The organism is Cupriavidus sp. 2TAF22, assembly GCF_052115045.1.
In the GTDB taxonomy this organism is placed as follows: domain Bacteria; phylum Pseudomonadota; class Gammaproteobacteria; order Burkholderiales; family Burkholderiaceae; genus Cupriavidus.
On sequence record NZ_JBFRFX010000038.1, the window covers coordinates 1 to 56,888 of the forward strand.

Genomic DNA, 56,888 nt, shown 5'->3' on the forward strand with positions numbered 1-56,888 from the left:
GGACAAGTTTGCGGAGCGCATGCTTGCGTCCACCGGCTTGATCGGCATGATCGGCAAGGCCGAGCGCGGACCGGATGCGATCGGCGCGATCGTGAAAAACGGCTGCGTCTATCTGGCGGCGACCGGAGGCGCCGCCTATCTGATCTCCAAGGCGGTCCGGTCCTCTCGCGTCCTTGCGTTTGGCGATCTCGGCATGGAAGCCATCTACGAGTTCGATGTGGAGAACCTGCCCCTCGTCGTCGCCGTGGATGCCAGCGGCAATAGCGTCCACGAAAGCGGACCGCGGACCTGGCGCATTGCGGCGGCATGATACTGACGCTACCCCGCATGTTTAGCTGCGCTGCGCCCTTCGTGGCAGAGTGCTTTTCAAAGCCTGGTAACGTCCCATGCTGACAACTGTTGTTGTCAGCATGGGGGTTTCAGGCCGCAGAACGGACCGGTTTGAATCTGGGGATCCCGCAGCGCCTTTGGCTCGAAGGCGTTCACGCATCTACGTCGGAGCCGTGCGAACGGCCGTCGAGGGCGGGAGCCGCGGATCAGAATGACAGCGGGCCGGCGGGTGCTCTCGGCGTCACTCATCGAGCAATGTCCCTGCGCAACGAGGCGTGCCACTGTACGTCCGGCTCGGTCTGCAGGTTTCTCGCGATCTCCGTGGCCCCGTTCTACGGTGCCTTGCTTGCGCTCGAATACTTCGGTTCCGCACTTGGCGCGTTCGCCGCCCATGGCTCAAGCCACCTGCACAATGGCGCTTCCCGGCCCAAGAACCGTCATTCACCGCCATGTTCGCCGGCTTTTCAGCCGGAACGCCCGGTGCGCCAGCGCCTGCCTTGCTTTGTGGCCGGTGGGCGCTGCAAGGCGCAAGCGGCTCTTCAGGCGTGCGGCCAGAAAAGAGACGGGCCTGCACGTCCGGTCGGCTATGATGCCGATCTTCTCCGAAGTGGTTCCCTATGATTTCCGTCCGTAATGTCACGCTGCGCCGCGGCGTCAATGTCGTACTCGACAGCGCGTCCGCCACCTTCAACCCCGGCGAAAAGATTGGTCTTGTCGGCCGCAATGGCGCCGGCAAGTCGTCCTTCTTCGGTCTTCTCAACGGCACGCTGCACGAAGACAGCGGCGAGTTCTCGATTCCCGCTGCATGGAAGATGGGGCAGGTCGCACAGGATATGCCGGAGACCGAGCAGAGCGCGACCGACTTCGTGGTCGAGGGTGACACCGTGCTGCTGGCCGCGCAGGCCGAAGTAGCCGCCGCCGAGGCCAGCGACGACGGCATGCTCATGGCGCACGCCTACATGGCCCTGCACGACGCCGGTGCACACGACGCCCCCGCACGTGCCCAAGCGCTGATCCTGGGCCTTGGCTTCAGTGCCGAGCAGCTCAGCCACCCGGTCAACAGTTTCTCCGGCGGCTGGCGCATGCGACTGCAGCTGGCGCGCGCGCTCATGTGCCCGTCCGACCTGCTGCTGCTCGACGAGCCGACCAATCACCTTGACCTCGACGCGCTGGTCTGGCTGGAAGCGTGGCTCAAGCGCTATCAAGGCACCCTGGTAGTGATCAGCCACGACCGCGAATTCCTCGACGCGGTGACGCAGGTGACGGTGCACGTCGACAACGCCAAGCTCGTGCGTTATGGCGGCAACTACAGCAAGTTCGAAGACATGCGCGCCGAGCAGCTCGTGTTGCAGCAGGCCGCGGTGGCCAAGCAGGCGGACAAGATCGCCCACCTGCAGAAATTCATCGACCGTTTCAAGGCCAAGGCCTCGAAGGCGAAGCAGGCGCAGAGCCGGGTCAAGGCGCTCGAACGCATGGAGAAGATCGCACCGGTGCTTGCCGACGCAGAGTTCAACTTCGAGTTCAAGGAACCGCTCAACGTCCCGAACCCGCTGTTGTCGATGCTGGACGCGAGCTTCGGCTACCCGGCGCCGGCCGGCGCACTGCCGGGCACGCCGCCCACGGTCATCGTGCGGGGCATCAACCGTTCCGTGCTGGCCGGGCAGCGCATCGGCATTCTCGGTGCCAACGGCCAAGGCAAGTCCACGCTGGTGAAGACGGTGGCGCACGCGCTGGCGCCGATTGCCGGCGAAATCAGCGAAGGCAAAGGCCTGAACATCGGCTACTTCGCACAGCAGGAACTCGACGTGCTGCGCCCGCTCGACACGCCGATGGAACACATGATCCGCCTTGCCAAGGACACGCCGCCGCACATGCGCGCCCCCGGCCAGAGTGGCACCGAACAATCGCTTCGCACCTTCCTCGGCACCTTCAACTTCAGTGGCGACAGGGTCCATCAGGCGGTTAGCACGATGAGCGGCGGCGAAAAGGCACGGCTCGTGTTGTGCATGATCGTGTGGCAGCGCCCCAACTTGCTGCTGCTCGACGAGCCTACCAACCACCTCGACCTGGCCACGCGCGAAGCGCTAGGCATGGCGCTCAACGAATTCGAAGGCACGGTGATGCTGGTCAGTCACGACCGGGCCCTGCTGCGCGCCGTATGCGACGAGTTCTGGCTGGTCACCAAGGGCGGCGTCGAGCCCTTCGACGGCGATCTGGACGATTACCAGCAGTTCCTGCGTGAGGAAGCCCGTCGCATGCGCGAGCAGCCTGTCGCAGAGTAGAAGGTCATCGCCTGAGATAGCCCCTGGCGGCGACCCGCGCCGATGGGCCGCAGCTTGCCGCGTTGGGCGCGCTCCATGTGGATGTGGCCGCTTAGTGAGTGCCTACGTGCCGAAACGGACCGCCGGCGAGAGCGTGAACGACTCGCGCATGTCGCGCACTTCCTCGACCGGCGTCCGGCCAAACAAGCGCTTGAACTCCCTGCCGAACTGGGACGCGCTTTCGTAGCCGACGCGCCCCGCTGCCGCCGCGGCGGTCACGCCGTCGCGGATCATCATCAATCGCGCCTGATGAAGGCGGGTGGACTTGATGTACTGGATCGGGGATGTCTGCGTCACCGTGCGAAAGTTGGCGTGAAACGCCGGCACGCTCATGCCGGCTTCCTCGGCAAGACGCGCGACGTTGAGCGGCGTCGCGTAATCGGTGTGAATCCGCTTGAGTGCCCGCGCCACGCGTCCGAACCGGCCGTGATGCGCCAGCGCCGCACGCATCGACCCGCCTTGCTCGCCCGTCAGCACGCGATAGCAGATCTCTCGCACGATACCTGGCCCCAGCACCTGTGCATCGAGCGGCACCGTCAATACTTCCAGCAACCGTATCGTGGCGCCGGCAAGGTCGCCCTCCAGCCGCGTGGACACGATGCTTGTCGGCAGCGGCATTCGCGCCACGGTGGTCTATCCCGGTCCGGTCCGCACCGATTTCCTGTCGAGCGGTGCGCTTGCAGTGGCCAAGCGCCAGATCGACGACTACTCGGAGGCCAAGGCTTCGCTCGACTTGCATCTCGGCACGCTGCACGGCCACCAGGCTGGAGATCCTGACCAGCTGGCACGATTGATCATCCAGGCCGCCAGCGTCGAATCGCCGCCGCTGCATCTGTTTGCGGGCAAGATCGCCAACGAACTTGCGGCAGACAAGGCCAGGGCCGTCGCGAAGGACCTCGAAGTGTGGAGGGGTTCCTCCGAGGCCACCGATTTCGCGGATTGATTGAGAGGAATGCGGATGCCCCGGCGGCAACGCCGGGGCATCCGCTTGGAGGCTTCAGAGTGCATCGCGAAATGGCCGAAGCCGTGCTCAGAGCTGACGTCCCAGTCAAGCGCCGAATATGTCGCGCATCCATGAAACCATGTTCTCCGGAAGTCGAACTTCGGGAGGCCACAATGCAAAAACCCCTTCCTGCCTGTCGGCCGAAAGGGGTTTTCACATGATGCGTACTGCTTGCCAGCCTTCTCTGTCGCAAACGAAGAGAGAGCCAGAAATATGGTGGCGAATCAGGGATTCGAACCCCGGACCTGCGGATTATGATTCCGTCGCTCTAACCGACTGAGCTAATTCGCCGTTGAAGACCGAAATTATACCTTGGCTTTCGATCCTGTCAACACCTTCCGCAAAAAAGTTTCGAGGACCTCCGGAAGCCGCCTGCGCCAGCCGGAAAAAAGCCGGCGGACCTTGCGGCCCGCCGGCTGGAGCGACTGATTACCGGATCAGTCCTGTACAACCATCAGTCTCAGTCGTTCGCGTAGATATTCACGTCCTTGGTCTCGCGGACGAAGAGCGAGCCGATGACCAGGGTCACGCCGGCGATGATGATCGGGTACCAGAGGCCGTAGTAGATATTGCCGTTCTGCGCCACCAGGGCAAAGGAGATGGTGGGCAGCAGGCCGCCGAACCAGCCGTTGCCGATGTGATACGGCAGCGACATGGAGGTGTAGCGGATGCGGGTCGGGAACAGTTCGACCAGCATGGCGGCGATCGGGCCGTACACCATGGTCACGTAGATGACCAGGATGACGAGGACCACCAGCACCATGATGGTGTTCATCTGCGCCGGGTCTGCCTTGGTCGGGTAGCCGGCCGAGGCCATCGAGCCGCCCACTTCCTTCTTGAACGCGGCGATCTGTTTCTTGCTGGCGTCGTCGAAGCTGTGGCCAGCGGAATCCAGCGAGGCGTTGAAGGCGTTGATCTGCTTGTCGCCGATCTTCACCGAGGCCACCGTGCCGGCCGGGGCTTCCACCACTTCATAGCTGGCGGAGGCTTGTGCCAGGGTCCGCTTGACGATGTCGCAGGAGCTGCGGAAATCGATCTCGCGGGCGATCGGGCTGCCCTGGAAGGAGCATTGCTTGGGATCGGCGGTGACGACGATCTGGGCGGTCTGCTGAGCGCGTTCCAGTGCCGGGTTGGCGTAGTGGGTGAGGGCCTTGAACAGCGGGAAGTAGGTCAGCATCGCCAGCGCGCAGCCGGCCATGATGATCCACTTGCGGCCGATCTTGTCRGASAGCSAGCCGAASARGATGAAGAACGGCGTGCCGATCACCAGGGCGCCCGCGATCAGCAGGTTGGCGGTGGTGGCGTCGACCTTGAGCACCTGGGTCAGGAAGAACAGCGAGTAGAACTGGCCCGTGTACCAGACCACGGCCTGGCCGGCGGTCAGGCCCACCAGCGCCAGGATCACGATCTTCATGTTGCGCCATTGGCCGAAGGCTTCGGTCAGCGGTGCCTTGGAGGTCTTGCCCTCGGCCTTCATCTTCTGGAAGGCGGGCGATTCGCTCATCGACAGGCGGATATACACCGACACGGCCAGCAGCAGGATCGAGACCAGGAACGGGATGCGCCAGCCCCACACGTCGAAGTTGGCTCCGGTCAGGTTGCGGCACAGCAGGATCACGATCAGCGACAGGAACAGGCCGAGCGTGGCGGTGGTCTGGATCCACGCCGTGTAGGCGCCGCGCTTGCCGTGCGGCGCGTGCTCTGCTACGTAGGTGGCGGCACCGCCGTACTCGCCGCCGAGCGCGAGGCCCTGCAGCATGCGCAGCGCGATCAGGATGATCGGCGCCGCCCAGCCGATGGTGGTGAAGCCCGGCAGCAGGCCCACGATGAAGGTCGACACACCCATGATCAGGATGGTCACCAGGAATGTGTACTTGCGCCCGATCATGTCGCCGAGGCGGCCGAACACCAGTGCGCCGAACGGCCGCACGATGAAGCCGGCGGCGAATGCCAGCAGCGCGAAGATGAAGGCCGCGGTGGGATCGAGCCCGGCGAAGAACTGCTTGGCGATGATGGCCGCCAGCGAACCGTACAGGTAAAAGTCGTACCACTCGAATACCGTGCCGAGCGAGGAGGCGAAAATCACCTTCCTCTCTTCGGCCGTCATCGCCGTGCCCTGGGCGCTGCCGCCAGGCATCGCCACGTTCTGCGCATTAGCCATTTGTCTCCTCCGTTTTGTCATCGGAATCTTTCGGGTGGACAGCCGGAACGCGCTTGCGGACACGGGACAGTCACCGAAGTTCAATGGATTGTGGGAGGCGAAACTTACTGAGTTCTGACAATTTCCGCCGAGTTCGCCACTAAACGCTCGGGGTATACGCTAGCGAAATGCGGGGTGCGGGATTGTTGCGGCGCGACGTCCGGGGTCCGGGTTGGGCGCGGGAGGGTTCATCGCGACGCGGCGCAGGCGCCTTCTTGCTATGCAGCATCCTCCCGCCGCGCGTCCATCCCGGGCCGGGCGGCGGCTTCGTCCTCGCCGGCTTCGTCGTCAGCCAGGTTCATGCGCCAGGCGTAGAGGGCTGCCATCAGTACGTAGATGATCAGCGCACCCTGCGCGCCTACCCAGAACGAGAAGGGCCAGCCGAAGAAGTCGAAACGCAGCTCGCGCGCGAACCAGCTGACCACGAAGGTGACCACGAACCAGATTGCCAGCAGCGCGGCGATCCAGCGCAGGTTGCGGCGCCACGCGTGCCGCGCGGCCGAACCGGGCTGGCCTGCCGCGGCGCGCGGGCCGGGCGGGCGGGCGGCGCCGCTCATGCCGTATCTCCGGCGACGGGCCGGCGCAGCGTGATGCGGAAGCAGGCGCCGGCCAGGCGCGGCTCGGACTGGTAGACGTTGTCGACGATGCTGACATCGCCGCCGTGCTGCTGCACGATCTCGCGCACGATGGCCAGGCCCAGGCCGCTGCCCTGGGTCTGCGTGCCCAGCACGCGGTAGAAGCGCTCCATCACGCGCTCGCGCTCGGCCACCGGGATGCCCGGGCCGGTGTCCTCCACCTCGAGGTAGGCGAACGGTTCGAAGGCGTCCGCCCTTGCGCGCACGGTGGCGTGGCCGCCCGCGGGGGTGTAGCGGATCGCGTTGTCGATCAGGTTGTTCAGCATTTCAGTGAGCATCAGGCGGTTGCCCTGCACCATGACGGGATGATCGTCGGCGTCGACGCCGAGATCGATGCTGCGGGCCCAGGCCTGCGGCAGCCAGTCCTTGACCACCTCGCGCGCCAGCGCGCCCAGGTCCAGCGGCGCCATGCTGCCGGCACCGGCCAGGTTCTCCGTGCGCGCCAGCGACAGCAGCTGCGTCACCAGGTGGGCCGTGCGTTCCGAGCTGCCGGCGATCTGCGCCAGCGACTTGCGCAATTCCTCGGGCGACTGTTCGCGCTGCGCCAGTTCGGCCTGCATGCGCAGCCCGGCCAGCGGGGTCTTCATCTGGTGCGCGGCATCGGCGATAAAGCGCTTCTGTGTCTGCACCGACATGTCCAGGCGCGCCAGCAGGTCGTTGAAGGACGCCACCAGCGGCGTGATCTCCTGCGGCGCGGCGTGCTCGTCGATGGGGCTGGTATCGCCGGGATTGCGCGCGCGGATGCGTTGCTGGATCGCGGTCAGCGGCGCCAGCCCGCGCGTCAGGCCGAACCACACCAGCACCACCGCGAGCGGCAGGATCACGAACTGCGGCAGGATCACGCCCTTGATGATCTCGTTGGCCAGGCGCGCGCGCTTGTCCAGGGTCTCGCCCACCTGCACCAGCACCGGCTGCGTGTCGCCGCCGTGCTTGAGATCGACATAGGTGTAGGCGACGCGCACGTCGTTGCCGGCCACCCGGTCGTCGCGCAGCGACACCAGCCCGGCGTGGCCGCGGTCGTCCTCGCTGGGCAGCGGCAGGTCGTTGTCGCCGGCCACGAACTCGCCGTGCGTGCCGACTACCTGGTAGTAGATGTTGTCGCTCTCGTCGGCACGCAGGATCTCGCGCGCGGACAGCGGCAGCTGCAGCGTGACGCGCCCGTTGACCTCGCGCACCTGCTGCGAGAGCACGATGGCGCTGGCTTCCAGCGAGCGGTCGAACGGGCCGTTGGCGATGGATTTGGCCACCAGGTAGGTCACCGCGATGCTCATCGGCCAGAGCAGCAGCAGCGGGGCCAGCATCCAGTCCAGGATCTCGCCGAACAGCGAGCGCGGGGACGGATGGCCGGCGCTGTCCTCAAGGTGCGGCAGGGCTTCGGCCAGCGCTTCGTCGGCGACGCCGGCATCCGGCGAGGCGGATCCGTCCGGGGACGATGCGGGCGGCGCGGGCCGTGCGGCCCGCGCGCGCCGCCGGGGCAGTCGCAGCAGGCTCATGAGACGGGAGTAGGGTGGTCCGGAGTGGCCGGAGTGGCGTAACCAGGGTAAGCAGGGGAAGGCAAGGCGCGGATGGTGTCTCCTAGCCGTGGACCGCGGCAGCCTGGAATTTCTCCAGGCAATAGCCCAGGCCGCGAACCGTGGCGATGCGGATGCCGCCCACCTCGATCTTCTTGCGCAGCCGGTGCACGTAGACTTCGATGGCGTTGTTGCTGACCTCCTCGCCCCATTCGCACAGGTGGTCCACCAGTTGCTCCTTCGATACCAGCCGCCCGGTGCGGGTCAGCAGGATTTCCAGCAGCCCCACCTCGCGCGCGGAAAGGTCCAGCATCTGTTCGTTCAGGTAGGCGATGCGGCCGACCTGGTCGAAGGCGAGCGGCCCGTGCCGCGTCAGCGTGGCACCGCCGCCGGACCCGCGCCGCACCAGCGCGCGCACGCGTGCCTCCAGCTCGGACAGGGCAAAGGGCTTGGCCATGTAGTCGTCGGCGCCCAGGTCCAGTCCCTTGACGCGCTCGTCCACGCCGTCGGCCGCGGTCAGGATCAGCACCGGCACCATGGCGCCGCGCGCGCGCAGGCGCTTGAGCACTTCCAGGCCGGGCATGCGCGGCAGGCCGAGGTCGAGGATCAGCAGGTCGAAGGTCTGGGTGGACAGCGCCGAATCGGCCTCCACCCCGCTGGCGACATGATCTACGGCATAGCCGGAGTGGCGCAGGGAGCGCGTGAGGCCGTCGGCCAGCACATCGTCATCTTCGGCGATCAGAATACGCATGGTTGTCTCCACCCAGGCTCGGCTTTGGCGCACCTTTTGTGACCCGTCGTTGCCAGGTGACGCGGGTGGGGCTTGCCAAGCATACTGTTTTTTTATACAGTACCCGCTTGTTCCGGTCGCGCTTTGCGCGGGCCGGCATTTACCGGATTACTAGCCGCCTCTTTTACGCGCAAGTCGCGTGGCGAGTTGCGCGGCGCGGGGCGGGCGCAAGCCCGCAAAAGCAGGCAGCGCGCCACATGCGGCCTATTTATACACCATTGATGGAAGGACGACCATGGATGACGGCAAGAAGGCGAGTGCTGGCGTGAACGCCGAAAAGCAGAAGGCGCTGGCGGCCGCGCTGGCCCAGATCGAGAAGCAGTTCGGCAAGGGCTCGATCATGAAACTGGGCGAAGCCGACATCGATCAGGATATCCAGGTCGTGTCCACCGGCTCGCTGGGCCTGGACATCGCGCTGGGCGTCGGCGGCCTGCCGCGCGGCCGCGTGGTGGAAATCTACGGTCCGGAATCCTCGGGCAAGACCACGCTGACGCTGCAGGTGGTGGCCGAGATGCAGAAGCTGGGCGGCACCTGCGCCTTTATCGACGCCGAGCACGCACTCGACGTCAACTATGCCGGCAAGCTGGGCGTGTCCGTGGGTGATCTGCTGATCTCCCAGCCCGACACCGGCGAGCAGGCGCTGGAAATCACCGACGCGCTGGTGCGCTCCGGCTCGGTCGACCTGATCGTCATCGACTCGGTGGCGGCACTGGTGCCCAAGGCCGAAATCGAAGGCGAGATGGGCGATTCGCTGCCCGGCCTGCAGGCCCGCCTGATGAGCCAGGCGCTGCGCAAGCTSACSGSCWCSATCWMGCGCWCSAAYTGCMTGGTGATCTTCATCAACCAGATCCGCATGAAGATCGGYGTGATGTWCGGYTCGCCYGARACCACCACCGGCGGYAACGCGCTSAAGTTCTACGCGTCGGTCCGCCTCGATATCCGCCGCATCGGCTCGATCAAGAAGGGCGACGACGTGATCGGCAACGAAACCAAGGTCAAGGTGGTCAAGAACAAGGTCTCGCCGCCGTTCCGCGAGGCGTTCTTCGACATCCTCTATGGCCAGGGCATCTCGCGCCAGGGCGAAATCATCGATCTCGGCGTGGATGCCAAGGTCGTCGAGAAGTCGGGCGCCTGGTACAGCTACAAGGGCGAGAAGATCGGCCAGGGCAAGGACAATGCGCGCGAATACCTGCGCGAGAATCCCGATATCGCCGACGAGATCGAGAACAAGGTGCGCGAATCGCTGGGCGTGGTGCTGATGAACGGCACGCCTGCCGCCGCGGTCACTGCCGCCGAGGCCTGAGCGCAGCCGGCCGGGGCAATCCCGGCCGCGATCCGAGCCTGACCGGGGCGGCACGTGCGACAGCGCGCGCCGCCCCGGTGTCATTTGGTGTGCATTCGCGACGTCTTTCTTCATGGCCACCCGTCCCCCTCTCTCCCTCAAGGCCCGCGCGGTCGGCTACCTGTCGCGCCGCGAGCACAGCCGCACGGAGCTGGCTCGCAAGCTGGCCCCGCACGCGGAGTCCCCGGAAGCCCTGGAGCAATTGCTGGACGCGCTCGAGCGCGAGAACTGGCTGTCCAATGCGCGCTTCGTCGACAGCCTGGTGCACCGCCGCGCCAGCCGCTACGGTGCCGCCCGCGTCATGCAGGAGGCTCGCACCCACCAGCTCGGCAGCGATCAGCTGGCCGACCTGCAGGAGCGCCTGCGCGATTCCGAGCTGGAGCGGGGCCGCGCGGTCTGGCAGAAGCGCTTCGGCGCCCCGCCGGCCACGCCGGAAGAGCGGGCAAGGCAGATCCGCTTCCTGGTGGCCCGCGGTTTCTCCCGCTCGGTGGTCAGCCGCATCATCAAGGGCGCGGACGAGTGGCTGGACGGCGGCGACTGAGGTGGGCCGCCGCGGGTCGTGGCGTGTCCCTGCGCGACGTGACGCACCCGCAATATCATGCACCGGCACGGGGCGCATACCTGCGTTGCAAGTAGGCGTATTCGCGCCGCGCGCAGCCTGGCCGCGCGGGCCGCATGACCGCCTCGGGGCGCGCTTTCCCGCACCGCAGCAGGCGATCCGCCGCCCGACAATCGCCTCCAACAGCACCGCGTGCAGTTAGTTCCCGGCCAAAGTTGTCCGTCATGTTAAAATCCTGCGGTTTTCCGGCCCAGCCGCCCCCAAAAGCAGTCCTTTGGTCGTTCGTAGCTGTTCATTAGCCGTCCGTTCCCCCCGCTCCAGCCTGCTGTCATGCCGCTTTCCCCGCCCGTCAACCGCTCCCTGCGCCATCGTCGTGCCATCACGGCCGAGGCCTATCTTAGGGACGATGGCCTGTGGGATATCGAAGCGCGCCTGACCGACACCAAGCCGCGTGCGATCCCGCTGGCCGGCGGCGGCGTGCGCCCGGTGGGCGAGCCCCTGCATGACCTGTGGCTGCGCGTCACGATCGACGTGCGCATGAATGTGGTGGACGCCGATGCCTGTTCTGACTGGGTGCCTTACCCCGGGCAGTGCGACACCATCGGCCCGGCCTACCGCAAGCTCATCGGCCTGAACCTGATGAAGGGCTTCCGCAAGGCGGTGCGCGAACGTCTGTCCGGCGTGGCCGGCTGCACCCACCTGACCGAGCTGGCCGGCGTGCTGCCGACCACCGCGATCCAGGCCTTTGCCGGCGACGTCATCAATATTCGCGACGCCGGCGCCGAAGACACCAATCCCGAACCCCCTTACCAGTTGCACGGCTGCCATGCCCTGCATTTCGAAGGTGAGGTGGTGCGCCAGTTTTACCCGCGCTGGTATGGTCACCAGCCGAAGCCGAGGATCAGGACCGAAGGGTCCCCGACCCCGGCGGCGCAGCCAGCGGAGGCGCTCGCCGCCGCCGAAGGCGGCGCCGTATCCCGCAGGCCTACCGGCACGTCCGGCTAAGTCGCACGGCCTGCAAAACGCCGAGATTCCATCTCTACACTTTTACGCCTACCCGAAAGGAAACACGCATGAATATCCATGAGTACCAAGGCAAGGAAATCCTGCGCAAATACAATGTGCCGGTTCCGCGCGGCATCCCCGCGTTCTCGGTCGAAGAGGCCCTGAAGGCTGCTGAGCAACTGGGCGGCCCGGTCTGGGTCGTCAAGGCGCAGATCCACGCGGGCGGCCGCGGCAAGGGTGGCGGCGTGAAGGTGGCCAAGAGCATCGACGATGTGAAGACCTACGCCAGCAACATCCTGGGCATGACCCTGGTCACGCACCAGACCGGCCCGGAAGGCAAGAAGGTCAACCGCCTGCTGGTCGAAGAAGGCGCTGACATCAAGAAGGAACTCTACGTCAGCCTGGTGGTGGACCGCGTTTCGCAGAAGGTGGCCCTGATGGCTTCCAGCGAAGGCGGCATGGACATCGAAGAAGTCGCTGCCCACAGCCCGGAAAAGATCCACACGCTGATCATCGATCCGGCAACCGGCCTGGCCGATGCCGACGCTGACGACATCGCCCGCAAGATCGGCGTGCCCGACGCGAGCGTGGCGCAAGCCCGCCAGGCCCTGCAAGGCCTGTACAAGGCATTCTGGGACACCGATGCTTCGCTGGCCGAAATCAACCCGCTGATCCTGACCGGCGACGGTAAGGTGATCGCGCTCGACGCCAAGTTCAACTTCGACTCCAACGCCCTGTTCCGTCACCCGGAAATCGTCGCCTATCGCGACCTGGACGAAGAAGATCCGGCTGAAATCGAAGCTTCGAAGTTCGACCTGGCCTACATCTCGCTGGACGGCAACATCGGCTGCCTGGTGAACGGCGCCGGCCTGGCCATGGCCACCATGGACACCATCAAGCTGTTCGGCGGCGAGCCGGCCAACTTCCTCGACGTGGGCGGCGGTGCCACCACCGAGAAGGTGACCGAAGCGTTCAAGCTGATGCTGAAGAACCCGAACCTGAAGGCCATCCTGGTCAACATCTTCGGCGGCATCATGCGTTGCGACGTGATTGCCGAAGGCGTGATCGCTGCGTCGAAGGCCGTGTCGCTGTCCGTGCCGCTGGTCGTGCGCATGAAGGGTACCAACGAGGAAATCGGCAAGAAGATGCTGGCCGACTCGGGCCTGCCCATCATTGCTGCCGACACCATGGAAGAAGCCGCCCAGAAGGTGGTGGCTGCGGCCGCGGGCAAGTAAGCCAAGACGCACGAACGCCAACAAAACGCGACGCGAGCAGCGCGCCGGGCCAGGCCCCGCGCTGCTTGGAGCCAAGCAAAGGATTACAGCATGTCGATTCTGATTAACAAAGACACCAAGGTCATCACCCAGGGCATCACCGGCAAGACCGGCCAGTTCCACACCCGTGGCTGCCGCGACTATGCCAACGGCAAGAACTGCTTCGTGGCCGGCGTGAACCCGAAGAAGGCCGGCGAAGACTTCGAAGGCATTCCCATCTACGCCAGCGTGAAGGACGCCAAGGACTCCACCGGCGCCACCGTTTCCGTGATCTACGTGCCGCCCGCAGGCGCCGCCGCCGCGATCTGGGAAGCCGTCGACGCTGACCTGGACCTGGTGGTCTGCATCACCGAAGGCATCCCCGTGCGCGACATGATGGAGCTCAAGGACAAGATGCGTAAGGGCAACAAGAAGACCTTGCTGCTCGGACCGAACTGCCCTGGCCTGATCACGCCGGACGAAATCAAGATCGGCATCATGCCGGGCCATATCCACCGCAAGGGCCGCATCGGCGTGGTGTCGCGCTCGGGCACGCTGACCTATGAAGCCGTGGGCCAGCTGACCGCGCTGGGCCTGGGCCAGTCGTCGGCAGTGGGCATCGGTGGCGACCCCATCAATGGCCTGAAGCACATCGACATCATGAAGATGTTCAACGACGATCCCGAAACGGACGCCGTGGTCATGATCGGCGAAATCGGCGGTCCGGACGAAGCCAACGCCGCCGAGTGGATCAAGGACAACATGAAGAAGCCGGTGGTTGGCTTCATCGCTGGCGTGACCGCGCCTCCGGGCAAGCGCATGGGCCACGCCGGCGCGCTGATCTCGGGCGGTGCCGACACGGCGCAAGCCAAGCTGGAAATCATGGAAGCCTGCGGTATCAAGGTCACCAAGAATCCGTCGGAAATGGGCCGCCTGCTGAAGTCGATCCTGTAATCGCCGCTTTCTGGTGATATCTGGCGGACCCCGCCCGAGGGCGGGAGATTTGCCGGTGCCGGGGTGGCCTGCCTGAACGCAGGTGCGCCGCCGGCCCTCGATGCCCCCGCCTTCGCGCGGGGGCGCGTCATTCTGGGACGCCAGGAACCTAGGGTATCTCCCGAGGCTGGCGAACTGGCGATTGAAACCGAATCGAAAGCTTGATACGGTAAATCTCATGTCTGAAGACTCAGACATCCGAATTCCGTCATCATCGGCTGGACGTCGTCGGTTGGATCGCCCGTCGCCATGCGGCGTTCGAATCATAATTTAAGAAAACTCGAGGAGCTTTACCGTGGAACTGCTGTCCTCCACCGCGTTCTGGATCGCGCTGGGATCCATCATCCTGACCAATATCGTGCTCTCCGGCGACAACGCCGTGGTGATCGCGCTCGCATCCCGCAACCTGCCGCCCGCCCAGCAGAAGAAAGCGATCTTCTGGGGCAGCGCCGCCGCCATCATCATGCGGGTGGTGCTCACGGTTGCCGCGGTCAAGCTGCTCAGCCTGCCTTACCTCAAGATCGTCGGCGCCTTGCTGCTGGTCTATATCGGCGTGCAACTGCTGACCGGCGAAGACGACGAAGACGGCCATTCGGCCAAGGACAATATCTGGGCCGCGATCCGCACCATCCTGATCGCCGACCTGGTGATGTCGCTCGATAACGTGGTGGCCGTGGCCGCCGCGGCGCAGAAGGGACCGGAAGGCAGCCAGCTGATGCTGCTGGTGCTCGGCCTGGGCCTGTCCATCCCCCTGATCGTGTTCGGCAGCACCATCCTGCTCAAGGTCATGGACCGCTTTCCCGTCATCATCGTGCTGGGCGCCGCGCTGCTGGGCTACCTGGCCGGCGAAATGCTGGTGAGCGATCCCGTGGACGCCGCCTGGTTCGAGATGCACGTGCCGCATGCGCACCTTGTGTTCGGCATCATCGGTGCGGCGCTGGTGGTGTTGGTCGGCAAGCTGCTGCAGAAACGCGCGGCGCAGCCAGCCTGACGGCATGACGTATTGAAGCGGAGCCGTCCGGATCGGACGGCTCCGTGAACGGACGGTGCACCTTGCTGCACTACCGGACGGGTGGCCCAGGGGCCACCCGTTTCGTTTTCCGCCGCACCGCCGCGGCCCGGGAATTCAGTGCGGTTTCGCACAGAGTTAAACAGGATTTTGTGTTTACTGACTGTCCGCGTCATCTTAAGTGACAAAATTTGCGCCGTATCAAGGCTCGGAACACTCCGAAGTGGCGAAAATTGTCACTCGCCGACGAAGCCACCGGGGTTTGCGGCGCTGGCACGCTAAGTGCTAAAGGATTTACAGCATCACATGAAACAAAATGTTTCTATCTGTATCCAAAATTCCTTCGAGGGGTCAATCATGCAAAAACGGGTTCAACTGAAGAAACTGGGCCGCCGTGTCCAGAAGGGTTTCACCCTGATCGAACTGATGATCGTTGTGGCGATCATCGGTATCCTGGCTGCGATTGCGATTCCGCAATATCAGCAATACACGCAAAAGGCGAAGTTCTCCGAAGTCATCAATACTGCGGAGTCGTACAAGACCGCTGTGGGTGTCTGCGTCCAGGAAACCAGCAGCGCGACGGGCTGCAGTGCTAACTCCAATGGTATTCCGCAGATTCCGACTACGCTGCCCGGTAACGTTCAGGCATTGACTGTTACAGACGGCGTCGTGACGGCGACTGGCACGGCCGCGGCCGGTGGTTATGTTTTTGCGGTTTCGCCGGTAATTGACAACGGTGTTCTCAAGTGGGCTCATGTCGCCGGTACCGATACCTGCTTCGCCGCGAATTATTGCAAGTAATTGCTGCATCTCCTGCCGCGCCGCGATTACGCAATGCGCGGCAGGTGAAGGAAAGGCGCCTCAGGGCGCCTTTTTTTATGGATCCAGGGAGTGTGCAAACTCTGCGCCTCAGTCTTCTCCGGTGCAGCCTGTGGCGCGCGTGAGAGCTGTTTTCCTGACATCGGAACCAATGCCGTGAAAGCCAGATCTGGGCCGCTGCGCCTCTCGATTACGCTGGTGATGACGTTCGCCCTGTGGACGGTCCCATACCTGATAGCGCCACATCCCCTTCCGATTCCATCCTTCTATGCCGAGTCGCTGGCCATTGCTGCGGCAATGACCATTTGTCTGCTTGCATTCTCTATGGAGGCAGGTCGTGGAGGGGCTTCCAGGGTGGCCGCTGTCGCCGTGGCACCAATTGCCTTTGCCGCCGTGTTGATTGTCCAACTGGCGGCGATTCGGCTCGAGCGGCCCGTGGCCTCTTATCTGGCGATCTTCTTTTGCATCGCTGCCGCACTGACGATCCAGGCCGGATGCTGGCTGTCCCTGGACCGGCGGCGAGCGGAACTGATCCTGCATGTCTGTGCAGTTGGGTGCGTGATTGGTGGCATCATCTCCAGCGGCATGGCTTGGATGCAGGCTTTTGGCCTGGAGCGGTACCTCGCGCCGTGGGTTGTCGCATTGCCCTTTGAAGAGGGGCGCAGGCCTTTCGCCAACCTCCTGCAGGCAAACCATCTTGCCACCCTCGCTGCGCTGGCCGTGGCCAGCGCGCTTTACCTGTGGTGCGGGCGCCTGATCGGCAGGGCCACCTTAGGGGCCTCGCTTGTCGTGCTGAGCATTGGCATCGCGCTGACCGTATCGCGCACCCCGATACTGCAGGCCGTCGTGGTTGGCGCAGGCGCCGCCGCAACGGCGCTTTCGGCCACGAGAGGCAGGCCGGGGAGAGCCGACTGGGTGCGTGCGGCGGTCCTGGGGGCCTTGCCGCTTCTGGTACTGATTGCGGCGATGGCGCTCGTGTCTTTGCTCAATCAATCCCTTGAACTTCATCTGGCCTCGACTACCGAACGCCTGGCGAGAGAGTTGCACGTGTCGCCGCGTCTCGCGCTATGGCGCTATGCGCTGGAAATTGCGCGCGAGCATCCGCTGCTTGGGGTTGGCTGGGGCGAGTATATGCGGGCGCAATATCTCATTGCTGATCGTCTCGGACCTGTCGTCGTTGCCGATAATGCGCACAATATCGTGCTGGATCTGCTTGCCAAGACAGGCATTGCGGGGGCGCTTGCCGTGCTGGTGCCATGCGTCCTGTGGGCCTGGCGTTGCGCGCAAGCCGTGCGCGCAGGCCGCGAGGCTTCGCAACGTATCTATTGCCTCACCATGGTTACGGTGGTCGCGGTGCATGCCATGCTGGAATTCCCGCAAACCTATGCCTTTTTCCTGTTGCCGGTTTGCCTGCTGCTTGGCATGGCGGAAACCTCGGTTTGGCAAAGCGCCTCCGGCAGGCTTCTGTCAGTCCTGAGTCTGTTTTCGCTCGGCGGCGTGCTGTTCGGGCTTGTCGCGGGTGGTTTCGACTATCAGAATGCGAGGGCTGTTTACGAGGGCCAGGCTGCCAGGAACTACACGCTGAATCCGTCACTGATCTTCGGCGACTGGGGACAGCGCGGGCTCGTTGGCGGAATTCCTCTGACCACAGATATGCTCCGGGAAAAGATCGCCCTTCACGAGAGCGCCTTGGACGTGGCTGCTTCACCCAAGTACATCCGCCGCTACACAGTCCTTCTCGCGCTGGACCGTCGGCCGGAGGAGGCGCTTCTACAGGTCAAGCGCCTCAGGAATCTTTCGGGCACGGAATTCGATGCGCACTATGCGTGGCTGATCGCCATGTGCGATAACCAAAAATCCCTGCTGAGTGGATTCAAGTCGCAGTTGCTCAGCCTCTATGGAGAGCCAAAAGTGCATGCCGAGGTGGTGGCCGCGGGCAGTTGAGCAAAACGGATCATTCCCCTGATTTGCATCCCCGCCCTACATCCTCAAGAAAAAGCGCCTCCGGGCGCTTTTTCTTTTCCCGCCCCCCAAGCTATCATCCGCCTTTTGCCAACCGGCATCACAAGGCATCCCGCATGCTGTCCTCCCGGTCAGCCATTCCCCTCAGCTTCCTCGCCGCCACGCTCGTCGTGCCGCTGCTGGTTTCCCGGCATACGCTTCCGCTCGCCACCTTCTACGGCGAATGGACTTCCGCGCTGCTGTTCGCCGTCGCCGTCATCATTCTGGGCGCCGTAACGCCCCGGCAAGCCGCCGGTTACGGCTATGGTTACCAGGCGGGGCCAGCCCAGCTTCCCTGGATCCTCCTCTTCCCCCTCTGGCTGATCGCTACCGGCATCGTGCAGGGGCTCGCCGGCATGGAAGATGTGTCCGGCAGCCGCCTGGTGACGGAACTGGTGCTCGCGCTTGCAGCGGCTGTGATGTGGGCGGCGTGGCGACAGGGGCGGACCGCATCATCGGCCGAGCGGCAGGCAATGGTCGATACGCTGGCCATCGCGTGGCTGGTGGCGGGACTGCTGGGCGCCGTGGCGCAGTGGGTCCAGGTGTTCGGGCTGGAGCCCGACACAGTGGGGCTGGTATCCACCTACTTCTATGACGACAACCGCCGCCTGTGGGGCAATCTGAACCAGCCCAATCACCAGGCCACGGTCGAGGGCCTGGCGCTGGCGGCGGCGGTGTGGCTGGCGGCGCGCGGCCGCTTGCGGGCGCCGGCCTGGCTGGCCGCGGCGGTGCTGCTGGTGAGTGGCATCGTGCTGTCCGGTTCGCGCACCGGGGTGCTGCACGTGGGGCTGGCCGCGGCTTACGCGCTGGTGATGGCGTGGATGGCGCGCGGGCAGGGCGCAGGCGGCGGCATGATGCGGCGTGCGCGTCCGGGCGGCAACAATCCGATGCGCCGTCCCGCGGGACTCGTGTTTGCCGCCGTGGCGATGGTGGTGACGCTGCTGATCCTCCAGCCCGCGATCAAGAGTGCGGGACAGGCAATGGGCTGGCGGCTGTTCGATACGGTGGCGCAACTGCAGGGCGCGGACCAGTTGTCGTGGCGGGGCGCGATGTGGACCCACGCGTGGGCCATGTTCCGCTCGCATCCGTGGCTGGGCGTGAGCTGGGGTGAGTTCGGCTGGGCGCAGTTTGCCCAGATGGAGCAGGTGGGCGTGAAGGTGGAGATGTCCCTCCATGCCCACAACGCCTTGCTGGACCTGCTGGCCAAGACCGGCCTGGTCGGGACGGCCGGCGTGATGTTGTCGCTGCTGGCCTGGCTATGGCGCGTTGCGTACCGTCGCCTTTGGCGCGGCGACGCGAAGGAGCGGGCGCAGACGGTCCTGGTGCTGACCTGGCTGGCGATGCTGTGCGCGCATTCCATGCTGGAGTATCCGCTGCATTACCTGTACTTCCTGCTGCCGTTCTGTTTCATGCTGGCCTGGCTGGAGCCGTCCGGCTTCGGCCGCATGCGTTTGCCGCGCGCGGCCGCCGTGCTGGCCGGGCTCGTGTATGCGGGCGTGGCGGCCGTTGTCCTCACGACCATGTGGCAGGACTTCCGCCGCGCCGAGGCGCGCGAATATGCCCGCGCCGAGCGCCGCGCCGCGCTGCCGATGCCGCAGCGCTGGTTCCGCCAGGCCGCCGCTTCCGACGCCGCCGAGGATGCGGTCATCACGCCGGCGAACGCGGCGCGGCTGCTCGGGCCGCATATCGCCGCCGTACACCTGCTGCCCACGCCGACGATGATCGCGCGCACCGCCTGGCTGCTGGCGCTGACCGGCGATCCCGCGCAGGGCCGCGCCTGGCTGGAGCGCCTGCGTTTCTACTATGCCGGTGACGAAGCGCACCAGTTTGCCGAACTGGCCCACGCCTGTTCCGAGGTGGACGCGGCCGCGCGGCCGCAGGCGTTCTGCGACTGGGTGCAGTCGCGCAGCCAGGCGATGCCCGGGCATGGGCAGGCGCACGATGCCCAGGACGATGCGGAGGACGACCCCGAATAGACACATCCCGCGCCGCGCGGCATCAGGCCTGCGCGGGCACGGGATGCGGGACTGGCTGGCCGGTCGCTACTGCGGAACGTAGCCCGGGGGCGGAGGCGGATAGTAGTAGGTCGGCGCTGCCGGCCGCGGGGCCGACGACACCATCTGGCCATAGACCGGCACGCGGTGGCCGCTGGCGTACATGCATTGCACATAGGCCGCGTCGTACTGGCGCTGGCTGCCATAGCCGGCATATTGCGCGTTGCCCGCACCAACCGCGGCGCCGGTCAGCAGGCCCACGCCCGCACCTACCGCCGCGCCCGCTCCGCCGTTGAAGGCCGCGCCCGCCGCCGCGCCCAGCGCCGTGCCCACCGCGGCGCTGCCGACCGCGCTGGTGGTGGCGGCCTGGTTGGCGGTCACGCCGCCGACCTGCCCGAAGGCGAACTGGCGGCAACCATAGTCGTCGGCGCGGAACTGGTCGAAGTTCTTGCCCGTGCCCGGCAGCACCATCACGCTGGGGCCACTGGGCATCACGGCGCAGCCGGCCAGCACCAGGGCGGCCAAAGGCAGGGCCAGCAAGACGGGGCGTTTGGCCAAAGCTGGACGGATCAACGTTTTCATCTCTGCACCTCGGTACCTCGGTCAGCAAATCGTCAGTCAAGAAAACCGTCGCACGCGGCCGCAAGGCGATGCCGCGAGCGCACGGGTACGCGTTCTCTGCGCGCGCTCAGGCCGGTGGCTGGGCCGGTACCTTCTCCCACCCGCCCGGGCAGGCCTTGATATACGGGTAATAGCCATCCGGCCGGCCGCAGTGATACCAGAACGCCTGCGCGGGAGCGGGCGCCGCGGCTGCCGGGCCGCCCATGTCGACCGGGCCATCCTGGCCCTGCTCGATATATTGCGGCGGCCCCGACGGTGCCGCGACTACGGGCGGATAGTAGTAGCCGGGCGCGTAGTACGGATAGGGGTAGCCCCAGCCATAACCATAGCCATAGCCGAAACCGGGACCGATCACGACGCCCACGCTGCCGTGCCATCCGCCATGCCATCCGCCGCCATGCCATCCACCGCCGCCGTGCCATCCACCGCCGCCGTGCCCGCCGCCGCCATGGCCGCCACCCCCTCCCGCCAGGGCGGTCCCGCTGACCGCCAGCGCTGCCACCACCAGCAGAAGCTGGCCAAACCTACGCCCGTTCATGTTGCTCACCCATGGATGATCGCGGGACGACACCCCGCCGGCGGCGCATTGGCGCCCCCTAAACTGCATTGAATACCAATTTGCCCCAGGCGGCGCGCGCCCCACGGCTGGCGAAATGCCGCGTTACGCTTGTTACAGCGGAATACGCATGGGCGCCAGATCATGTCGGTCGCGACACGAATCGCGGACGCTGGCGAGGGACGGCCTCGATACCCCGGCGGGCGGCGCGCTCCCGTGGCGCCCGCCGGGTGGGCTTGGGTTCCTGCCGCGCCCGGTCCGCCGAGTTGCCACCATGCTGATGGAACTTCACGCATTGCCGCGGGAATGTCCGACAGGCCACGGCGCTGCCGGACGGCACCGCGCAAATGGTTCCGGCCGGCTTCCTGCTACTTCCTCCTATTGCCTCCTATTCGGCGAACAGGTCTGGCCCAAACACTTCGTAGTGAATATGCGGCTCCTGGATTCCCAGCTCTTTCAGCGCGTCATGCTGCATGCGCATAAAGGGGATCGGCCCGCAGATGTAATAGTCGGCATCGGGCAGCAGGATCGCATCCTTGATCGCCTTGACATCGACAAGCCCTGCGTAATCGTAGTCCCGGCCAGCAACATCCTGCGGCAGCGGGTCGTCGTAGAACACGATCACATCGAGATTGGCATACGTCTTGGCGGTTTCACGCAGCCGGTCACGCATGGCGTGTACCCCGCTGTTGCGCGCGCCATGCACGAATACCACTTGCCGCTGCGGGTCTTGTATTGCCCTTTTGAGCATGCTGATCATGGGCGTCAGCCCCACGCCACCGCTGATCAGGACGATCGGGGTCCTGGCATCGACATCGATATGGAAGGTGCCATACGGCGCTGCCAGCTGAACCTCGTCTCCAACCTTGACATGATCATGCAAGAGGCACGACACATGCCCCGGAGGGTTCGTACCGCCGCCTTCACGCTTCACCGAGATTCGATAGCTGCGCCCGTTTGGCATATCCGACAGACTGTACTGGCGAATCTGCCGCACACCGAGCGCAGGCACGTCGACTGCGATGCTGATGTATTGACCGGGTTCGAAGTTCAACACGGGGCCGCCATCCTTGGGCTCGAGGATGAACGACGTGATCACGCTGCTTTCGGGCCGCTTCTCGCGAACGACAAAGGTACGCCCGCCGGTCCAGCCCCCGGGTTCCTCCGCGGACCGCTCGTACAGCTCGCTTTCCATGCCCATCAGCACGTCTGCAAGGTTCCCGTAAGCCTGTGCCCATGCGGAGATAATCTCTTCCGTCGCGGCGCCGCCTAGTACCTCCTTGATGGCCGCCAGCAGATGCTCCCCGACAATCGGATACTGCTCAGGCCTGACGCCCAGGCTCGCATGCTTGTTGGCAATGTTTTTCAGCACTGCCGCCAGGCTGCTCGGATCCTCGATATTCTCGGCATACGCGTAGACCGCGCGCGCGAGTGCTTCCTGCTGCTGCCCCTGCTCCTGATGCGCCATGTTGAACACATTCTTCAGCTCGGGATGCGCGCCGAGCATGCGTTCATAGAAGCGCTTTACGATGGCGGAGCCATGTTCGGCCAGCACCGGCGCAGTTGCCTTCACGATGTCTTTTGTCTTCTGCGTCAACATAGCCGGTCTCCTTTGGGCGCGGTGGTGGACTCGTCAGCTGGATCAAGTCTAGACGGCGGCTTGCCTTGTGACTTCTGCTTTCGCGATTCGACGGTTCGCCTAAGTGAGGAGTCAACGCGAGGAGCCAATGCGGGGAGTCGCCGTTCGATACGCAGGCAGAAACGCAAACACTTCGGATTCCCCCAAGGCCGAAGACCATTTTTAGATCACGGGGTTGCCACCCAGTCCCCCGACTTCCCCCCATGCTTCTCCAGCAACTTCACATCCCCCATCACCATCCCCCGGTCCACTGCCTTGCACATGTCGTAGATGGTCAGCAGCGCGACCTGGACGCCGGTCAGCGCTTCCATTTCCACGCCGGTCTGGCCGTGGGTCTCGGCGCGCACGGTGCAGCGCACGGTGGCGGCGGCCTGGTCCAGCGCAAAGTCCACCGCAACCTTGGTGAGCGCCAGCGGATGGCACAGGGGGATCAGGTCGGAGGTGCGCTTGGTGGCCATGATGGCGGCCACGCGCGCAATGCCCAGCACGTCGCCCTTCTTGGCGGTGCCGTCGCGCACCAACGCGAAGGTTGCCGGCAGCATGGTGATGGCGCCAGTGGCGATGGCCACGCGGTGGCTGTGCGCCTTGGTGCCGACGTCGACCATATGGGCTTGTCCGGCGGAATCGAAATGGGTGAGCTGGCTCATGGCGTGGACGGGAATCGAGGGGAGTTGCGGAAAAAACGGCACGGCACGGATGCTTCGCCGCGCCCGCGGGCTCAACGTCTGGCAGGGCCCGGGCCAAGCCCGGGGATGCCCGATGGGAATGGCTTCCAGAGGCCGCTATCATAGCAAGATGCGCAAGAATTCAACGCTCCGCGGAGCGCTCTCCTCGCCCGCCCGACAGGCAAGCCCGGACTCGCCCGAGGCTCGCATGCGGCATGGCGGACCCGCCGCTTTCCTGGTCCCTCCGATGCTCGTGCGCCGCTCGCTTGCGGCGCTGCTGGCGCTGACCATGGCACTGCCCGCCTGGCCGCAGCAGCGCCAGTTGCTGAACGATCCCGCGCGCACCGCCGCGGATGCCGCGGGCGGCGCAGACGGCAGCGACCAGGTCTACGACAACCTGAACCGCAGCGTGAAGGCGGGCCAGAAATCCGAGTTCGGGTTGCGTACCAATAACACGGTGGTGGAAACCAGTGGCGTGCAGTTGCCGGATCTTGGCGATCCCTCCACCGCCTCGCTCACGCCCGACATGGAACGGCGCCTGGGCGAGCGCATCATGCGCGACATCCGGCGCGATCCGGACTATGTGGTGGACCCGCTGCTGGCCGACTACCTGAACGCGCTCGGCTACCGGCTGGTGCAGGCGGCGCGCCGGCAGAACATCTCGGGCTCGACGGGGTCGGGCACCTTTGCCACCGGCTTCGAGCTGTTCGCGGTGCGTGACCGCAGCATCAACGCCTTCGCGCTGCCGGGCGGGTATATCGGCGTGCATTCCGGCCTGCTGGTGCAGTCGGACACGGAGTCGGAACTGGCCTCGGTGCTCGGCCACGAAATCGGCCACGTGATGCAGCGCCATATCGCGCGCGGCATCACCTCGCAGGACCAGTCGATGTGGATCGCGCTGGCATCGATGGTGCTGGCGGGCCTGGCCGCCACCAAGAGCGGCGACGCGGCGTCGGCGCTGGCAGTGGGCGGGCAGGCCGCGGCGGTGGCCAACCAGCTGTCGTTCTCGCGCGGCGCCGAGCGCGAGGCCGACCGCGTCGGCTTCCAGATCATGACCGCGGCCGGCTTCGATCCGCAGGGCATGCCGGACTTCTTCAAGCGCCTGCAGCGGGTGATGGGCATCTCGGAAAGCTCGGTGCCTGCCTATGTGCGTACCCACCCGCTGACCTCGGAGCGTATCGCCGACATGCAGGACCGCGTCAGCCATGTGGCGGTGCGCCGCGTCGCCAGCACGCCAGAATACGAATTCGCGCGCATGCGCGCCCGCATCATCCAGGAAACCACGCCGAGCGACGTGCAGAACGCCCGCACCGCGCTGCAAGCGCAGCTGGCCGGGGCCTCGCCGGCGCGCACGCCGGCGCTGTACTACGGCATCGCCTTCGCCGAGCAGCGCCTGGGCCGCCTTGCCGCGGCCGAGCAGTCGCTGGCCGAAGCGCGCCGGCTCTACGGCAATATCCCCGGCGCGACCTCGGGCAGCCCCATGCTCGACGTGATGGCGATCGAACTGGCGCGCGGCCAGGGCCGGCCCCAGGAAGCGCTGAACCAGGCGGTGGCGTCGATGAAGGCCTTCCCGCTATCGCACGCGGTGGCGGTGAGCTACGCGGCGACCCTGCTGGGCGCGGGGCGCCTGGACCAGGCGGTGGCCTTCCTGCGCGAACGCACGCGCGAGGATCTCTCGCGCTCGGAATGGTGGGACATGCTGGCGCGGGCCTATGCGGCCCAGGGCCGGCGCGTGCAGCAGCACCAGGCGCTGGCCGAGAAGTACGCGGTCGACGGCGCCTACCAGGCCGCCATCGAACAATTGCAGATCGCGCGCAAGGCCGGCGACGGGGATTTCTACACGCTGTCGGAGGTCGATGCGCGCCTGCACCAGCTCGAACGCCAGTATCGCGAGGAAAAGCAGGACAACAAGGGCATGCCGAACTAGCGGCCCGCGCCCCTGGCTCAGGCTGCGTTTTCGCCTGCGGGCGGCGCGGGCTGCCGCACGAAACCGTAGCGCGACGGCACTTCGTCCTCGATGATCGGCTCGATCGGCACATCGGTGCCGTGGAAATGGGACACGCCGAGATTGCCGCCGCACGCCTCGCCATGCCAGGTGCAGGCGCTGCTAAACGCGTCGAGATCATGGTCGTGCAACAACGCGGCGGTGACGCCGCCACCTGCTTGCCCGTCGATCTCGCCTGCCAGGACCACGTTGCCGTGTTCGTCCGCATGGCAGCCGCGCAGGGTGAAGGCGCGCCCCGTGGTGGTGTGCAGCCGTCCTTCGTGCAGCCGCACGATCCATGGCGCGTAGGCCAGCGCAACGAATACGCGCTGCGGTCCGTTCTGGAAATGCCAGGCGCCGCGCTCGTCGTGCTGGTAGTTGCGCTCGATAAAGGCCACCAGCGCCGGGTGCCGGATCGGGTCGCCCGACAGGCCGTTCTGCTGGGCATACTCATTGCGCATGCGCCATTGCCCGCGCCGGTCCAGCGCCAGCCAGCCGTAGCAGTTAGGTACGTTGGGCCAGCGGGCCATGGCTTGCTTGACTGTCTCGTCCATTGTTGCTGTCTCCTGTGCGGGAAGCCCTGGAGCAGGCCTTCCCGCCGGTGAATCTCGCCGCGCCCGGCGCCGCCGCTAGCGCCGCTAGCGCCGATAGCCTATGCGACCGAGTCGAAATACTGCAGGATGCGCGCCGGCAGCCACTCGATATGGCCGGCATACGGCAGCACGGGCAACGCCCGCAGCAGATCTTCGCGCGGCGTCATGAAACCGACGTGACCGCCGTGTTCCGGCTGCTCCAGCCGGACTTGCGGGCTGACCTGGGCGGGGCCGGGCAGGTGGCGCGCCGGCAGGAAGGGATCGTTGCGCGCATTGAGCACCAGGGTCGGCACGGCGATGGCGCCGAGCACTGGCTTGCTGGAAGCGCGCTTCCAGTAATCGTCGGTATCGCGAAAGCCATGCAGCGGGGCCGTCACGATATTGTCGAAGGCGTACAGGTCGCGGCTGGCAAGCATGGCGGTGCGGTCGAACAGGCCGGGATACTGGCGCAGCTTCTCCTGCGACTTGCGCTTGAGCGTCTGCAGGAACATGCGCGTATAGAGCATGTTGAACCCCTGCGAGAGCGCCGCGCCGCCGCCGGCCAGGTCCAGCGGCGCCGAGACCGATGCCGCCGCGCTGACGAAGCGCGCACCGCCCCCTTCCTCGCCCAGGTAGCGCAGCAGCGCGTTGCCGCCCAGCGAGATGCCCACTACCAGCAGCTTGCGCCCGTGCGCGCAGTACTCCCGGTGCAGCCGCTCCAGGATCCAGCGGATCTCCTGCGCGTCACCGGAGTGGTAGAAGCGCGGCGCCAGGTTCAGCTCGCCAGAGCAGCCGCGGAAATGCGGGACCACGCCCTGCCAGCCGCGCGCGGCCAGCGCATGCATCATGGTCTGCGCGTAGTGGCTCTCCGAGTTGCCTTCCAGGCCGTGGAACATGACCAGCAGCGGCGTATCCGGCGTGACCGCGTGGGTGGTCCAGTCGAGGTCGATGAAGTCGCTGTCGGGCGCCGTCCAGCGTTCGCGCCTGAAGGCCGTGCGCGGGCGCCGGGTAAAGCGCGCGGGGATGATGGTCTGGGTGTGGCCGCCGGACAGCCACCAGGGCATGCGGCGACCGCTGCCGAATGCGGTCATGCTGCGTTGGGTATCTCGTGCGCCAGTCCGGCAATCCACTAATGCAGAGCCTGGCCCGGCGCCGTGCTGACGGCGGCGACCTGGGCGGCGTTGGCCGGGCTGCAGTGGATATGCGCGAGGCGCCAGCCCTCGTGGTTCTGCATCAGCACGTAGGTGGTGTGCACGTAGAGGTCCGCCTCGACGCGGTCGTCGCCGAAGCGCAGCGCCTCGGTCACGTCGAAGATGGCCACGCCGAGCGAGGCATGGCTGCTGGTCTCGATCACGTCGATCAGCACCGGCTGCAGCTCGAGCAGCTGGGCGAAGGCCTGGCGCAACTGCTCGTGGCCGATCAGGCGCTGGCCGTCCGGCATCACGCAGGTGACCGAGTCCTCATCCAGCCACAGGCGCAGCGAGCCATCCGCATCGCGCAGTTTCATGGCTTCGCGAAAGGCTTCGACAATGTCTTCGGCGGAATCGAACAGGCGGGCAAAACGAGGCATGGTGACTGGACTCAGGATTCGTTGGCCGGATTGACACGAACTGCGGGCCGGCGCTTGGTGCGTCAGGCGCGGTGCAGGAGCTTGCGCAGCTCCACGAACACCATTTCGGGTTCGATATCTTTCAGGCAGCGCAGGTGACCCAGGGGGCACTCGCGTTTGAAGCACGGACTGCATTCGAGCTGCAGCCACATGATACTAGCAGCCTGCGACAGCGGGGGGGTATGGCGCGGGTCACTGGAGCCGAACACCGCCACCTGGGGCCGGTTCAGCGCCGCGGTGACGTGCATCAGGCCGGAATCGTTGCACACCGCGCCTTCGGAAAGCGCGAGCAGGTCCACGGCATCGTCCAGCGAGGTCTGGCCGCACAGGTTGCGCACGAAGGGCGCGCCCTTGACGATCTCGGCGGCGATCTCCGCGTCCTTGGGCGAGCCCAGCGTGATCATCTGCGCGTACGGGAACGAGCGCTTGAGCATCTGCGCCAGCTCCGCGAAATGCGCCGCCGGCCAGCGCTTGGCCGGGCCGAACTCCGCGCCCGGGCAGAAGGCGATCAGGCGCGTCTGCGGCGGGATGCCGAAACGCTCGGCGGTCTTGGCCATGCGCGCGGGATCGGTGCGCAGGCGCGGCTCGGGCAGGTGCTCGGGCAGGCGCGCGCCGGGCTTGAGCGCCAGCCGCGCATAGTGCTCGACCATTGGCGGGCGCTGGTCGCGCGGCGGGTTGGCGTGGCGGATATTGAGCATGCCGAAGCGCGCTTCGCCGCGGTAGCCGATGCGCAGCGGGATGCCGGCCAGCCAGGGGATCAATGCCGACTTGAGCGAGTTGGGCAGCACGTAGGCTGCGTCATAGCCTTCGTTCTTGAGCTGCTGCGCGAACATCAGCCGCGCCGACAGCTGCAGCTTGCCGTGCGCCAGTTCGCTGGGGAAAACCTGGTTGATCTCGGGCATGCGCGCCAGCACCGGCGCCACCCACTTGGGGGCGAGGGCGTCGATGAGCAGGCGCGGATGGCGCGCTTTCATGAGCGAGAAGAGCGGCTGCGCCATCAGGGCGTCGCCGATCCAGTTGGGGGCGATGACGAGGGCTTTTTTCATGGATGGAGCGCTGCCGGATAAAGGGGCGTGATACGGGTGGTGCGGACGGTGCGGGCCTTGCGTTCCACGCGCGCCGCGCACGCCGACGCTCCGGCGCGCCTGCTGGCGGGCCGGAGCGTCGAGTCGGCGCGGTCAGGCGTGGCGCGTGTCAGTGGTGACCCTTGATGACGGTGCCTGCCTTGAGCTTGTAGACGGTGCCGCAATACGGGCACTTCACTTCGCCGGTGTCCGTCACGTCGAGGAAGACGCGCGGATGGTAGTTCCACGCGGGCGTGTTGCCGGTGGGGCAGTGCAGCGGAAGGTCTTCTGCGCCGATTTCGATTACGGAGGCGGTTTGCGTCATGGTGTTGCGGGGATGGTTTTGGTCTTGTGTGGAACTGGAATCCGTTTCCCCGTCCGGTCCGTTGCGTGGACCGGACGGGAGCCCGGTGAACAGGTCAGCTTCGGTAATTCGGTGACTGGGTGATTCGACTCAGTGTTGCGCCTCGGCGTGGTCACGTTCAGACCAGCGTCAGCCAGTGCTTGTACTGCTCGCTGGTGCCGCCCACGGCGGCGAAGAACGCGTCCTGCACGCGCTTGGTCACCGGGCCGCGGCGGCCTTCGCCGATGAGGCGGTCGTCCAGCTCGCGGATCGGCGTGACCTCGGCGGCGGTGCCGGTGAAGAACGCTTCGTCGGCGCAGTAGACCTCGTCGCGCGTGATGCGCTTTTCGCGCACCGGGATGCCCAGGTCGCCGGCGATGGTGAGGATGGCGTCGCGCGTGATGCCGTCCAGGCAGGAAGCCAGGTCGGGGGTGTAGATCACGCCGTCGCGCACCACGAACACGTTCTCGCCGGAGCCTTCGCTGACGTAGCCTTCGGTGTCTAGCAGCAGCGCTTCGTCATAGCCGAGGCTGGTGGCTTCCTGGTTGGCCAGGATCGAGTTGATGTAGTAGCCGCTGGCCTTGGCCCTCACCATCGACACATTGACGTGGTGGCGGGTGAACGAAGACGTCTTGACGCGGATGCCGCGCTCCAGGCCTTCTTCGCCCAGGTATGCGCCCCACGGCCACGCGGCGATCGCCACGTGGATGGTGTTGCCCCTGGCCGAGACGCCCAGCTTTTCCGAGCCGATCCACACCAGCGGGCGGATATAGCAGGACTCGAGCTGGTTGGCCTTGACCACTTCGAGCTGCGCCGCTTCCAGCGTGGCCGCGTCGAAAGGCATCGCCATCTGGAAGATCTTGGCCGAGTTGAACAGGCGGCGGGTATGTTCCTTGAGACGGAAGATCGCGGTGCCGGCCGGCGTCTTGTAGGCGCGCACGCCCTCGAACACGCCCATGCCGTAGTGCAGGGTATGGGTGAGCACGTGGATCTTGGCGTCACGCCATTCGATCAACTTGCCGTCCATCCAGATTTTTCCGTCGCGATCCGCCATCGACATGGTTTGCTCCGTGTGCGCCGTCAGCCATGCAAAAGCGACATTGTAAACCCCGGGACCCCACGTGCCAACGCGGGCACGGGGCCGGCGGGGCTTAAAATCGTCACATTGTGTCCGCCGCCGCCCCGCCCGTGCCCCTGCCGCCTACGTCCCGCTTTGCCGACCTACGCACCAGCCCGCTTGCCGGCCAGCTGCGCGAGGCCCTCTTTTCCGGCGCGGCGCAGTCCGTGATCGAGCCGTTGCTGGCGCGGTTCGGCGACAGCGCCGGCCAGGCCGAAGCGCTGGTGGACGCCATGCTGGACGCCGGCGACGCGCAGTTGCTCGACCGCGTGGCGCCGGACTACCGCTGGCGCATCGTGTTGCATGCGCTGGCGTCCCTCCACCACGACTGGGACCCACGGATGCGGCCCTGCCTGGACTACGCGCTGTCCCGCGCACGCGCGGATGCGCCGGCGGTGCCGGCCCCTGTCCGCGGCGCGCTGGCCATGGGGCAACTCTACGCGGGCGATGTCACGGGGGCGCTGGCGCTGCTGCAGGCCGGCAACGCGGGCGGGGACGAGACGGCACGGCGCGCGCTTGCCCGCGTGCAGGAAGGCGACTGGCCCGCTGCCCAGGCCGGTTTCGAGGCTGCGCTCAAGCAGCTGCGGGCCGGATCCGGGGAACGCACGGGCCTGATGGATGCCACGCTGGCACCGTTCTACCCGCTGTCCCTGCTGGCGCAGCGCTCGCCCGCGCATCTCGAGCGGGCCCGCAAGTTCTGCCAGGCGGAATCGGGCGCGCGCGCGCCCACGGCGGCAGGGCGCTGGGGCTTGTGGGTGCACGCCCTGGACGCGCAGCGCGGCGACGCGCGGCTGGACGAAGCCGCCTTCGTCCTGCATCCGGACGTCCCGCCACTGGCGCAGTTCTGGCGCGTGCTGCTGCGCGCCTGGCTGGGCGATGGGGTGCCGGCCAGCGGGCGCCGCCAGCCCGAAGCCGCCCGCGCCGAGGCCATCGCAGGCCTGCGGGGCCGCCTGCAGGCCTGTGGCCTGCATTGGCTGGATGGGCAACTGGAGGGCGCGGTGGCACTGGCGGCCGGCGAACCCGTGCCTGAGCACTTCTTCGCCGGCCAGCGACGCGAAAGCTGGCGGCTGGCGCTCGACGCGCTGCAGGCGCTGGCCGGCGACACGCGCGCGCCCGACGGCGCCAGCGCCAGCCGGCTGCTGTGGGCGGTCACGCTGGACGCCGACGGCGCCGTCGGCGCGATCGAGCCGCTCGAGCAGCTGCGCGGGCCGCGCGGCTGGAACAAGCCGCGCCCGCTGCCGCTGGCCAAGCTGGCGGAAGACGACCGGCTCGAACCGTGGGACGCCCGCGTGGYGCGCGCGATCCGGCGCGACCAGTCCTACCGCCGCCGCCATGTGCTCGACCGCGCCGCCGCCATGCTGGCCCTGGTCGGCCATCCGGGCGTGGTGCTGGCGCAGGCCCCCGAGCAGACGCTGGAAGTGGTGGAAGGCGCCCCCACGCTGGAGGTGGTGCGCGAAGGCGCGCGCTACGTGCTGCGCATCTCTCCGCCGTTGCGCGAGGCGCCGGCCATGGACAGCTTCCTGCCCGCCGGCAGCCGCGCCGATGCCCAAGCGCTGCGCCAGGTCACCGTGCTGCGCGAAGGCTCGCAGCGCCTGCGCGTGATCCGCCTGACGCCGGCGCAGCAAGGCGCGGCGCAGCTGATCGCCGGCGGACTGGCAGTGCCGGCCGAGGCGCAAGGCCAGCTCGATGCCACGCTGCGCGCGCTGTCGGGCCATTTCCAGGTGCATTCCGACCATGGCGGCGGCACGCGCGAGCTCGAGACCGAGAGCCGCCTGCGCGCCGAACTGGCGCCGCTGGGCGAAGGCCTGGCGCTGCGCCTGGCGGTGACGCCGCTCGGGCCGCTCGGCCCGCGGCTGGCGCCGGGCAGCGGACGCGAACGTCTCATGGCCGCGGTCCAGGGCGAGACGCTCGCCACCCAGCGCGACCTGGCCGCGGAGCTTGCCAACGTGGCCGAGGTGTTCGATGCGCTGCCGTTCCTGGTGCCGCGCGCGCCGGAGAGCGGCGAGTACGACTGGGCCCTGGCCGATCCCGAGGAGGCGTTGTCCGTGGTGGAGGCGCTGCCCGGCCTGGCCGGCGTGCTGGCCCTGGAGTGGCCCCGGGGCAAGGAGCTGAAGGTGGCCAGCGCGGACATCGCCCGGCTGGCGGTGCATATCGAAACCGAAAGCGAATGGTTCAAGCTGGTCGGCGAGCTCAAGGTGGCCGAGGGGCTGGTGGCGCAGCTGGGCGAACTGCTGGCCTGGGCCGGCAGCCACGCCGGGCGCTTCATGCCGATGGGGCAGGGGGTCTACGTGGCGCTCACGCGCAGCCTGCACGCCCGGCTGCGCGACCTCGCCAGCGTGGCGCACGGCGCGCCCGACGGCATCCGCGTGCCGCTCATGGCCGCGCCCTGGCTGGATGATGTGCTGGCCGGCGCCGGGGTCGACCCCGACAGCCATTTCCGCGAGCGCGTGCGGCGCCTGCGCGGCGCGCGCGCCAGCCGGGCCGCGCTGCCCGCCAACCTGGCGGCCGAGCTGCGGCCCTACCAGGAAGACGGCTATCGCTGGGCCATGTCGCTGGCCGAGGCTGGCTTCGGCGCCTGCCTGGCCGACGACATGGGCCTGGGCAAGACCCTGCAGGCGCTGGCGGTGATGCTGGCGCGCGCGCCCGGCGGCGCGGCGCTGGTGATCGCCCCGACCTCCGTGTGCGGCAACTGGGCCGAGGAGGCGCGCCGCTTCGCGCCGACGCTGCGCGTGCATATCTATGCCGAAGGCGAGCGCGCGGCGCTGCTCGGGCAGGCGGGCGCCTTCGATGTGGTGATCGTGTCCTACACCCTGCTGCTGCAGGCGCGCGAAGCGTTCTGCGAGCGCGAGTGGCACACGATCGTCGCCGACGAGGCGCAGTCCTTCAAGAACGCCGCCACCAAGCGCTCGCAGGCGATCTTCGAGCTCAAGGCCGGGTTCCGCATGGCGCTGTCCGGCACGCCGGTCGAGAACCGGCTGGCCGAGCTGTGGTCGATCATGCGGTTCTGCAACCCGGGGCTGCTCGGCTCGCTGGTCCGCTTCAACGAACACTTCGCCGTGCCCATCGAGCGCAACGGCGTGCGCGAAGCCGCCCAGCGCCTGCGCCGCATGATCGCGCCCTTCGTGCTGCGCCGGACCAAGGCCCAGGTGCTCGACGAACTGCCGCCGCGCACCGAGCTGGTCCTGCGCGTCGAGCCCGACGCGGTGGAAGCCGCGCACTACGAAGCGCTGCGCCGCCAGGCGCTGGCCGCAGCCGAGGCCGCCGTGGCCGCGCCGGCACGCCGGACCAGGCAAGGCCAGCCCGCCCCCGAGGCTCGCATCCACGTGCTGGCGCAGCTCATGCGGCTGCGCCGCGCGGCCTGCGACGCGCGCCTGGTCACGCCCGAGCTGGATCCCGGGCAGGAGGGCGCCAAGCTGCGCGCCTTCGTGCAGCTGGCCGGCGAGCTGGCCGCCAACGGCCACAAGACGCTGGTGTTCAGCCAGTTCGTCGATTTCCTGCAGGTGCTGCGCCGCGGCCTGGACCAGGCCGGGCTGGCCTGGCAATACCTCGACGGCGCGACCCCCGCGGCGGAGCGCACCCGGCGCGTGGCCGCCTTCCAGGCCGGCGAGGGCGATGTCTTCCTGATCAGCCTGAAAGCCGGCGGCTTCGGCCTCAACCTGACCGCGGCCGACTACGTGATCATCGCCGACCCGTGGTGGAACCCGGCCGCCGAAGACCAGGCCATGGGCCGCGCCCACCGCATCGGCCAGCAGCGCCCGGTCACGGTGTACCGCCTGATCAGCGCCGGCACCATCGAGGAGCGCATCCTCGCGCTGCATCACGGCAAGCGCGCGCTGGCCGACGGCATCCTGGAGGCGGGGGAAGACGGCGGGGCAGGCCTGGCCGGGACCGCGGCGCCGCTGCCCGACATCGACGAGCTGGTGGGGCTGCTGCGCAGCTAGCTGCCCGCGGGCGGCGCGCCATGTCTGCTTATACCAACATGGCATACCGTCAAGCGAACTGGATCGTTGGTGATGCGGCGGATCATTGGTATCTTGCTGGCTTGGCCCGGGGCGGCAGACCCCGGCCGGCACGCCCCATTTGCCGTAGCTCCACATTCATTTCCACTTCCGACGGTGCCCCCCATGTTCCGCATTGCTTCCCGCCGCATTTCCTTCCGTACCCGCCCTTCGCGCCTGGCCGCCGGCCTTGGCGCGCTGGCGGCGATCTGCGCGCTCTCGGCGCCGGCCCGCGCCCAGGACCCGGCATGGCCGGCCCAGCCCATCACCATCCTGATGGGCTTCACCGCGGGCTCGGGCGTGGACATGGTGGGCCGGACGCTGCAGGAATCGCTGCAGAAGTCGCTCAAGACCACCATCATCTACGACTACCGGCCCGGCGCCGGCGGCAACGTGGCCTCCGAAGTGGTGGCCCACGCCAAGCCCGACGGCTACACCCTGCTGCTCGGCACCGCTGCCACGCACGGCATCAACCCGGCCTTGTACAAGAGCCTGCCGTTCGACGCCGAAGCCGATTTCACGCCGGTGGCGCCGCTGGTCGAAGTGTCCAACGTGCTGACCGTGAATCCCGCCGTGCTCGACGTGAAGTCGGTCAAGGAGTTCATCGAGAAGGTCAAGGCCAGCCCGGGCAAGTACAACTACGCCTCCACCGGCAATGGCACCGGCACCCACCTGGCCTTCGCCGAATTCAACGCGCGCGCCGGCCTGGACATGGTCCACGTGCCATACAAGGGCGGCCCCGACGCGCTGCAGGCCGTGCTCAAGGGCGAAGTCTGCTGCATCTTCAACCAGGTGCAGAGCGTGCTGCCGCAGTACCGTGCCGGCAAGGTGCGCTTGCTGGGTGTGACCACCAAGAGCCGCGTGGCGGTGATCCCCGAAGTGCCGACCATCGGCGAGAGCGGCCTGCCGGGCTTCAACAGCACGATCTGGTTCGGCTTCTTCGGGCCCAAGGGGCTGGATCCGAATATCAGCAAGAAGCTCAACGACGCGGTCAAGGTGGCGCTGGAAACGCCCGCCATCCGGCAGAAGCTGATCGAAGCGGGGAATTCGCCGCGCGTCGAGACGGTCGACCAGTTCCGCAACACGGTGAAGGCGGACCGGCAGAAGTGGGCGGGGGTAGTGAAGAGCGTGGGGGCTTCGATTGACTGATTGATCCGCTGATCCGCTGATCCGTTGATTGCTTGAGGTTGTGCTGGCGTTGGCGTTGGCGAGCGCTCTCGCGCTTTGAAGACGAGACCAGCCAAGACCGGGAGATCTGGTTCCCGGCACGCAAAATTCGAGTTAAGCGGATGCTTACGATGGCGCGGGCAGGGCCTATAATGGCCGCTTGCCCGCGCGCCGGGAGTGCCAGCATCTGTGCTGGCTTCGTTTTTCCCCGGTGCCGCCCCATCCCGATCCCTTGAGTCATGACTTTCCAGTCCCCCCAGGCCCTGCAGCGCGCCTGGCAGCGTTTTGATCCGGCCGAACGCTCGGGTTTTATCGAAGGTGCGCGCTATTTCGCGCCGTCGCTGCCGGCGGTGTTTTCCTGGGGGCTGGTGACCGGCGTGGCCATGAGCAAGTCGGTCATGAACGTGCCTGAGGCCATCGGCATGTCGCTGCTGGTCTACGCGGGTTCGGCGCAACTGGCCGTGCTGCCGCTGTTTGCGGCGGGTTTGCCGCTGTGGACGATCTGGCTCACCGCGGCCATCGTCAACCTGCGCTTCGTGATCTTCAGCGCGGGGCTGCAGCCGCATTTCAGCTACCTGCCGCTGTGGCGCCGCACCGTGCTGGGTTCGTTCAACGGCGACCTGCACTTCGTCTATTTCATGCAGCGCTATGCCACGCCGGACCGCGAGCCCGGCAAGGAAGGCTACTTCTGGGGCATGGCGCTGACCAATTTCGCCATGTGGCAGGTGTCGTCCATCATCGGCATCGTGCTGGCGAGCGCCTTTCCGGATAGCTGGGGCCTGGGGCTGGCCGGCACCATGGCGCTGATTCCGGTGATGGTGACCACCATCCGTTCGCGCTCGACATTGCTGGCGGTCGCGGTGGCGGCCACGCTGGCGCTGCTGTGCTTCGATCTGCCGTACCGGCTTGGCCTGGTGGCGGCGGTGGTGGGCGCGATCGCCGCGGGCATGGCCAGCGATGAGCTGGCGGCGCGCGCCACCCTGCGCGGTATCCGCCGCCGCAAGGCGGAGCATGCGATCGCGTCCGCGCAGTCGTCGGCGCAATCGTCGGCGCAGTCGTCCGCACAATCGTCGGCGCCATCGCGGGAGGACCGCGCATGAGCCATCTCGAGATCTGGATCGCACTGTTCGGCATGGCGGTGGTGACCATCGTCACGCGCGCCCTGTTCCTGATGGCGGGCGAGCACGTGAGCGTGCCCGACCGCATCCAGCGCGCGCTGCGCTATGCGCCGGCGGCCGCGCTGGCCGCGATCATCCTGCCGGACCTGATGACCTGGCAAGGGCACTTCTCGGCGGCGCCGACCAACTACAAGCTGGTGGCCGGCGCCGTGGCGCTGTTGTTCTACCTGCTGACGCGGCGCATGGTCGGCATGATCGTGGCGGGCATGGCGGTGTACACCGGGCTGCGCTTGTTCGCGTAGGCCTTGCCTGCGGCGCGTCAGGCCGGGGTGTCGCCTTCGCTGGCCGGGGCCAGCGCCGCGCCCAGCTGGGTCAGCAGCCGAGCCAGCCGCGCCTGCGTGCTGGTGCCGGTCTTCAGGAATATCGCCTTGAGCTGGCTGCGGGCGGTTTCATGCCGCACGCGCAGGCGCTCGCTGGCTTCGGGCAGTCCCATGCCGGTGGCCAGCAGGCTCGCCAGCCGGATCTCGGCCGGCGTCAGGGCGTAGATGTCGCGCAGCAGCAGCGGCAGGTGCTGCGCCGACGGTGCCTCTTCGTGGATCACCACCAGCGCGGCCGGCTTTTGCCACGGCAGCGCGAACAAGTGCGAAGGCGGCAGCGGCAGCACGACCACCTGCGCCGTGTTGCCGTCGGCGTGGCGCGCCTGCGCGGCCTGGGCCGGCAGCAGGCTGCCGGGCTCGCAGGCGGCGGCCACCATGTCGGCCAGCGCACGCGAGAGCTGCCAATCGCTGGTCTTGCCGGCGGGGTCCAGGCGCCGCACCCAGCGCTCGCCGATGCCGTTGCTCAGGAGCACGCGGCGCTCGGGCGAGAACGCAATCACGCCGAACGACATCTGCTCCAGGACCTGCGCCGACAACTGCGCCTGCACCGACAGCCCGATGGTGCGGTCGCGCAGGGCCATGGCGCTGCGTATATGGGGCAGGGCCCAGTCAAGCGCGCGCGTGTCGGCCTCGGTGAACACACCTTGCGAGAACGAGCGCTGCAGGGCGAAATACACTTCGTAGTGCGGTTGCCGCTCGACCAGGCAGGCAGCGTACGAGCACAGGTCGAACCGGTGGAAGAAATCGCGGTAGAACGGGCTGCGCCGCATCGAGCCTTCGCCGAAATCGCGCGCGTCGATATACCACTGGCCGGGCGACAGCTTGTGCGCGAACAGCTTGCCTGGATCGATCTCGTGGAACTCGTTCTCGTAGGCGGCGAACAGTTCCTGTACCGGGCGCACCATCTCGTTGACCGTCATCAGGTCACGATCGGTGTCGCGCACGATCATCGAAGCGTGCGCGCTGCCGGCCATGCTGCTCAGCGTGTGCAGGCTGCGCTGCCAGGCCTGCGCGTCAAGAATCCCCTCGTACAAGCCACGGATCGCCCGGTGCATGTCCTCATTCATGATTACCCCTCGCTTCGCGACAACGGCGTATGCCGTGTGGCGCCGGCGCCCTTTCCCGAAAGTGCATCCCGGCACAGTGCCGTGGGTCCCGTCTGAATGCAGGCCTCTGGCTATGTTCGTGCAAGCATAACTTCTCTGCCCATTGCACGCTTTTGCGCAGAGTACGAGACAGGCGCGGATTGTTTCACCCCACTTAGCGGGGGTGCGTTGCAAGGAAGCGGCAGCTTTGGGGCCAAATGTGCCGGATGACTAACCCGGAGCATGGCGCGCAAGGTGGGCAAACGCGCAAATCGGCTGTTGCGATCAGGTAAAATGCCGAATTTCCCCGATTTCTGCTCTCTTCCTCTTCGCCATGACCTCTGTGCTGCGTCTCTCCGACCTCATCTCCGAAGGCAAAATTGCCGGCAAGCGTGTCTTTATCCGCGCCGACCTGAACGTGCCGCAGGACGACGCAGGCAATATCACCGAAGACACCCGCATCCGCGCCTCGGTGCCGGCCATCGAGGCCTGCCTCGCGGCGGGCGCCGCCGTGATGGTGACCTCGCACCTGGGCCGCCCGACCGAGGGCGAGTTCAAGCCCGAGGATTCGCTGGCGCCGGTGGCCGTGCGCTTGTCCGAGCTGCTCGGCAAGCCGGTCAGGCTGGTGCAGAACTGGGTCGACGGCACCGGCGAGGTGAGCCAGGTCAAGCCCGGCGAAGTGGTGCTGCTGGAAAACTGCCGCGTCAACAAGGGCGAGAAGAAGAACAGCGACGAGCTGGCGCAGAAGATGGCCAAGCTGTGCGATGTCTATGTGAACGACGCCTTCGGCACCGCGCACCGCGCCGAAGCCACCACCCACGGCATCGCCAAGTACGCGCCCATCGCCTGCGCCGGCCCGCTGCTGGCCGCCGAGATCGACGCGCTGGGCAAGGCGCTGGGCCAGCCGGCGCGTCCGCTGGTGGCCATCGTCGCCGGTTCCAAGGTGTCCACCAAGCTGACCATCCTCAAGACGCTGGCGGCCAAGGTCGACAACCTGGTCGTCGGCGGGGGCATCGCCAATACCTTCATGCTGGCGGCCGGGCTCAAGATCGGCAAGTCGCTGGCCGAGGCCGACCTGGTCGGCGACGCGCGCGCCATCATCGACATCATGGCTGCCCGCGGCGCCTCGGTGCCCATCCCCGTGGACGTGGTCTGCGCGAAGGAATTCAGCGCGACCGCCGCTGCCACCGTCAAGGATGCGAATGACGTGGCCGACGACGACATGATCCTCGACATCGGCCCCAAGACCGCGCAGATGCTGGCCGACCAGCTCAAGGCCGCCGGCACCATCGTGTGGAATGGCCCGGTCGGCGTGTTCGAGTTCGACCAGTTCAGCAATGGCACGCAGGTGCTGGCGCAAGCCATCGCCGAGTCCAAGGCGTTTTCCATCGCCGGCGGCGGCGACACGCTGGCTGCCATCGCCAAGTACGGCATCGCCGACCGCGTGGGCTATATCTCTACCGGCGGCGGCGCATTCCTGGAATTCCTCGAAGGCAAGAAGCTGCCCGCCTTCGAAGTGCTGGAACAGCGCGCAGCGGGCTGAGATGCAGGCTTCGCGCGGCATGGCCGGCGGCGCATGCTGTCCGGGATGAGCGGTCCGCCGCGGGCCGTCGCGGCGCAAGGCACCGGCCTGGCGCCGGCGCTACCGGGCTCGCAGGATGCAGGCCGCGCCGGCTTCGCCGGACGGCGGCGCACAACCACAAGGAAAACGTGTTCATGACCCGCTCGACAAAGATCGTCGCCACCATCGGTCCCGCCTCCAGCACGCTGGAGGTCCTCACGCGCATGATCTCGGCCGGGGTCGATGTAGTGCGCCTGAACTTCTCCCACGGCAAGGCCGAGGACCATATCGAGCGCGCGCAGCTGGTGCGCCAGGCGGCCCAGGCCTGCGGCCGCGAGGTGGCCATCATGGCGGACCTGCAAGGCCCCAAGATCCGCGTGGGCAAGTTCGAGCACGGCAAGGTCACGCTCAAGCCCGGCGACCCCTTCATCCTCGACGCGACCTGCTCGCTGGGCAACCAAGAGCGCGCCGGCCTCGACTACGAAGACCTGCCGCGCGACGTGGGCCCGGGCGACCTGCTGCTGCTCAACGACGGACTGATCGTGCTGGTGGTGGTCCGCGTGTTCGGCCACGAGATCTTCACCACGGTGAAGATCGGCGGCGAGCTGTCCAACAACAAGGGCATCAACCGCCAGGGCGGCGGGCTGTCGGCGCCGGCGCTGACCGCCAAGGACATGGAGGACATCAAGACCGCCATGGCGCTGGGCGCGGACTATGTCGCGGTGAGCTTCCCGAAGAACGCCACCGACATGGAAATGGCGCGCCAGCTGGCCGCCGTGGCCGGCCAGCCGCACCAGCACAAGACCCGCATGATCGCCAAGATCGAGCGCGCAGAGGCGATCCGCCCGGGCGTGCTGGAAGAGATCCTGCAGGCCTCCGACGGCATCATGGTGGCGCGCGGCGACCTGGCCGTGGAAGTGGGCAATGCCGCCGTGCCGGCGCTGCAGAAGCGCATGATCCGGCTGGCGCGCGAAGCCAACAAGCTGACCATCACCGCCACCCAGATGATGGAGAGCATGATCGTCAACCCGGTGCCGACGCGCGCCGAGGTGTCCGACGTGGCCAACGCCGTGCTGGACGGCACCGACGCCGTGATGCTGTCGGCCGAGACCGCCGCCGGTCGCTATCCCGTGGAAACCGTCGAAGCCATGGCCGCGGTGTGCGTGGAGGCCGAGAAATCCGAGGTGGTCCAGCTCGACACCGATTTCCTGAACCAGACCTTCGCCCGCATCGACCAGTCGATCGCCATGGGCGCGTTGTTCACGGCCTATCATTTGCAGGTGAAGGCCATCGCCGCGCTGACCGATTCCGGCGCCACCGCGCTCTGGATGAGCCGGCACCGCATTCACGTGCCGATCTACGCCATGACGCCCAACCTGGCGTCGCAGCGCAAGATGCAGCTCTACCGCAACGTCGTGGCGCTGCCGCTGGAAGCCAGCACCGACCGCGACACCGCGCTGGAGCAGGCCGAGGAACTGCTGCTGGCGCGCGGCGTGGTGCAGCGCGGTGACTTCATCGTGCTCACCATCGGCGAGCCGATGGGGCAGCCCGGTGGCACCAATACGCTGAAGATCGTCAGGGTTGGCGCCTGATGCCGGGATGTGTGCCTTGCCGTCCAGAGCTGCAGGCGCGTGCCAGCGACAATTCGAAAGACATAAAGAAATACCGAGACACCCCATTCTTTCTTTAGGAGTTTGACATGCCACTCGTATCGATGCGCCAGCTGCTCGACCACGCCGCCGAAAACGGCTACGGTCTGCCTGCCTTCAACGTCAACAACCTGGAACAGGTTCAGGCCATCATGCAGGCCGCCGACGAAGTCAACGCGCCGGTGATCATGCAGGCCTCGGCGGGCGCGCGCAAGTATGCGGGCGAGCACTTCCTGCGCCACCTGATCGAAGCCGCAGTGGAAGCCTACCCGCATATCCCGGTGGTGATGCACCAGGACCACGGCCAGTCGCCGGCGATCTGCCAGGCCGCCATCGACCTGGGCTTCTCCTCGGTGATGATGGACGGCTCGCTGCGCGAAGACGGCAAGACCCCGTCGGACTATGAGTACAACATCGACGTGACCCGCAAGGTGGTGCAGCTCTCGCACGCCATCGGCGTCACCGTGGAAGGCGAACTCGGCTGCCTGGGCTCGCTCGAGACCGGCGAAGCCGGCGAGGAAGACGGCATCGGCGCCGAAGGCAAGCTGGACCACTCCATGCTGCTGACCGACCCCGAGCAGGCCGCCGACTTCGTCAAGGCCACCCAGCTCGACGCGCTGGCCATCGCCATCGGCACCTCGCACGGCGCCTACAAGTTCACCCGCAAGCCCACCGGCGACATCCTGGCGATCGGCCGCATCAAGGAAATCCACGCCCGCATCCCCAACACCCACCTGGTGATGCACGGCTCGTCCTCGGTGCCGCAGGAACTGCTCGAGGAAATCCGCCAGTTCGGCGGCGACATGAAGGAAACCTACGGCGTGCCCGTCGAGGAAATCCAGGAAGCCATCAAGTTCGGCGTGCGCAAGATCAATATCGACACCGATATCCGCCTGGCCATGACCGGCGCGATCCGCCGCTTCTTCGCCGAGAACCCGGGCAAGTTCGACCCGCGCGAATACCTCAAGCCGGCCCGCGAAGCCGCCAAGCTGGTCTGCAAGGCGCGCTACATCGCCTTCGGCTGCGAAGGCCAGGCTTCGAAGATCAAGCCGGTCGCGCTCGAAGCGATCGCCCAGCAGTACAAGTCGGGCGCGCTGGCGCAGGTCGTGCAGTGACCTTGCAGTAAATCGCAGTCCGTGCCGCCGGCCCGCCGGCGGCACCACCGTATGCCCCTGAGTCCCTGCCCAGGCCCCCGTAGCGGGGGCCGGCGGGGACGACGCTTTTCCAGGCCGTGCGCCTAGCTCCGCGTTTTTTCGGAACCACCATGTCCAACGCCCTTTACCAGTCCTCCATCACCTCGCTGCCGCTGCTCGGCCACGGCAAGGTCCGCGACAACTACGCCGTCGGCGAAGACAAGTTGCTGATCGTCACCTCCGACCGCCTGTCGGCCTTCGACGTCATCCTGGGCGAGCCGATTCCCGGCAAGGGCCGCGTGCTCAACCAGATGGCCAATTTCTGGTTCAAGAAGCTGGCCCATATCGTGCCGAACCACGAGACCGACGTCAGCGCAGAAAGCGTGGTGAGCCCGGCCGAAGTCGAACAGGTGAAGGGCCGCGCCGTGGTGGTCAAGCGTCTCAAGCCGATCCTGGTGGAGGCCGTGGTGCGCGGCTACCTGGCCGGCAGCGGCTGGAAGGACTACCAGGCCACCGGCAGCGTGTGCGGCATCAAGCTGCCCGCCGGCCTGCAGAACGCGCAGAAGCTGCCCGAGCCGATCTTCACCCCGGCCGCCAAGGCCGAGATGGGCGAGCACGACGAGAACATCTCCTTCGGCGAAGTCGAGACCCGCATCGGCGTGGACCTGGCGCGCCGGATGCGCGAGATCTCCATCCGCCTGTACAAGGAAGCGGCCGAGTACGCTGCCACGCGCGGCATCATCATCGCCGACACCAAGTTCGAGTTCGGCCTGGACGAAGACGGCACGCTGACGCTGATGGACGAAGTGCTGACGGCCGATTCCTCGCGCTTCTGGCCGGCGGATTCGTACCAGGTCGGCACCAACCCGCCGTCGTTCGACAAGCAGTTCGTGCGCGACTGGCTCGAGTCCGTGCGCATCGACGGCAAGCCCTGGCCCAAGACCGCCCCGGCGCCCAAGCTGCCCGACGACGTGATCGAGAAGACCGCCGCCAAGTACCGCGAGGCGCTGACGCGCCTAACCGGCGAGGAACTGCAGTAATGACCCGCGCGGGTCCCGCCTGCGTGGGCCGGACTTGCAAGATGTTGGCTCCGCCCGCCCCCGTAGCGGGAGAGCGGAGGCCACCGCCGCGGGGCGCAAGCCGGCGGCGGGGATTCATAAGGATTTGAACGTGAGCAATACAGTCAAGCCGCTGGTCGGCGTCGTGATGGGCAGCAGTTCCGACTGGGACGTGATGCAGAACGCAGTGGCCATGCTGAAGGATTTCGGCGTGGCCTTCGAGGCGCGCGTGGTGTCCGCCCACCGCATGGCCGACGAGATGTTCGAGTACGCCGCCACCGCGCGCGCGCGCGGCCTGCGTGCCATCATCGCCGGCGCCGGTGGCGCCGCGCACCTGCCAGGCATGATCGCCGCCAAGACCATCGTGCCGGTGTTCGGCGTGCCGGTGCCCTCCAAGTACCTGCGCGGCGAGGATTCGCTGCTGTCGATCGTGCAGATGCCCAAGGGCGTGCCGGTCGCCACCTTCGCCATCGGCGAGGCCGGTGCCGCCAATGCCGCGCTGCACGCCATCGCCACGCTGGCCACCACCGACGACGCGCTGGCCGCCGCGCTCGAAGCGTTCCGCGCGAAGCAGACCGAAGCCGYGCGCGCCATGACGCTGCCGGTGTAAGCGCCGCACGTCCACGCTGCCCGAGCCAGCCCAGCCCCGTTTTACCGCAAAAGAGCGCCATGCCTACCGACATCCATCCCTACCTGGTCGAAGCCCACACGCCCGAGTCGCGTGCCGAGTTCGGCCTCGACAATCCCGGTGCGCCGGTACTGCCCGGCGCCTGGCTCGGCGTGCTCGGCGGCGGCCAGCTCGGCCGCATGTTCGCGCAGGCCGCGCAGTCCATGGGCTACAAGGTCTGCGTGCTCGACCCGGACCAGGACAGCCCGGCCGGCACCATCGCCGAGAAGCACATCTGCGCGCCTTATACCGACGAGGCGGCGCTGGCCGAGATGGCTCGCCTGTGCCCGGCGGTGACCACCGAGTTCGAGAACGTGCCCTCGCTCTCGCTGGACCGGCTCGAGCAGCTCGGTGCCTTCGTCGCGCCGCGCGGCTACTGCGTGTCGATCGCGCAGAACCGCATCGGCGAGAAGAAGTTCTTCGCGTTGTGCGCCGAGCGCACCGGCGTGCCCACCGCGCCGCACTGGGTGATCCAGCACGATGCCGACGTCGACCAGCTGCCCGAGGAACTGCTGCCCGGCATCCTCAAGACCGCGCGCATGGGCTACGACGGCAAGGGCCAGGCCCGCGTGAAGACCCGCGAAGACGTGCGTGCCGCGTGGCGCGCCATGCAGCACGTGCCCTGCGTGCTGGAGAAGATGCTGCCGCTGGCCTACGAAGTCTCCGTGCTGGCCGCGCGCGCCGCCGACGGCAGCACCGCTACCTGGCCGCTGGCCGAGAACGTGCACCGCGACGGCATCCTGTTCGCCACCACCATGCCGTCGACCAGCGTCTCCGACGAGATCGCCGATCGCGCGCGTGCCGCTGCCGCCACCATCGCCACCGAGATGGGCTATGTGGGCGTGCTGTGCATCGAGTTCTTCGTGCTGACGGACGGCTCGCTGGTCGCCAACGAAATGGCGCCGCGCCCGCACAACTCCGGCCACATCACCATGGATGCGTGCGAGACCAGCCAGTTCGAGCAGCRGGTGCGCGCCATGGCACGCCTGCCGCTGGGCAGCACGCGCCAGCACTCCGCCGGCAAGATGCTCAACCTGCTCGGCGACGCCTGGTTCGAGTTCGGCCTGGAGCGTACGCCGGCCTGGGACGAAGTGCTGGGCCAGGCAGGCGCCAAGCTCCACCTCTACGGCAAGAACGACGCCCGCCCCTCGCGCAAGATGGGCCACGTCAACTGCGTGGGCGGCGAGGCTGCCGATGCCGCGCGCGCCTTCGACACCGCCTTGAAGGCGCTCCATATCGAGCCCTGACCGGCCCCCGGCGCGCCCGCCGTCGCGCCTCACCCCCGCCCCAGAGATCCATCGATGTCGCGCATGCCTACCCCCGCCGAACTTGACCAGGCGGTCCAACTGCTGGAAGCCGGCCAGCTGGTCGCCTTTCCCACCGAGACCGTCTACGGCCTCGGCGCCGACGCGGAGAACCCCGAGGCCATCGCCCGCATCTTCGCCGCCAAGGGGCGCCCGTCCAACCATCCCATCATCGTGCACGTGGTGGACGGCGGCGACATCAGCTACTGGGTGGACGACGTGCCGCCGGCCGCGCAGGACCTGATCGACGCGTTCTGGCCCGGCCCGCTCACGCTGATCCTCAAGCGTGCCGCCCATATCCCCGCGGCGGTGGCGGGCGGCCAGGACAGCATCGGCCTGCGCTGCCCCTCGCATCCGGTCGCGCAGGCGCTGCTGTCGCGCTTCAAGCGCGGCCGCGGCGGCATCGCCGCACCGTCGGCCAACAAGTTCGGCCAGGTCAGCCCGACCACGGCCCAGCACGTGCGCGACGAATTCGGCGACAGCGTCTTCGTGCTCGAAGGCGACGGCGTGGAAGTCGGCATCGAATCCACCATCGTCGACCTGTCGCGGCTGGAGCAGGGCATCGGACCGGTATTGCTGCGCCCCGGCGCGATCACGCCGGCGATGATGGCAGGCGTCCTGGGTGCGACGCCCTTGCCGCCGGACGCCGCCGCGCCGCGCGCCTCGGGGACGCTGAAAGCGCATTACGCACCGCATACGCCGCTGGTGTTGTCGTCGATGGCGGACCTGCCCGCGCAACTGGCGAACCTGCCTGCCGGTGCGAAAGTGGCCTGGGTGGGGCGCGAGGCTGCCACCGATCCGCGCTGTACCTGGGTGCCGGCGCCCGCGGATGCCGAGGCCTTTGCGCGCGAGCTGTACCGCCTGTTGCGCAGGCTGGATCGGGAGGGGTACGGACTGCTGGCGGTTGAGGCCCTGCCGGCCGGGCACGAGTGGGATGGGGTGAGGGACCGGTTGCAGCGGGCCGCCGCGGCGTTCAACTGATCCCGGGCACTTGAGCTGACTTTCCGCCCGGCGCCGCAAGCCTCACCGTCACCGCCTGGCTTGAAAGCCAGGACAGCTTCAAAGGCAGCGATGCCTTGAAGCTGTCTTTGACTTCAGCCCGGAAGCGCGAAACCTCAGGGCGCTCCCTGATAGACCCACTGCAACAACGCATCGTGCGCCTGCTGCCCGGCAGAAGCATTCGCATGATTGATATAGCTCACCACCACATACCGGTCGCCATTCAAGGCATCCACATACCCCGCCAGCGCACGCACGTCCGCCAGCGTGCCGGTCTTCATGTAGGCATTGCCGGCAGCGCCCGCGCGGGTGAGGCGGTTGCGCAGGGTGCCGTCCACGCCCAGGATCGGCAGTGAATCGATCAGCACCGGCCCCACATCGCTGGCCAGCGCCTGCTGCAACAGCCGCGACATATCGTAGGCGCTGATGCGCTCTTCGCGCGACAGGCCCGAGCCGTTGTCCAGCACCAGGCCTGGCATGTCCAGGCCCTGCCGGCCCAGCCAGCGCTGCACTACCTTGGCCGAGCGCGCGGTGCTGGCGGGACCGCTGCGGTCGATCTCGGCGCCGATGGTCAGGTACAGCTGGCGCGCCATCACGTTGTTCGAATACTTGTTGATGTCGCGCACGATCTCCGACAGCGGCTGGCCGTAGTGGCGCGCCAGCAGGAAGGACCCGCGCGGCGCGCGGCCCATGCGTAGGGCGGGCTGGTGGGTGAAGCGGCCGCCCGCGAGCTGCCATTCGGCGACAAAGCCGCCCCAGGCGAACTCGTTGTGCGAGAGCGTGGCGATATTGACCACGTGCTCGCCGCAGTCGGCTGCATAGCTGCCGTCGAAGGAGGCCAGCACGGTACCGTCCGGCTGCGGCGTGACCATCGGGTTGGCGTGCGCGCGCCAGTCGCCGCATTTGCCGTGCGACAGCGCGAGGCGGTTGTCGAGCTTGAGCTGGGCCAGCGCCGGCGTGACCGAAACCGCCACGGTCTGGCTGGCGGCATCGGGGGTGAGGGTGAAGGACAGCGTCTTGAACGCATACAGCAGCGCATCGGGGCTGACGTTGTAGGCGCGCTGGGTTTCGCCGTCGATGGTGTTGCCGTTGTCGATGGCCGCGTCGAAGAAGCTGCGGTCCAGCACCAGGTCGCCGTTGATGGTGGTGGCGCCCGCGGTGCGCGCCGAGGCGACCAGCTTGGCCATCTCCTCGGGCACCAGCTTGGGATCGCCCTGGCCGCGCAGGTAGACGTTGCCGTTGACGGTGCCGTCGGCGCCGGGCTGGCTGTCGGCGTAGAGCGAAGTCTGCCAGCGGTAGGCGGGCCCCAGCAACTGCAGCCCGGCGAAGGTGGTGACCAGCTTCATGGTCGACGCGGGGTTCATCGGCGCCTGCGCGTTCCAGCTCGCGCGCGGTGCCTGCGCCCCGACCTTGATCACATAGAAGCTGGTGGATGCCGCGGGGATATGGGCGCGCTTGAGCGCGGCCATCACGCCGGCCGGCAGGCCCGAGCGCGCGGCGGCGGGCTCGGCGGCTTCACTGCCGGCGTGCCTGGTGGTTGCGGCGGCAGCGTGGGCGGCCTTGGCCTTGGCGGTCTTTGCCGTGGCGGCCGGCAGGCCGTTGACGAATAGCAGCGCCGCGGCGCAAAGCGGCAGCAGGCGGCGAAGAAGTGGGGAGGGGCGTTTCTGCATGGTGCCCATGTTAACGCATGGACATGGCGCCGCGGATGACGCCGTTTTCAGATTTCCGCGAGGCCGCCCGCTTGCGCGGCGGCGGCGCCACCGGGCGGCGCCAGCTGGCCGAGCAGCGCACGCAGCGTGTCTTGCTGCTCCGCGCTCAGGGCCGCCGCCACGCGCGCATCGTGCTCGCACACGGCCGCGGTGGCGGCTTCCAGCGTGCGACGCCCGCCCGGGGTCAGCACCAGGCTGTAGGCGCGGCGGTCGTGCGGGGCCGGGCGGCGCGCCACCAGCTTCATGTCTTCCAGCGCATCGACCAGCAGTACCGCGCCGGAGCGCGCGATGCCGAGTATGCGTGCCAGCTCGGTCAGCTTGAGATGGGGGTTGCGCGCGATGATCACCAGCGCGGAAAAGCGCGGCGGCGTGATGTTCCACTGCGCCAGCGACTGCACGAAGTCTTCGTAGATGCGGATCTGCGCGCGGCGGATGGCGTAGCCCACCAGTCTATCGAGCACGCCGTAGTCGATGTCGGCCACGTGCGGGTCGAAGCCGGCGGCGGCATCGGTGCCGCCACCCGGGCTGGCGGGATCAGGGGCGAGGGCTTCGCGGCTGCGGCGCGGGCGCGCCTTGGCTGTGTTCATGGGGCTGCGTCGGTGTGGAAGTCCAGGATTGCGGCCGGCATCTCATACCACGCGAAAATACCGCATTTCGACCCGGTCGGGGTAGCGTGCGCCGGTGGCGACGAACAGGTGCTGCATCAGCCAGCCGTAGCCCGGCGCCGCCGTTTCGAAGCGCGGCGCGGTGCGGAAGTAGACCAGGCCAGGATCGATGAGCTCGCCGGCAGCCAGGCGCGCGATCAGCCCGGCGGGGCCGCTGCGCACGCCGGCATTGACGATGTAGATGCGGGCGCCGTCGTCGGTCTCCAGCACATAGCGCGCTTCGATATCGGCCACGCTGACGGCGTCGCCATTGTCGCCTTTGTCGCCTTTGTCGCCATCATGGCGGACCAGCTGGAAGTCCGCGCCGCCGGGCAGGATGCGGCCTTGCAGGCGCGGCCCGGTGACGACGCCGTCGAGGATGGGGATCACGCGGCGGTTGCCGAGCGCGCTGACGCCGACCTCGGTGGCCGGGGCCAGCCGGAAGCGGAAATCCGCGACATGTTCGAGCGTGGGGGCCGGCAGCGCCAGCGCGCCGGCGGCAGCAGCGGGCGCCGTCATTTCAGCAGCTTCCAGTTGCCGTTGTCGGTGGTCAGCATGACGCGCCCGCGCGTGTCGAAGCCGAAGTGGTCCTGTGCCGTGTAGTTCAGCACGCCGTGCGAGACCACGATATCGCGCTCGCTTTCCAGCGCCGTCTTGAGCGCGCGGCGGAACTCGGGCGTGCCCGGCCTGGCCCGCTTGAGCGCCGCCGGCACGATCCGCTGCAGCACCAGGCCCGCATCGTAGGGATGGGCGCCGAACTGGGTGCGGCTGTCCGGCCCGAACTGCTTTTCGTAGCGGCCCACATAGTCGAGGCCCGGCTTCTTGACCGCCGCGCTGTCCGCCAGCTGCTCGGCGACGATGACCGGGCCGGCCGGCAGGATGGAGCCGTTGACGGCCTTGCCGCCGATGCGGATCAGGTCCTTGGTGGCCGCGCCATGCGTGTGATAGACCGGCCCGGTGTAGCCGCGCTCGCGCAGCGCGGTATGCGGCAGCGCCGCGCCGGTGCCCGCGCCGGCGATCAGCACGGCATCGGGGCGCGCGGCAATCAGCTTGAGCGTCTGCGCCGTGACGCTGGTGTCCGAGCGGGCATAGCGCTCGGTAGCGACGAGGCGGATGCCGCGCGCGGTGGCGGCCGTGGTGAATTCCTTGAGCCAGGTTTCGCCGTAGGCGTCGGCAAAGCCGATGAAGGCGACGGTCTTGACGCCCCTGGCATGCGCCGCATCCGCCACGGCTTCGGCCATCAGCCTGACGGGCTGCGCCAGGCGATAAGTCCATTCGCCGTGTCCGGGCTTGAGTTCGATCGGCGAGAAGGCCAGCTGCACGGTCTGGCTTTCGTCGGCGACCTCGGCGATGGCGATGGACGGCGCCACCGCGGACGAGCCGAGGATGATGTCGACCTTGTCCTCGCTGACGAAGCGGCGCGCCACCTTGGTGGCCTGGGTAGGGTCGGAGGCGTCGTCCAGCACCACGTAGCGGATCTTCTCGCCGCCGATGGCGTCCGGCAGCAAGGGCATGCTGTTCTTCTGCGGGATGCCAAGCGACGCCGACGGCCCGGTCGACGAAATGCTGACGCCGACGGTCACCTCGGCCAGCGCGGGCGCCGCGCCAAGCGTGGCGAGGGTGGCGAGGGTGGCGGCAAGGCTTGCAGCCGCCACGCTATGGCGGCGGAACGCGGTTGCATTGGCGAAGCGGCAAAAGCTGGGGCGCGGCACGGTGTCTCCCTCTCTCATTTTCTCTGGCGATGGCGCCGGCTGTTCACGGCCGGTCGCGGGTGGGCATGATTTGACGAACGACGATGCCGGCGGACCGGCGGCGAGCGGACGCGCTAGCGCGGCGGCAGCTGCAGCGACTGGCGGTCGAAGCCGGCCAGCTGCTTGTAGCGCTGCGCGATGCCTTCGAGCTCCGCGCGCGGGATCACCGTCTCGATATCGCTGAAGCCTTGCGGCGCGCGCTGCTCGGCCAGCTGCATGACCTGCTCGGGGCCGTTGAGGCGGTTGCGCAGCACGATGGCGGCGGTGCGCGGCAGCCGTTCGGCCTCGTACTCGCGCAGCGCGTAGCCGGCGCCGGACTTGTCGTGCGGCGCGCCGTTGGCCAGCAGGCAGTCGGTCAGGTAGCGCGCATCGAGGATGGCCTGCGCGCTGCCGTTGGAGCCGATCGGATACATCGGGTGCGCGGCATCGCCCAGCAAGGTCACGCGGTCGAAGGTCCAGCGCGGCAGCGGATCCTTGTCCACCATCGGAAATTCATAGATGGCCTGCGCGCCGTCGATCAGCGCGGGAATGTCGATCCAGTCCCAGCGCCAGCCGGCAAAGGCGGCGGCGAACACGGACTTGTCCACCTGCTTGTTCCAGTCGCTGCGCGGTGGCGTATCGGAGACGTGGTCGGGCACGCGCAGCTCGGCGATCCAGTTGACCAGCGAGCGGCCTTCGCGGCGCAGCGGCCCGGAGATCGGGTAGGCCACGAACTTCTGGTCCTGGTGGCCGGCCATGAACATCGCGCTGCCGTCGAGATACGGTGGCGCCTCGCTCACGGCGCGCCACAGCGTGCGGCGCGAGAAGCGTGGCGCGTCGCCGTGCGGGTAGAAATGGCGGCGTACCGCGGAATGGATGCCGTCGGCGCCCACCAGCACATCGGCCTGCGCGGCGATCACGGCGTTGTCGCTGCGGCGGCGCAGCGTGAAGGTGACCGGTTCGCCGGCGGCGGCGCCGGTGCTGGTCACCGTTTCGAAGGCGTGGCCCGCATGCACGCGATGCGCGCCCAGGCGCTCGATCGCGGTACGGTAGAGCAGCATCTGGAACTCGCCGCGATGGATGGAAAACTGCGGCAGCTCGTAGCCGGCGGCGAGGCCGCGCGGCTCGTGCCAGATGCGCTGGCCGAGCTTGTTGTAGTAGGACAGCGACGAAGTCGGTACGGCGAGCTCCGCGATGGCGTCGCGCAGGCCGAGCTCGGCCAGCTCGCGCACCGCGTGCGGCAGCAGGTTGATGCCCACGCCGAGCGGGCGCATGGTCTCGCTGGCTTCCCAGACCTCGGCCTCGATGCCGTGGCGGTGGCACAGCAGTGCCAGCGTCAGGCCGCCGATGCCGCCGCCGGCTATCGCGATCTTCATGGTGTTGTCTCCATCGCTTTTGTCGTGGCTTGCCGCGTGTCCGTGCACGGCGGAGGGCAAGCCGCAGATTTGTTATGGAGTATAACTAAATGGCGGCGCGCTTCAAGCATGCGGCGATGGGGGATAACCCGTGAGAGCAGGGCGCACGCCGTCCCGCCCCATCCTCGGCCGGGTCACTTGTGGGAATCGTCCGACAGGAGGTTCGGCCTGGGCCCGCTCCCGAAGTGCTTTGCGCGACGCCATACTTGGTGCATGAGACGCGCCCGGCTCCCTTGCCCGGCGCCCACGCAAATCCAGAAAGGAGCCCCACCATGCGTACCCTGACCCTGACACTTGTGCTGGCCACCCTGCTGAGCGCGGCGGGTTGTGCCGACATCACCCCCAAGCAGCGCAATACGGCAATCGGTGCAGGCGTCGGCGGCGTAGCCGGCGCGGCGCTGATCGGCGGCCCGGCCGCGACCCTCGGCGGTGCCGCGCTGGGCGGCGTGGTGGGTAACGTGGCGACGCCGGAGCGCCACTGAGCCTCCCCGGCCTTGCATGCCGGGTGCATACCGGCTGCGTGCCGGACAATAAAAAACGGATGCCGCCGGCATCCGTTTTTCTTGTCGTGCCGCGCCTGGCCTTAGCGGCTGCACGGCTCCGCCAGCACCGCCGGCTTTTGGCTTGCCGCGGTCTTGCCGACCGGGAACACGGTGTCGTAGGCCCAGTTGTAGATAAACGCATAGACCACATAGAACGCCGCCACGGCGATATCCATGACGAAGGCGTCGAACAGGCTCATGTCGAGGTACCACGACACCAGCGGCAGGAACACCACGAGCAGGCCTGCCTCGAACAGGATCGCGTGAAGCACGCGCACCGCCACGGGTTTGCGCAGCTGTCCGGTGAACCGCAGCATGGCCTTGTCGAACAGCAGGTTGTAGAGATAGTTCCAGCCGGCGGCGATGACCGAGGCGACCACGGCGATGACGCCCATCTGGTGCAGGGCGAAGCCGAACACCAGGCTGGCGAGCGGCGCGAAGATAAACAGGCCGATGACTTCGAAGCCGATGGTGTGGCGAATCCGGTCCTTTGTCGTACGCATGATCCTTCCTGTGTGACAACACGATGGAGGCCATTCTATCTGGATTACGATGATGGTAAAGTTGGTATCCATCGCTTTAACAGATAGATTGTCGCCCTCCGGTCTGGTGGCGGCCGGGAGCATCACATGAGCCTTTCCCTCGAACAGTTGCAGGCCTTCGCCGCCGCCGCCGAATGCGGCTCTTTCTCGGCCGCCGCGCGCCGGCTCGGCAAGGCGCAGTCGGTGGTCAGCGCGGCCGTCTCCAATCTGGAGATCGACCTCGGCAACCAGCTGTTCGACCGCAGCGCGCGCTATCCCGTGCTGACCGCCGCCGGCGAGCGCCTGCTGGCCGAGGCGCGCGTGATCCTGGAGCGCTGCGAGCACTTCCGCGGGGTGGCCAAGAGCCTGGGCGAGGGTGTGGAAAGCCGTCTGGTGCTGGCGGTGGACGAGCTGTATCCGGAGGAGACGCTGGGCGTGATGCTCGAAGAGTTCTCGACGCGCTTCCCGGCGGTCGAGCTGGAACTGCTGTTCCCGCTGATGGAGGATGTCAGCCGCCTGGTGCTGGAAGGCAGCGCGGACCTCGGCCTGATGTGGCGCCAGGAAGTGCTGCCGCCCGAGCTGGGCTTTCGCGCGCTGGGCTGGGTGCCGATGCAGATCATCTGCGCGCCGGATCATCCGCTGGCCGACCAGCGCGTGGGCTGGGAGGAGCTCAAGCGCTACCGCCAGCTCATGGTGGCCGTGCGCAGCAGCGACAGCGAGGAGAAAAAGCGCCTGCGCGTGGCGGCCGAGGTGTGGTGGGTGGAAAGCCAGTGGGTGATCGTAGAACTGGTCAAGCGGCGCCTTGGCTGGGCCTTCGTGCCGTGGCACGTGGCGGCCAATTCGCCGGCGGCGGCGCAACTGGTGTCCCCGGTGCTGGAATTCGACGACCAGGACTGGCCGGTGGCGATGGAACTGGTGTGGCACAAGCAGCGGCCGCTCGGCAAGGCCGCCACCTGGCTCAAGGAACGCGTGAGCAAGCAGCCGCTGCCGCGTCCCGCCGGCGATGCCGCCCGTGCCGCCCATGCCGCGCAAGCCCCAGGCGCCGCGCCATGAGCGTACCGCGCCGCTAGCGCACCAGGCCGAACTCCTTGGCCAGCGTGCCGTAGCGCTGCACGGTGCGCTTGACGTAGGCATCGAGCGCGGCGGCATCCATGTCGGCGGGATAGAGGCCTTGCTCGGCGCGCAGGCGGGCAAAGGCCGGGCTGGCCTGCAGGCGCTCGAAGCGCGCCGCCCAGCGTGCGTAGTCGGCCTGCGCCACCTTCGGCCCCATGTAGAAGCCGCGCACGACCGGCCAGTCGATGTCGTAGCCTTGCTCGCGCGCGGTGGGCACGGCGGCCAGCGTGCCGGGCAGGCGCCGCTCCGCCAGTACCGCGAGGATGCGGATGTCGCCCATGGCCAGCTGCATTGTTGCTTCGGATGCATCGCCGGAGACGGCCTGCACCTGGCCGGCCCGCAGCGCCGTAAAGGCCTCGCCGCCGCCCTCGAAGCCCACGAAGCGCATGCGCTTGTAGCCCACCCCGGCCTGGCGCGCCAGCAGCGCGGCCTTCATCCAGTCCTGGTTGCCGATGGTGCCGCCGGCGCCGAACAGGACCTGGTCCGGATCCGACCTGAGCGCCGCCACCAGATCCTTCAAGGTCTTGTAGGGCGAATCGGCGCGTACCGCGACCACGCCGTAGTCGGTGGCCAGCGCGCCGACCCAGCGCACGTCCGCTGCGCCATACTTGCCGAACTTGCCTTCGGCCAGCGCCAGCAGCGAGCCGCTAGAAAAGGCGACGATGGTGTCCGGCTCGGCGGGGCGCTGGGCCACCACGCTGTTATAGGCTACCGCGCCGATGCCGCCCGGCATGTAGGCCAGGCGCATCGGCTGCCCGGTCATGCCGGCCTCCAGCAGCGCGCGCTGCGCCAGCTTGCAGGTCAGGTCGAAGCCGCCGCCGGGCTTGGCGGGCACGATGCACTCCGGCGCGGCGGCGCTCGCCCCGAACGCGCAGGAAGCGGCAAGCGCCAGCGCGGCGCGCGCCAGGTGCAAGGCTGCCGGGAAGGGCTTCATCGGGTCTCCTCGGGTGCGGCCGCCCTCCGTGTGGCGGATGCCGGGCGGAATCCTCCCGCCAGAACCGGACGGTGCTGGCAGAAGGTGCAAAATTCAGGCATGTTAGCGGCGCGCGAGCCCGAAGGCCAGCGGGTCCGCATGACAACAAGATCAGGCAGGAGGAGGGATTTCCGTGAGAGTGCTACTGGTCGAGGACCATGACGAACTGGCCACCTGGGTGACGCAGGCGCTGCGCGCCATGCATTTCACCGTGGAGCGCGCCGCCGACGCGGCCAGCGCCGAATCGCTGCTGTTCAGCACGCACGCCGGCGCGGCCGGGGCGGGCGGCATCGACTACGCACTGGTCCTGCTGGACCTCACCCTGCCCGACCGCGACGGGCTGGACCTGCTGGCACGCCTGCGCAAGCGCGGCTGCCGCGTGCCGGTCATGATCCTGACCGCGCGCGGCGAGGTGGGTGATCGTGTCAAGGGCCTGGACCTGGGCGCCGACGACTACATGGCCAAGCCTTTCGACCTCGCCGAGTTCGAGGCGCGCGTCAAGGCGCTGCTGCGGCGCGCGCGGCAGACCGAGGCGCCGCTGGTGATGTGCGGCGGGCTCGGCTTCGATACCGTGGCGCGGCATTTCCAGGTGGGCGGCGTGCCGCTGGCGCTGACGCCGCGCGAGCACGCGGTGCTGGAGATCCTGATGACCCCGCCGGGCAAGACGGTGAGCAAGGACCGCATCTACGCCAGCATCTTCACGCTGGCCGACGAGACCCAGCCCGACGTGATCGAGGTCTACGTGCACCGGCTGCGGCGCAAGCTCGAGGGTTCGGGCGCCGCCATCGTCACCTTGCGCGGGCTTGGCTACGTGCTGGAGCCCGGCGGTGGCTGAGCCGGGCAGGCGCCGGGCGCGTCCCGCCAGCCTGCGCGCGCGCCTGCTCTGGTGGCTGATCCCGCCGATGCTGCTGCTGCAGGCCGTGTACGGCGTGGTGGCTTACTCGAACGCCCTGGCCTCGGCCGACCTGGCCTACGACCGCACCCTGCTGGCGTCGGCGCGCAATATCTCCGAGCGCATCACGCTCACGCCGGAGGGCGTGCGCGTGGATGCGCCCTATATCTCGCTGGACACCTTCGAGGTGGGCATGAACGCCACCATGTTCTATCGCGTGAGCGGCGTGCGCGGCGAATTCGTCTCAGGCTACGACGACCTGCCGCCGTTCGATTCCAGCCAGCCGCGCACCAAGCTCTATCCGGCGCTGGTGAGCTTCTATGACCGCACCTACCGCGGGCAGCCGATCCGCATCGCCGCGCTGCGCCAGCCGGTGATGGACGCCAGCGGCACGCACGGGGGCATGGCGCTGATCGAGGTGGGCGAGACTCTCGATTCGCGCCAGGCGCTCACCCGCAACATCCTGTTCGACGTGCTGTGGGGCCAGGCCATGCTGGTGCTGGCCGTGGTGCTGGTGATCTGGCTGTTCACGCGGCGCGCGCTGGCGCCGCTCGATGCGCTGCGCGCCGAAGTGGCGCGGCGCCAGCCCGGTGCCACCACGCCGCTCCCGCTGGACAGCGCGCCGCGCGAGACCGCGCCGCTGGTGCAGGCGATGAACGGCTACATGGCACGGCTGGAGCAGATGCTGGCTGCGCAGCGCCGCTTTGTCGCCGACGCCGCGCACCAGTTGCGCACGCCGCTGGCGGTGCTGCACACGCAGGCGCAGCTGGCCGCACGCGAGCACGACCCCGCCGAGCAGCGCCGCATCGCCCAGGGCCTGGCCGACAGCACCGCGCGCATGGCCGCGCTGGCCGACCGGCTGCTGTCGATGGCGCGCGCCGCGCACGGCGGCGCCGAAGCGCCGCGCCCGCTGGACCTGGCGGCGTTGCTGTGCGAGGTCTGCCTGGAACTCATGCCGGCGGCGCGCGCGCGCCGCATCGACCTGGGTTTCGAGGGCGAGTGCGCGCAGCCGGTAAGCGGCACCGAGCTGCTGCACGAACTGGCTACCAACCTCGTCGAGAACGCGCTGCGCTACACGCCGGCCGGCGGCGTGGTGACCGCGCGCGTCTATCGCGACGGCGATGCGGTGGTGCTCGAGGTGGAGGATGACGGCCCCGGCATCGCGCCGGCGGAGCGCACCGCGGTGCTGGAGCCGTTCTACCGCGGCAAGCCGGCGCGGGCCGGCGAAGCCGCGCCGGGCGGATCGGGCCTCGGGCTCACCATCGTGCGCGACATTGCCGCCGCGCACGGTGCATCGC

Annotated in this window: 50 protein-coding genes, 1 tRNA gene and 1 pseudogene (1 of these 52 running past the window's edge); 28 read left to right on the forward strand and 24 right to left on the reverse strand. The window is 67.6% G+C overall.

Translation table 11 applies throughout. The features are described from left to right. The coding region (locus AB4Z48_RS31905) for a fumarate hydratase C-terminal domain-containing protein (protein WP_441621447.1) at positions 1-310 on the forward strand (310 nt) is incomplete at its 5' end. 637 nt (positions 311-947) lie between these two features. Beyond that, a complete protein-coding gene (locus tag AB4Z48_RS31910) occupies positions 948-2,612 on the forward strand; it encodes an ABC-F family ATP-binding cassette domain-containing protein (RefSeq protein ID WP_441621449.1) in 1,665 nt (554 codons plus the stop codon). A gap of 102 nt (positions 2,613-2,714) precedes the next feature. Here AB4Z48_RS31910 and AB4Z48_RS31915 read toward each other — a convergent pair. Continuing rightward, positions 2,715-3,260 (reverse strand): annotated as a pseudogene (locus AB4Z48_RS31915) (AraC family transcriptional regulator); the annotation flags it as partial. On the opposite strand from AB4Z48_RS31915, the gene AB4Z48_RS31920 reads away from it, so the two are divergent. Continuing rightward, positions 3,241-3,594, forward strand: coding sequence for a hypothetical protein (locus AB4Z48_RS31920; RefSeq protein ID WP_441621542.1), 354 nt, complete (start codon positions 3,241-3,243; stop codon positions 3,592-3,594). The pseudogene AB4Z48_RS31915 and the gene AB4Z48_RS31920 sit on opposite strands and share 20 nt — an antisense overlap. 274 nt (positions 3,595-3,868) lie before the next feature. On the opposite strand, the gene AB4Z48_RS31925 is transcribed toward AB4Z48_RS31920, so the two are convergent. The 5 genes from AB4Z48_RS31925 to AB4Z48_RS31945 form a co-directional block, all read right to left on the reverse strand. Then, positions 3,869-3,945 (reverse strand) — tRNA-Met (locus AB4Z48_RS31925). 169 nt (positions 3,946-4,114) lie between these two features. After that, the gene (locus tag AB4Z48_RS31930) at positions 4,115-5,815 is read right to left on the reverse strand and encodes an MFS transporter (protein ID WP_441621451.1); all 1,701 of its coding nucleotides are present in this window, start codon (positions 5,813-5,815) and stop codon (positions 4,115-4,117) included. A 257-nt stretch (positions 5,816-6,072) separates the two neighbouring features. After that, a complete protein-coding gene (locus AB4Z48_RS31935; protein WP_441621453.1) occupies positions 6,073-6,411 on the reverse strand; it encodes a DUF4212 domain-containing protein in 339 nt (112 codons plus the stop codon). Then, complete coding sequence (locus tag AB4Z48_RS31940) at positions 6,408-7,982, reverse strand: sensor histidine kinase N-terminal domain-containing protein (RefSeq protein WP_441621455.1); 1,575 nt, start codon at positions 7,980-7,982, stop codon at positions 6,408-6,410. Before AB4Z48_RS31940 ends, AB4Z48_RS31935 begins: the two co-directional genes overlap by 4 nt. An 82-nt stretch (positions 7,983-8,064) precedes the next feature. Beyond that, positions 8,065-8,751: a response regulator gene (locus AB4Z48_RS31945; protein ID WP_441621457.1), complete on the reverse strand. Its 687-nt coding sequence runs from the start codon at positions 8,749-8,751 to the stop codon at positions 8,065-8,067. Between the two features lie 274 nt (positions 8,752-9,025). On the opposite strand from AB4Z48_RS31945, the gene recA reads away from it, so the two are divergent. From recA to AB4Z48_RS31990, 9 genes are all read left to right on the forward strand, one after another. After that, positions 9,026-10,093, forward strand: coding sequence for a recombinase RecA (recA, locus tag AB4Z48_RS31950; RefSeq protein ID WP_441621459.1), 1,068 nt, complete (start codon positions 9,026-9,028; stop codon positions 10,091-10,093). Between the two features lie 112 nt (positions 10,094-10,205). Further along, positions 10,206-10,673 (forward strand): recombination regulator RecX, encoded by a 468-nt coding sequence (recX, locus tag AB4Z48_RS31955; RefSeq protein ID WP_441621461.1) that lies wholly within the window; start codon positions 10,206-10,208, stop codon positions 10,671-10,673. A 348-nt stretch (positions 10,674-11,021) separates the two neighbouring features. Beyond that, on the forward strand, positions 11,022-11,696 hold the full coding sequence (locus AB4Z48_RS31960) for a DUF2889 domain-containing protein (protein WP_441621463.1): 675 nt from the start codon (positions 11,022-11,024) through the stop codon (positions 11,694-11,696). 68 nt (positions 11,697-11,764) lie between these two features. Further along, a complete protein-coding gene (gene sucC, locus AB4Z48_RS31965; protein ID WP_441621464.1) occupies positions 11,765-12,931 on the forward strand; it encodes an ADP-forming succinate--CoA ligase subunit beta in 1,167 nt (388 codons plus the stop codon). A gap of 90 nt (positions 12,932-13,021) precedes the next feature. Beyond that, positions 13,022-13,903, forward strand: coding sequence for a succinate--CoA ligase subunit alpha (sucD, locus tag AB4Z48_RS31970; protein ID WP_441621466.1), 882 nt, complete (start codon positions 13,022-13,024; stop codon positions 13,901-13,903). Positions 13,904-14,237: 334 nt separating this feature from the next. Further along, a complete protein-coding gene (locus AB4Z48_RS31975; protein ID WP_441621468.1) occupies positions 14,238-14,933 on the forward strand; it encodes a TerC family protein in 696 nt (231 codons plus the stop codon). Between the two features lie 375 nt (positions 14,934-15,308). Beyond that, on the forward strand, positions 15,309-15,752 hold the full coding sequence (locus tag AB4Z48_RS31980) for a pilin (protein WP_441621535.1): 444 nt from the start codon (positions 15,309-15,311) through the stop codon (positions 15,750-15,752). Between the two features lie 174 nt (positions 15,753-15,926). Continuing rightward, positions 15,927-17,714, forward strand: coding sequence for a Wzy polymerase domain-containing protein (locus tag AB4Z48_RS31985; protein ID WP_441621470.1), 1,788 nt, complete (start codon positions 15,927-15,929; stop codon positions 17,712-17,714). A 134-nt stretch (positions 17,715-17,848) separates the two neighbouring features. Further along, a complete protein-coding gene (locus AB4Z48_RS31990; protein WP_441621472.1) occupies positions 17,849-19,747 on the forward strand; it encodes a Wzy polymerase domain-containing protein in 1,899 nt (632 codons plus the stop codon). 66 nt (positions 19,748-19,813) lie between these two features. Here AB4Z48_RS31990 and AB4Z48_RS31995 read toward each other — a convergent pair whose 3' ends face one another. The 4 genes from AB4Z48_RS31995 to moaC all read right to left on the reverse strand — a co-directional run bounded on the left by AB4Z48_RS31995 (position 19,814) and on the right by moaC (position 23,228). After that, entirely contained in the window at positions 19,814-20,347 is a 534-nt protein-coding gene (locus AB4Z48_RS31995) for a hypothetical protein (protein WP_441621473.1), read from the reverse strand. Positions 20,348-20,453: 106 nt separating this feature from the next. Further along, positions 20,454-20,924 (reverse strand): hypothetical protein, encoded by a 471-nt coding sequence (locus AB4Z48_RS32000; RefSeq protein ID WP_441621474.1) that lies wholly within the window; start codon positions 20,922-20,924, stop codon positions 20,454-20,456. Between the two features lie 406 nt (positions 20,925-21,330). Further along, positions 21,331-22,542, reverse strand: coding sequence for an NO-inducible flavohemoprotein (gene hmpA, locus AB4Z48_RS32005; RefSeq protein ID WP_441621475.1), 1,212 nt, complete (start codon positions 22,540-22,542; stop codon positions 21,331-21,333). A gap of 206 nt (positions 22,543-22,748) precedes the next feature. Then, positions 22,749-23,228: a cyclic pyranopterin monophosphate synthase MoaC gene (gene moaC / locus AB4Z48_RS32010; RefSeq protein ID WP_441621477.1), complete on the reverse strand. Its 480-nt coding sequence runs from the start codon at positions 23,226-23,228 to the stop codon at positions 22,749-22,751. 265 nt (positions 23,229-23,493) lie between these two features. Here moaC and AB4Z48_RS32015 point away from each other — a divergent pair, with 265 nt between their 5' ends. Further along, positions 23,494-25,173, forward strand: coding sequence for a M48 family metalloprotease (locus AB4Z48_RS32015; RefSeq protein WP_441621479.1), 1,680 nt, complete (start codon positions 23,494-23,496; stop codon positions 25,171-25,173). A 17-nt stretch (positions 25,174-25,190) separates the two neighbouring features. On the opposite strand, the gene AB4Z48_RS32020 is transcribed toward AB4Z48_RS32015, so the two are convergent. From AB4Z48_RS32020 to AB4Z48_RS32045, 6 genes are all read right to left on the reverse strand, one after another. Further along, complete coding sequence (locus tag AB4Z48_RS32020; protein ID WP_441621481.1) at positions 25,191-25,784, reverse strand: DUF2946 family protein; 594 nt, start codon at positions 25,782-25,784, stop codon at positions 25,191-25,193. Between the two features lie 98 nt (positions 25,785-25,882). Next, complete coding sequence (locus AB4Z48_RS32025) at positions 25,883-26,893, reverse strand: YheT family hydrolase (protein WP_441621483.1); 1,011 nt, start codon at positions 26,891-26,893, stop codon at positions 25,883-25,885. Positions 26,894-26,931: 38 nt separating this feature from the next. Then, a complete protein-coding gene (locus tag AB4Z48_RS32030) occupies positions 26,932-27,372 on the reverse strand; it encodes a YybH family protein (protein WP_441621485.1) in 441 nt (146 codons plus the stop codon). Between the two features lie 62 nt (positions 27,373-27,434). Then, positions 27,435-28,457: a lipopolysaccharide heptosyltransferase II gene (gene waaF, locus AB4Z48_RS32035; RefSeq protein WP_441621487.1), complete on the reverse strand. Its 1,023-nt coding sequence runs from the start codon at positions 28,455-28,457 to the stop codon at positions 27,435-27,437. Positions 28,458-28,605: 148 nt separating this feature from the next. After that, complete coding sequence (locus AB4Z48_RS32040; protein ID WP_017228539.1) at positions 28,606-28,800, reverse strand: zinc-finger domain-containing protein; 195 nt, start codon at positions 28,798-28,800, stop codon at positions 28,606-28,608. 157 nt (positions 28,801-28,957) lie between these two features. After that, positions 28,958-29,878 carry a branched-chain amino acid transaminase gene (locus AB4Z48_RS32045; protein ID WP_441621489.1) on the reverse strand — a complete coding sequence of 307 codons (921 nt, stop codon included), beginning with the start codon at positions 29,876-29,878 and terminating at the stop codon, positions 28,958-28,960. 1,079 nt (positions 29,879-30,957) lie between these two features. Here AB4Z48_RS32045 and AB4Z48_RS32050 point away from each other — a divergent pair. The 4 genes from AB4Z48_RS32050 to AB4Z48_RS32065 all read left to right on the forward strand — a co-directional run bounded on the left by AB4Z48_RS32050 (position 30,958) and on the right by AB4Z48_RS32065 (position 36,520). Beyond that, positions 30,958-33,876 (forward strand): DEAD/DEAH box helicase, encoded by a 2,919-nt coding sequence (locus tag AB4Z48_RS32050; RefSeq protein ID WP_441621536.1) that lies wholly within the window; start codon positions 30,958-30,960, stop codon positions 33,874-33,876. Positions 33,877-34,059: 183 nt separating this feature from the next. Further along, on the forward strand, positions 34,060-35,082 hold the full coding sequence (locus AB4Z48_RS32055; RefSeq protein ID WP_441621491.1) for a Bug family tripartite tricarboxylate transporter substrate binding protein: 1,023 nt from the start codon (positions 34,060-34,062) through the stop codon (positions 35,080-35,082). Positions 35,083-35,339: 257 nt separating this feature from the next. Further along, positions 35,340-36,200: an AzlC family ABC transporter permease gene (locus AB4Z48_RS32060; protein WP_441621493.1), complete on the forward strand. Its 861-nt coding sequence runs from the start codon at positions 35,340-35,342 to the stop codon at positions 36,198-36,200. Continuing rightward, on the forward strand, positions 36,197-36,520 hold the full coding sequence (locus tag AB4Z48_RS32065; RefSeq protein WP_441621495.1) for an AzlD domain-containing protein: 324 nt from the start codon (positions 36,197-36,199) through the stop codon (positions 36,518-36,520). Before AB4Z48_RS32060 ends, AB4Z48_RS32065 begins: the two co-directional genes overlap by 4 nt. Positions 36,521-36,537: 17 nt before the next feature. Here AB4Z48_RS32065 and AB4Z48_RS32070 read toward each other — a convergent pair whose 3' ends face one another. Next, positions 36,538-37,662, reverse strand: coding sequence for a helix-turn-helix transcriptional regulator (locus AB4Z48_RS32070; protein ID WP_441621497.1), 1,125 nt, complete (start codon positions 37,660-37,662; stop codon positions 36,538-36,540). A gap of 352 nt (positions 37,663-38,014) precedes the next feature. Here AB4Z48_RS32070 and AB4Z48_RS32075 point away from each other — a divergent pair, with 352 nt between their 5' ends. The 7 genes from AB4Z48_RS32075 to AB4Z48_RS32105 all read left to right on the forward strand — a co-directional run bounded on the left by AB4Z48_RS32075 (position 38,015) and on the right by AB4Z48_RS32105 (position 46,033). Beyond that, positions 38,015-39,223: a phosphoglycerate kinase gene (locus AB4Z48_RS32075; protein ID WP_441621499.1), complete on the forward strand. Its 1,209-nt coding sequence runs from the start codon at positions 38,015-38,017 to the stop codon at positions 39,221-39,223. A gap of 173 nt (positions 39,224-39,396) precedes the next feature. Then, complete coding sequence (gene pyk / locus AB4Z48_RS32080) at positions 39,397-40,833, forward strand: pyruvate kinase (protein ID WP_441621501.1); 1,437 nt, start codon at positions 39,397-39,399, stop codon at positions 40,831-40,833. 107 nt (positions 40,834-40,940) lie between these two features. Then, a complete protein-coding gene (gene fba, locus AB4Z48_RS32085; RefSeq protein WP_441621503.1) occupies positions 40,941-42,005 on the forward strand; it encodes a class II fructose-bisphosphate aldolase in 1,065 nt (354 codons plus the stop codon). A 149-nt stretch (positions 42,006-42,154) separates the two neighbouring features. Then, on the forward strand, positions 42,155-43,063 hold the full coding sequence (locus AB4Z48_RS32090) for a phosphoribosylaminoimidazolesuccinocarboxamide synthase (RefSeq protein ID WP_441621505.1): 909 nt from the start codon (positions 42,155-42,157) through the stop codon (positions 43,061-43,063). Positions 43,064-43,193: 130 nt separating this feature from the next. Then, a complete protein-coding gene (gene purE / locus AB4Z48_RS32095; protein ID WP_441621507.1) occupies positions 43,194-43,691 on the forward strand; it encodes a 5-(carboxyamino)imidazole ribonucleotide mutase in 498 nt (165 codons plus the stop codon). Between the two features lie 59 nt (positions 43,692-43,750). Continuing rightward, entirely contained in the window at positions 43,751-44,995 is a 1,245-nt protein-coding gene (locus AB4Z48_RS32100) for a 5-(carboxyamino)imidazole ribonucleotide synthase (RefSeq protein ID WP_441621509.1), read from the forward strand. 54 nt (positions 44,996-45,049) lie between these two features. Next, positions 45,050-46,033, forward strand: coding sequence for an L-threonylcarbamoyladenylate synthase (locus tag AB4Z48_RS32105; protein ID WP_441621511.1), 984 nt, complete (start codon positions 45,050-45,052; stop codon positions 46,031-46,033). A 134-nt stretch (positions 46,034-46,167) separates the two neighbouring features. Here the strand turns inward: AB4Z48_RS32105 and dacB are convergent, their stop codons facing one another. From dacB to AB4Z48_RS32130, 5 genes are all read right to left on the reverse strand, one after another. After that, positions 46,168-47,730: a D-alanyl-D-alanine carboxypeptidase/D-alanyl-D-alanine endopeptidase gene (gene dacB / locus AB4Z48_RS32110; protein ID WP_441621513.1), complete on the reverse strand. Its 1,563-nt coding sequence runs from the start codon at positions 47,728-47,730 to the stop codon at positions 46,168-46,170. A gap of 38 nt (positions 47,731-47,768) precedes the next feature. Next, positions 47,769-48,347, reverse strand: coding sequence for a MarR family winged helix-turn-helix transcriptional regulator (locus AB4Z48_RS32115; RefSeq protein WP_441621514.1), 579 nt, complete (start codon positions 48,345-48,347; stop codon positions 47,769-47,771). Positions 48,348-48,389: 42 nt separating this feature from the next. Then, the gene (locus tag AB4Z48_RS32120) at positions 48,390-48,923 is read right to left on the reverse strand and encodes a DUF3237 domain-containing protein (protein ID WP_441621516.1); all 534 of its coding nucleotides are present in this window, start codon (positions 48,921-48,923) and stop codon (positions 48,390-48,392) included. Beyond that, entirely contained in the window at positions 48,920-50,059 is a 1,140-nt protein-coding gene (locus AB4Z48_RS32125) for an ABC transporter substrate-binding protein (protein WP_441621538.1), read from the reverse strand. Before AB4Z48_RS32125 ends, AB4Z48_RS32120 begins: the two co-directional genes overlap by 4 nt. Positions 50,060-50,229: 170 nt before the next feature. Then, positions 50,230-51,510, reverse strand: coding sequence for a flavin-dependent oxidoreductase (locus AB4Z48_RS32130; protein ID WP_441621518.1), 1,281 nt, complete (start codon positions 51,508-51,510; stop codon positions 50,230-50,232). Between the two features lie 311 nt (positions 51,511-51,821). On the opposite strand from AB4Z48_RS32130, the gene AB4Z48_RS32135 reads away from it, so the two are divergent. Continuing rightward, entirely contained in the window at positions 51,822-52,031 is a 210-nt protein-coding gene (locus AB4Z48_RS32135; RefSeq protein WP_441621520.1) for a hypothetical protein, read from the forward strand. 101 nt (positions 52,032-52,132) lie between these two features. Here AB4Z48_RS32135 and AB4Z48_RS32140 read toward each other — a convergent pair whose 3' ends face one another. Continuing rightward, entirely contained in the window at positions 52,133-52,594 is a 462-nt protein-coding gene (locus AB4Z48_RS32140; RefSeq protein ID WP_441621522.1) for a PACE efflux transporter, read from the reverse strand. Positions 52,595-52,720: 126 nt separating this feature from the next. Between AB4Z48_RS32140 and AB4Z48_RS32145 the strand changes: the two genes are divergently transcribed. Continuing rightward, entirely contained in the window at positions 52,721-53,665 is a 945-nt protein-coding gene (locus AB4Z48_RS32145) for a LysR family transcriptional regulator (RefSeq protein WP_441621524.1), read from the forward strand. Positions 53,666-53,678: 13 nt separating this feature from the next. On the opposite strand, the gene AB4Z48_RS32150 is transcribed toward AB4Z48_RS32145, so the two are convergent. Further along, positions 53,679-54,659 carry a Bug family tripartite tricarboxylate transporter substrate binding protein gene (locus tag AB4Z48_RS32150; protein ID WP_441621526.1) on the reverse strand — a complete coding sequence of 327 codons (981 nt, stop codon included), beginning with the start codon at positions 54,657-54,659 and terminating at the stop codon, positions 53,679-53,681. A gap of 172 nt (positions 54,660-54,831) precedes the next feature. On the opposite strand from AB4Z48_RS32150, the gene AB4Z48_RS32155 reads away from it, so the two are divergent. Both AB4Z48_RS32155 and AB4Z48_RS32160 read left to right on the forward strand, forming a co-directional pair. Then, positions 54,832-55,533 (forward strand): response regulator, encoded by a 702-nt coding sequence (locus AB4Z48_RS32155; protein ID WP_441621528.1) that lies wholly within the window; start codon positions 54,832-54,834, stop codon positions 55,531-55,533. Continuing rightward, a protein-coding gene (locus AB4Z48_RS32160) for a sensor histidine kinase (RefSeq protein ID WP_441621530.1) crosses the window boundary here: on the forward strand, positions 55,526-56,888 show its 5' portion. 65 nt of this gene lie beyond the right edge of the window; the window shows 1,363 of its 1,428 coding nt (coding positions 1-1,363); the start codon lies at positions 55,526-55,528; its stop codon lies beyond the right edge, outside the window. The genes AB4Z48_RS32155 and AB4Z48_RS32160 overlap by 8 nt, the downstream gene beginning before the upstream one ends.

What these genes read in the sequence shown, in the direction of transcription:
- AB4Z48_RS31910 (WP_441621449.1), top strand. Translation starts at nt 948, where the DNA reads ATGATTTCCGTCCGTAATGTCACGCTGCGCCGCGGCGTCAATGTCGTA.
- AB4Z48_RS31935 (WP_441621453.1), bottom strand. Translation starts at nt 6,411, where the DNA reads ATGAGCGGCGCCGCCCGCCCGCCCGGCCCGCGCGCCGCGGCAGGCCAG.
- AB4Z48_RS31940 (WP_441621455.1), bottom strand. Translation starts at nt 7,982, where the DNA reads ATGAGCCTGCTGCGACTGCCCCGGCGGCGCGCGCGGGCCGCACGGCCC.
- AB4Z48_RS31945 (WP_441621457.1), bottom strand. Translation starts at nt 8,751, where the DNA reads ATGCGTATTCTGATCGCCGAAGATGACGATGTGCTGGCCGACGGCCTC.
- recX (WP_441621461.1), top strand. Translation starts at nt 10,206, where the DNA reads ATGGCCACCCGTCCCCCTCTCTCCCTCAAGGCCCGCGCGGTCGGCTAC.
- AB4Z48_RS31960 (WP_441621463.1), top strand. Translation starts at nt 11,022, where the DNA reads ATGCCGCTTTCCCCGCCCGTCAACCGCTCCCTGCGCCATCGTCGTGCC.
- sucC (WP_441621464.1), top strand. Translation starts at nt 11,765, where the DNA reads ATGAATATCCATGAGTACCAAGGCAAGGAAATCCTGCGCAAATACAAT.
- sucD (WP_441621466.1), top strand. Translation starts at nt 13,022, where the DNA reads ATGTCGATTCTGATTAACAAAGACACCAAGGTCATCACCCAGGGCATC.
- AB4Z48_RS31980 (WP_441621535.1), top strand. Translation starts at nt 15,309, where the DNA reads ATGCAAAAACGGGTTCAACTGAAGAAACTGGGCCGCCGTGTCCAGAAG.
- AB4Z48_RS31990 (WP_441621472.1), top strand. Translation starts at nt 17,849, where the DNA reads ATGCTGTCCTCCCGGTCAGCCATTCCCCTCAGCTTCCTCGCCGCCACG.
- AB4Z48_RS31995 (WP_441621473.1), bottom strand. Translation starts at nt 20,347, where the DNA reads ATGAAAACGTTGATCCGTCCAGCTTTGGCCAAACGCCCCGTCTTGCTG.
- AB4Z48_RS32000 (WP_441621474.1), bottom strand. Translation starts at nt 20,924, where the DNA reads ATGAACGGGCGTAGGTTTGGCCAGCTTCTGCTGGTGGTGGCAGCGCTG.
- hmpA (WP_441621475.1), bottom strand. Translation starts at nt 22,542, where the DNA reads ATGTTGACGCAGAAGACAAAAGACATCGTGAAGGCAACTGCGCCGGTG.
- moaC (WP_441621477.1), bottom strand. Translation starts at nt 23,228, where the DNA reads ATGAGCCAGCTCACCCATTTCGATTCCGCCGGACAAGCCCATATGGTC.
- AB4Z48_RS32015 (WP_441621479.1), top strand. Translation starts at nt 23,494, where the DNA reads ATGCTCGTGCGCCGCTCGCTTGCGGCGCTGCTGGCGCTGACCATGGCA.
- AB4Z48_RS32020 (WP_441621481.1), bottom strand. Translation starts at nt 25,784, where the DNA reads ATGGACGAGACAGTCAAGCAAGCCATGGCCCGCTGGCCCAACGTACCT.
- AB4Z48_RS32025 (WP_441621483.1), bottom strand. Translation starts at nt 26,893, where the DNA reads ATGACCGCATTCGGCAGCGGTCGCCGCATGCCCTGGTGGCTGTCCGGC.
- AB4Z48_RS32030 (WP_441621485.1), bottom strand. Translation starts at nt 27,372, where the DNA reads ATGCCTCGTTTTGCCCGCCTGTTCGATTCCGCCGAAGACATTGTCGAA.
- waaF (WP_441621487.1), bottom strand. Translation starts at nt 28,457, where the DNA reads ATGAAAAAAGCCCTCGTCATCGCCCCCAACTGGATCGGCGACGCCCTG.
- AB4Z48_RS32040 (WP_017228539.1), bottom strand. Translation starts at nt 28,800, where the DNA reads ATGACGCAAACCGCCTCCGTAATCGAAATCGGCGCAGAAGACCTTCCG.
- AB4Z48_RS32045 (WP_441621489.1), bottom strand. Translation starts at nt 29,878, where the DNA reads ATGTCGATGGCGGATCGCGACGGAAAAATCTGGATGGACGGCAAGTTG.
- AB4Z48_RS32055 (WP_441621491.1), top strand. Translation starts at nt 34,060, where the DNA reads ATGTTCCGCATTGCTTCCCGCCGCATTTCCTTCCGTACCCGCCCTTCG.
- AB4Z48_RS32060 (WP_441621493.1), top strand. Translation starts at nt 35,340, where the DNA reads ATGACTTTCCAGTCCCCCCAGGCCCTGCAGCGCGCCTGGCAGCGTTTT.
- AB4Z48_RS32065 (WP_441621495.1), top strand. Translation starts at nt 36,197, where the DNA reads ATGAGCCATCTCGAGATCTGGATCGCACTGTTCGGCATGGCGGTGGTG.
- AB4Z48_RS32070 (WP_441621497.1), bottom strand. Translation starts at nt 37,662, where the DNA reads ATGAATGAGGACATGCACCGGGCGATCCGTGGCTTGTACGAGGGGATT.
- AB4Z48_RS32075 (WP_441621499.1), top strand. Translation starts at nt 38,015, where the DNA reads ATGACCTCTGTGCTGCGTCTCTCCGACCTCATCTCCGAAGGCAAAATT.
- pyk (WP_441621501.1), top strand. Translation starts at nt 39,397, where the DNA reads ATGACCCGCTCGACAAAGATCGTCGCCACCATCGGTCCCGCCTCCAGC.
- fba (WP_441621503.1), top strand. Translation starts at nt 40,941, where the DNA reads ATGCCACTCGTATCGATGCGCCAGCTGCTCGACCACGCCGCCGAAAAC.
- AB4Z48_RS32090 (WP_441621505.1), top strand. Translation starts at nt 42,155, where the DNA reads ATGTCCAACGCCCTTTACCAGTCCTCCATCACCTCGCTGCCGCTGCTC.
- AB4Z48_RS32105 (WP_441621511.1), top strand. Translation starts at nt 45,050, where the DNA reads ATGTCGCGCATGCCTACCCCCGCCGAACTTGACCAGGCGGTCCAACTG.
- dacB (WP_441621513.1), bottom strand. Translation starts at nt 47,730, where the DNA reads ATGGGCACCATGCAGAAACGCCCCTCCCCACTTCTTCGCCGCCTGCTG.
- AB4Z48_RS32115 (WP_441621514.1), bottom strand. Translation starts at nt 48,347, where the DNA reads ATGAACACAGCCAAGGCGCGCCCGCGCCGCAGCCGCGAAGCCCTCGCC.
- AB4Z48_RS32120 (WP_441621516.1), bottom strand. Translation starts at nt 48,923, where the DNA reads ATGACGGCGCCCGCTGCTGCCGCCGGCGCGCTGGCGCTGCCGGCCCCC.
- AB4Z48_RS32130 (WP_441621518.1), bottom strand. Translation starts at nt 51,510, where the DNA reads ATGAAGATCGCGATAGCCGGCGGCGGCATCGGCGGCCTGACGCTGGCA.
- AB4Z48_RS32135 (WP_441621520.1), top strand. Translation starts at nt 51,822, where the DNA reads ATGCGTACCCTGACCCTGACACTTGTGCTGGCCACCCTGCTGAGCGCG.
- AB4Z48_RS32140 (WP_441621522.1), bottom strand. Translation starts at nt 52,594, where the DNA reads ATGCGTACGACAAAGGACCGGATTCGCCACACCATCGGCTTCGAAGTC.
- AB4Z48_RS32145 (WP_441621524.1), top strand. Translation starts at nt 52,721, where the DNA reads ATGAGCCTTTCCCTCGAACAGTTGCAGGCCTTCGCCGCCGCCGCCGAA.
- AB4Z48_RS32150 (WP_441621526.1), bottom strand. Translation starts at nt 54,659, where the DNA reads ATGAAGCCCTTCCCGGCAGCCTTGCACCTGGCGCGCGCCGCGCTGGCG.